The organism is uncultured Sphingomonas sp., assembly GCF_913774285.1.
GTDB lineage: Bacteria > Pseudomonadota > Alphaproteobacteria > Sphingomonadales > Sphingomonadaceae > Sphingomonas.
In genome coordinates this window covers 56,348-98,886 of the sequence record NZ_CAJYHX010000018.1, presented here as the reverse complement: position 1 = coordinate 98,886, position 42,539 = coordinate 56,348, and the positions used below count along the sequence as shown (strand labels likewise).

Annotated in this window: 53 protein-coding genes and 1 other RNA gene (1 of these 54 cut by a window edge); 35 read left to right on the top strand and 19 right to left on the bottom strand. The window is 67.8% G+C overall.

The window, feature by feature from the left end; translation table 11 throughout:
- From QZ670_RS08165 to QZ670_RS08120, 10 genes are all read left to right on the top strand, one after another.
- Positions 1-1,267 (top strand): chemotaxis protein CheW (locus QZ670_RS08165; protein WP_294253775.1); only part of this gene is annotated, 1,267 nt, incomplete at its 5' end.
- A complete protein-coding gene (locus tag QZ670_RS08160) occupies positions 1,267-1,692 on the top strand; it encodes a chemotaxis protein CheW (RefSeq protein ID WP_294253783.1) in 426 nt (141 codons plus the stop codon). The genes QZ670_RS08165 and QZ670_RS08160, both read left to right, overlap by 1 nt.
- Before the next feature lie 68 nt (positions 1,693-1,760).
- Positions 1,761-2,126, top strand: a complete 366-nt coding sequence (locus tag QZ670_RS08155) for a response regulator (protein WP_294253774.1) — start codon at positions 1,761-1,763, stop codon at positions 2,124-2,126.
- A gap of 25 nt (positions 2,127-2,151) precedes the next feature.
- The gene (cheB, locus tag QZ670_RS08150) at positions 2,152-3,237 is read left to right on the top strand and encodes a chemotaxis-specific protein-glutamate methyltransferase CheB (protein ID WP_294253773.1); all 1,086 of its coding nucleotides are present in this window, start codon (positions 2,152-2,154) and stop codon (positions 3,235-3,237) included.
- Positions 3,234-4,085: a protein-glutamate O-methyltransferase CheR gene (locus QZ670_RS08145; protein WP_294253771.1), complete on the top strand. Its 852-nt coding sequence runs from the start codon at positions 3,234-3,236 to the stop codon at positions 4,083-4,085. Before cheB ends, QZ670_RS08145 begins: the two co-directional genes overlap by 4 nt.
- Before the next feature lie 56 nt (positions 4,086-4,141).
- Entirely contained in the window at positions 4,142-4,843 is a 702-nt protein-coding gene (locus tag QZ670_RS08140) for an N-acetylmuramoyl-L-alanine amidase (RefSeq protein WP_294253781.1), read from the top strand.
- 182 nt (positions 4,844-5,025) lie between these two features.
- Positions 5,026-5,499 (top strand): hypothetical protein, encoded by a 474-nt coding sequence (locus tag QZ670_RS08135; RefSeq protein ID WP_294253769.1) that lies wholly within the window; start codon positions 5,026-5,028, stop codon positions 5,497-5,499.
- A 41-nt stretch (positions 5,500-5,540) separates the two neighbouring features.
- Positions 5,541-5,919, top strand: an RNA gene (rnpB, locus tag QZ670_RS08130) — RNase P RNA component class A.
- A gap of 71 nt (positions 5,920-5,990) precedes the next feature.
- Positions 5,991-6,527, top strand: coding sequence for a J domain-containing protein (locus tag QZ670_RS08125; protein ID WP_294253767.1), 537 nt, complete (start codon positions 5,991-5,993; stop codon positions 6,525-6,527).
- Entirely contained in the window at positions 6,524-6,823 is a 300-nt protein-coding gene (locus tag QZ670_RS08120; RefSeq protein WP_121078213.1) for a (2Fe-2S) ferredoxin domain-containing protein, read from the top strand. The genes QZ670_RS08125 and QZ670_RS08120 overlap by 4 nt, the downstream gene beginning before the upstream one ends.
- A 191-nt stretch (positions 6,824-7,014) precedes the next feature.
- Here the strand turns inward: QZ670_RS08120 and QZ670_RS08115 are convergent, their stop codons facing one another.
- The 9 genes from QZ670_RS08115 to pspA all read right to left on the bottom strand — a co-directional run bounded on the left by QZ670_RS08115 (position 7,015) and on the right by pspA (position 10,576).
- On the bottom strand, positions 7,015-7,419 hold the full coding sequence (locus QZ670_RS08115) for a SufE family protein (protein WP_294253766.1): 405 nt from the start codon (positions 7,417-7,419) through the stop codon (positions 7,015-7,017).
- A gap of 149 nt (positions 7,420-7,568) precedes the next feature.
- Positions 7,569-7,817: a hypothetical protein gene (locus tag QZ670_RS08110; RefSeq protein WP_294253764.1), complete on the bottom strand. Its 249-nt coding sequence runs from the start codon at positions 7,815-7,817 to the stop codon at positions 7,569-7,571.
- Positions 7,818-7,841: 24 nt separating this feature from the next.
- Entirely contained in the window at positions 7,842-8,117 is a 276-nt protein-coding gene (locus tag QZ670_RS08105; RefSeq protein WP_294253763.1) for a hypothetical protein, read from the bottom strand.
- A 196-nt stretch (positions 8,118-8,313) separates the two neighbouring features.
- Positions 8,314-8,580 (bottom strand): hypothetical protein, encoded by a 267-nt coding sequence (locus QZ670_RS08100; RefSeq protein WP_019368744.1) that lies wholly within the window; start codon positions 8,578-8,580, stop codon positions 8,314-8,316.
- A 14-nt stretch (positions 8,581-8,594) separates the two neighbouring features.
- Positions 8,595-8,924, bottom strand: a complete 330-nt coding sequence (locus QZ670_RS08095) for a hypothetical protein (RefSeq protein WP_294253760.1) — start codon at positions 8,922-8,924, stop codon at positions 8,595-8,597.
- A gap of 11 nt (positions 8,925-8,935) precedes the next feature.
- Complete coding sequence (locus QZ670_RS08090; RefSeq protein WP_294253759.1) at positions 8,936-9,232, bottom strand: hypothetical protein; 297 nt, start codon at positions 9,230-9,232, stop codon at positions 8,936-8,938.
- 26 nt (positions 9,233-9,258) lie between these two features.
- Positions 9,259-9,630, bottom strand: a complete 372-nt coding sequence (gene pspC / locus QZ670_RS08085) for an envelope stress response membrane protein PspC (protein ID WP_294253757.1) — start codon at positions 9,628-9,630, stop codon at positions 9,259-9,261.
- A gap of 1 nt (position 9,631) precedes the next feature.
- Positions 9,632-9,904, bottom strand: a complete 273-nt coding sequence (gene pspB / locus QZ670_RS08080) for an envelope stress response membrane protein PspB (RefSeq protein WP_294253756.1) — start codon at positions 9,902-9,904, stop codon at positions 9,632-9,634.
- A gap of 3 nt (positions 9,905-9,907) precedes the next feature.
- Complete coding sequence (gene pspA, locus QZ670_RS08075; protein WP_121078195.1) at positions 9,908-10,576, bottom strand: phage shock protein PspA; 669 nt, start codon at positions 10,574-10,576, stop codon at positions 9,908-9,910.
- Between the two features lie 404 nt (positions 10,577-10,980).
- Between pspA and pspF the strand changes: the two genes are divergently transcribed.
- A complete protein-coding gene (gene pspF, locus QZ670_RS08070) occupies positions 10,981-12,045 on the top strand; it encodes a phage shock protein operon transcriptional activator (RefSeq protein ID WP_294253755.1) in 1,065 nt (354 codons plus the stop codon).
- Positions 12,046-12,099: 54 nt separating this feature from the next.
- On the opposite strand, the gene QZ670_RS08065 is transcribed toward pspF, so the two are convergent.
- Positions 12,100-12,963, bottom strand: coding sequence for an alpha/beta hydrolase (locus QZ670_RS08065; RefSeq protein WP_294253753.1), 864 nt, complete (start codon positions 12,961-12,963; stop codon positions 12,100-12,102).
- A 212-nt stretch (positions 12,964-13,175) separates the two neighbouring features.
- Here QZ670_RS08065 and QZ670_RS08060 point away from each other — a divergent pair, with 212 nt between their 5' ends.
- On the top strand, positions 13,176-14,213 hold the full coding sequence (locus tag QZ670_RS08060) for a hypothetical protein (RefSeq protein WP_294253751.1): 1,038 nt from the start codon (positions 13,176-13,178) through the stop codon (positions 14,211-14,213).
- 9 nt (positions 14,214-14,222) lie between these two features.
- Here the strand turns inward: QZ670_RS08060 and QZ670_RS08055 are convergent, their stop codons facing one another.
- Positions 14,223-14,618, bottom strand: a complete 396-nt coding sequence (locus QZ670_RS08055; RefSeq protein ID WP_294253749.1) for a helix-turn-helix domain-containing protein — start codon at positions 14,616-14,618, stop codon at positions 14,223-14,225.
- Between the two features lie 102 nt (positions 14,619-14,720).
- Here QZ670_RS08055 and QZ670_RS08050 point away from each other — a divergent pair, with 102 nt between their 5' ends.
- Together QZ670_RS08050 and QZ670_RS08045 are read left to right on the top strand one after the other, a co-directional pair.
- A complete protein-coding gene (locus tag QZ670_RS08050; RefSeq protein WP_294253780.1) occupies positions 14,721-15,494 on the top strand; it encodes an SDR family oxidoreductase in 774 nt (257 codons plus the stop codon).
- Positions 15,495-15,612: 118 nt separating this feature from the next.
- Complete coding sequence (locus QZ670_RS08045) at positions 15,613-15,915, top strand: hypothetical protein (protein ID WP_294253748.1); 303 nt, start codon at positions 15,613-15,615, stop codon at positions 15,913-15,915.
- A 76-nt stretch (positions 15,916-15,991) separates the two neighbouring features.
- Here the strand turns inward: QZ670_RS08045 and QZ670_RS08040 are convergent, their stop codons facing one another.
- Both QZ670_RS08040 and QZ670_RS08035 read right to left on the bottom strand, forming a co-directional pair.
- Positions 15,992-17,071 carry a deoxyhypusine synthase gene (locus QZ670_RS08040; protein WP_294253747.1) on the bottom strand — a complete coding sequence of 360 codons (1,080 nt, stop codon included), beginning with the start codon at positions 17,069-17,071 and terminating at the stop codon, positions 15,992-15,994.
- A gap of 187 nt (positions 17,072-17,258) precedes the next feature.
- Entirely contained in the window at positions 17,259-18,488 is a 1,230-nt protein-coding gene (locus QZ670_RS08035) for a type III PLP-dependent enzyme (RefSeq protein ID WP_294253746.1), read from the bottom strand.
- A gap of 154 nt (positions 18,489-18,642) precedes the next feature.
- Between QZ670_RS08035 and QZ670_RS08030 the strand changes: the two genes are divergently transcribed.
- From QZ670_RS08030 to QZ670_RS08015, 4 genes are all read left to right on the top strand, one after another.
- The gene (locus tag QZ670_RS08030) at positions 18,643-19,611 is read left to right on the top strand and encodes a threonine/serine dehydratase (RefSeq protein WP_294253745.1); all 969 of its coding nucleotides are present in this window, start codon (positions 18,643-18,645) and stop codon (positions 19,609-19,611) included.
- Positions 19,612-19,645: 34 nt separating this feature from the next.
- A complete protein-coding gene (locus QZ670_RS08025) occupies positions 19,646-19,795 on the top strand; it encodes a hypothetical protein (RefSeq protein ID WP_294253744.1) in 150 nt (49 codons plus the stop codon).
- On the top strand, positions 19,777-19,965 hold the full coding sequence (locus QZ670_RS08020) for a hypothetical protein (RefSeq protein WP_294253743.1): 189 nt from the start codon (positions 19,777-19,779) through the stop codon (positions 19,963-19,965). Before QZ670_RS08025 ends, QZ670_RS08020 begins: the two co-directional genes overlap by 19 nt.
- A gap of 291 nt (positions 19,966-20,256) precedes the next feature.
- On the top strand, positions 20,257-21,144 hold the full coding sequence (locus QZ670_RS08015) for an alpha/beta hydrolase (protein WP_294253742.1): 888 nt from the start codon (positions 20,257-20,259) through the stop codon (positions 21,142-21,144).
- A gap of 13 nt (positions 21,145-21,157) precedes the next feature.
- Here the strand turns inward: QZ670_RS08015 and QZ670_RS08010 are convergent, their stop codons facing one another.
- Positions 21,158-21,907, bottom strand: a complete 750-nt coding sequence (locus QZ670_RS08010) for an alpha/beta hydrolase (RefSeq protein ID WP_294253741.1) — start codon at positions 21,905-21,907, stop codon at positions 21,158-21,160.
- Here QZ670_RS08010 and QZ670_RS08005 point away from each other — a divergent pair.
- From QZ670_RS08005 to QZ670_RS07995, 3 genes are read left to right on the top strand one after another with little or no spacing between them, the layout of a single operon-like run.
- Positions 21,907-22,983, top strand: a complete 1,077-nt coding sequence (locus tag QZ670_RS08005) for an aminotransferase class V-fold PLP-dependent enzyme (RefSeq protein ID WP_294253740.1) — start codon at positions 21,907-21,909, stop codon at positions 22,981-22,983. The genes QZ670_RS08010 and QZ670_RS08005 overlap by 1 nt on opposite strands.
- Positions 22,980-24,188 carry a cysteine desulfurase family protein gene (locus tag QZ670_RS08000; RefSeq protein ID WP_294253739.1) on the top strand — a complete coding sequence of 403 codons (1,209 nt, stop codon included), beginning with the start codon at positions 22,980-22,982 and terminating at the stop codon, positions 24,186-24,188. The genes QZ670_RS08005 and QZ670_RS08000 overlap by 4 nt, the downstream gene beginning before the upstream one ends.
- Positions 24,185-24,517, top strand: coding sequence for a 2Fe-2S iron-sulfur cluster-binding protein (locus QZ670_RS07995; RefSeq protein ID WP_294253738.1), 333 nt, complete (start codon positions 24,185-24,187; stop codon positions 24,515-24,517). The genes QZ670_RS08000 and QZ670_RS07995 overlap by 4 nt, the downstream gene beginning before the upstream one ends.
- Positions 24,518-24,520: 3 nt before the next feature.
- On the opposite strand, the gene QZ670_RS07990 is transcribed toward QZ670_RS07995, so the two are convergent.
- Positions 24,521-24,712: a hypothetical protein gene (locus QZ670_RS07990; protein ID WP_294253737.1), complete on the bottom strand. Its 192-nt coding sequence runs from the start codon at positions 24,710-24,712 to the stop codon at positions 24,521-24,523.
- Between the two features lie 88 nt (positions 24,713-24,800).
- Here QZ670_RS07990 and QZ670_RS07985 point away from each other — a divergent pair, with 88 nt between their 5' ends.
- The 8 genes from QZ670_RS07985 to QZ670_RS07950 all read left to right on the top strand — a co-directional run bounded on the left by QZ670_RS07985 (position 24,801) and on the right by QZ670_RS07950 (position 32,082).
- A complete protein-coding gene (locus tag QZ670_RS07985; RefSeq protein WP_294253736.1) occupies positions 24,801-27,476 on the top strand; it encodes a bifunctional [glutamine synthetase] adenylyltransferase/[glutamine synthetase]-adenylyl-L-tyrosine phosphorylase in 2,676 nt (891 codons plus the stop codon).
- Positions 27,477-27,486: 10 nt separating this feature from the next.
- Positions 27,487-27,960, top strand: coding sequence for a peroxiredoxin (locus tag QZ670_RS07980; RefSeq protein WP_294253735.1), 474 nt, complete (start codon positions 27,487-27,489; stop codon positions 27,958-27,960).
- Positions 27,957-28,760, top strand: coding sequence for a ferritin-like domain-containing protein (locus QZ670_RS07975; RefSeq protein WP_294253734.1), 804 nt, complete (start codon positions 27,957-27,959; stop codon positions 28,758-28,760). Before QZ670_RS07980 ends, QZ670_RS07975 begins: the two co-directional genes overlap by 4 nt.
- Positions 28,761-28,883: 123 nt before the next feature.
- On the top strand, positions 28,884-30,059 hold the full coding sequence (locus QZ670_RS07970; protein WP_294253733.1) for a M23 family metallopeptidase: 1,176 nt from the start codon (positions 28,884-28,886) through the stop codon (positions 30,057-30,059).
- A gap of 40 nt (positions 30,060-30,099) precedes the next feature.
- Complete coding sequence (erpA, locus tag QZ670_RS07965; RefSeq protein ID WP_294253732.1) at positions 30,100-30,441, top strand: iron-sulfur cluster insertion protein ErpA; 342 nt, start codon at positions 30,100-30,102, stop codon at positions 30,439-30,441.
- A 10-nt stretch (positions 30,442-30,451) separates the two neighbouring features.
- Entirely contained in the window at positions 30,452-31,222 is a 771-nt protein-coding gene (xth, locus tag QZ670_RS07960; RefSeq protein WP_093297481.1) for an exodeoxyribonuclease III, read from the top strand.
- Between the two features lie 222 nt (positions 31,223-31,444).
- Positions 31,445-31,723, top strand: coding sequence for a hypothetical protein (locus QZ670_RS07955; protein WP_294253731.1), 279 nt, complete (start codon positions 31,445-31,447; stop codon positions 31,721-31,723).
- A gap of 95 nt (positions 31,724-31,818) precedes the next feature.
- Complete coding sequence (locus QZ670_RS07950) at positions 31,819-32,082, top strand: hypothetical protein (protein WP_294253730.1); 264 nt, start codon at positions 31,819-31,821, stop codon at positions 32,080-32,082.
- Between the two features lie 49 nt (positions 32,083-32,131).
- On the opposite strand, the gene QZ670_RS07945 is transcribed toward QZ670_RS07950, so the two are convergent.
- Positions 32,132-33,289 (bottom strand): N-acetyltransferase, encoded by a 1,158-nt coding sequence (locus tag QZ670_RS07945; RefSeq protein ID WP_294253729.1) that lies wholly within the window; start codon positions 33,287-33,289, stop codon positions 32,132-32,134.
- Positions 33,290-33,441: 152 nt separating this feature from the next.
- Here QZ670_RS07945 and QZ670_RS07940 point away from each other — a divergent pair, with 152 nt between their 5' ends.
- The gene (locus QZ670_RS07940; RefSeq protein WP_294253728.1) at positions 33,442-34,548 is read left to right on the top strand and encodes a fatty acid desaturase; all 1,107 of its coding nucleotides are present in this window, start codon (positions 33,442-33,444) and stop codon (positions 34,546-34,548) included.
- A gap of 124 nt (positions 34,549-34,672) precedes the next feature.
- The gene (locus QZ670_RS07935) at positions 34,673-35,458 is read left to right on the top strand and encodes a polysaccharide deacetylase family protein (RefSeq protein ID WP_294253727.1); all 786 of its coding nucleotides are present in this window, start codon (positions 34,673-34,675) and stop codon (positions 35,456-35,458) included.
- A 6-nt stretch (positions 35,459-35,464) separates the two neighbouring features.
- Here the strand turns inward: QZ670_RS07935 and QZ670_RS07930 are convergent, their stop codons facing one another.
- From QZ670_RS07930 to lptF, 3 genes are read right to left on the bottom strand one after another with little or no spacing between them, the layout of a single operon-like run.
- Positions 35,465-36,559: a hypothetical protein gene (locus QZ670_RS07930; protein ID WP_294253726.1), complete on the bottom strand. Its 1,095-nt coding sequence runs from the start codon at positions 36,557-36,559 to the stop codon at positions 35,465-35,467.
- 38 nt (positions 36,560-36,597) lie between these two features.
- Complete coding sequence (gene lptG / locus QZ670_RS07925) at positions 36,598-37,695, bottom strand: LPS export ABC transporter permease LptG (RefSeq protein WP_294253725.1); 1,098 nt, start codon at positions 37,693-37,695, stop codon at positions 36,598-36,600.
- Complete coding sequence (lptF, locus tag QZ670_RS07920) at positions 37,692-38,903, bottom strand: LPS export ABC transporter permease LptF (protein ID WP_294253724.1); 1,212 nt, start codon at positions 38,901-38,903, stop codon at positions 37,692-37,694. Before lptF ends, lptG begins: the two co-directional genes overlap by 4 nt.
- Before the next feature lie 180 nt (positions 38,904-39,083).
- Between lptF and obgE the strand changes: the two genes are divergently transcribed.
- The 4 genes in view from obgE to QZ670_RS07900 are tightly spaced (at most 51 nt apart) and all read left to right on the top strand, a layout consistent with a single transcriptional unit that may run on beyond the window.
- Positions 39,084-40,139: a GTPase ObgE gene (obgE, locus tag QZ670_RS07915; RefSeq protein ID WP_294253723.1), complete on the top strand. Its 1,056-nt coding sequence runs from the start codon at positions 39,084-39,086 to the stop codon at positions 40,137-40,139.
- A 51-nt stretch (positions 40,140-40,190) separates the two neighbouring features.
- Positions 40,191-40,931, top strand: coding sequence for a suppressor of fused domain protein (locus QZ670_RS07910; RefSeq protein ID WP_294253722.1), 741 nt, complete (start codon positions 40,191-40,193; stop codon positions 40,929-40,931).
- Between the two features lie 42 nt (positions 40,932-40,973).
- Positions 40,974-42,119 carry a glutamate 5-kinase gene (proB, locus tag QZ670_RS07905; RefSeq protein ID WP_294253721.1) on the top strand — a complete coding sequence of 382 codons (1,146 nt, stop codon included), beginning with the start codon at positions 40,974-40,976 and terminating at the stop codon, positions 42,117-42,119.
- On the top strand, positions 42,116-42,539 hold the 5' portion of the coding sequence (locus QZ670_RS07900; RefSeq protein ID WP_294253720.1) for an NAD(P)H-binding protein. The gene runs 482 nt beyond the window's last position; the window shows 424 of its 906 coding nt (coding positions 1-424); its start codon is at positions 42,116-42,118; its stop codon lies beyond the right edge, outside the window. Before proB ends, QZ670_RS07900 begins: the two co-directional genes overlap by 4 nt.

Sequence of the window (42,539 nt, the reverse complement as noted above, 5' to 3'; positions counted from 1 at the left end):
TACGGTGACCGCGATCTCGGGGCGCGGCGTCGGCATGGACGTGGTGCGCGCCAACATCGAACAGCTCGGCGGGCGCACCCATCTGTCCAGCCAGCCGGGGCGCGGGCTCAGCATCGTGATCTTCGTGCCGCTGACGCTATCGATCATGTCGACGATCGTCGTCGGCGTCGGCGATCATCGCTTCGCGATCGCTCGCCAGTCGGTCGACGAAATCCTGCGCATTCGTGGCGAATCGGTGCGGATCGACACGATCGGCGACACTGCGGTCGCGACCGTGCGCGGGCGACGCCTGCCGATGGTGTCGCTCGCCGAATTGATGGGCCTTGCCGGCGAGAAGGATCAGGCCGCGACGCTCGCGATCGTGTCGACGCGCGGCGGTGATTATGCGCTGGTGATCGATCAGGTGATCGATACCGAGGACCTGGTGGTCAAGCCGGCGGCCCCCGCCGTGATGGCGACGGGCCTGTACGCAGGCCAGACGCTGCCCGATTCGGGTCAGCCGATGCTGCTGCTCGACGGATCGGGCATGGCGACCATGGCGGGCCTGCGGTTCGACAACACGCTGATCGCCGACGAGGCGCCGGTCGAACAGACGCGCGCGGACGCCATTCCGGCCCTGTTATTCGAGGATCTGGACGGCCAGCGCCGCGTGATGCCGCTCGCGGCGATCGACCGCGTCGAGCCGGTGTCGGTCGACGCGATCCGCCTGACGGCGGGCAAGCTGCGTCTGGCGATCGGCGGGGCGCTCGTCCCCTTGCAGGCCGTCGCCCCGTTCGGCGACCGACGCGAAGTACCCGTGCTGCGCCTGACCGATGGTTCGACCGAGATCGCCTATGCGATCCATGAGCCGGTCGAGATCGTCCATCTGCCCGATCAGATCGCGCCCGTCTTCGGCTGCGGGCCGGTTGCCGGCGTTGCGATCATCGGCGGCGAACAGGTGGAATTGCTCGACGCGCATGCGCTGTTCGCGGGCGAAGCGCTGCGACCGGCCGAGCCGCGTCTGTGCCTGTTGCAAGGGGATGGCAGCGGCTGGATGGAAACCTTCCTGCGGCCGATGCTGGATGCGGCGGGCTATCGCTGCGTCACCCAGCCGCCGGCCGACGTGCCGGTCGACGTCGCGCTGGTGATGGACGATCGACCCGTCGCACCCGCCGTCGCGCGCAATGTCGTGCGGCTGCGGCGCGATCCGGGGGTGGGCGAGGGCATCTATCGCTACGACCGGTCGGCCTTGTTCGATGCGCTGGCGCGCGCGGTGGGGGAAGGATGATGGAGCTGTTCCTGATCGCCCAGATCGCCGGCCGCGGCGTCGCGATCGCCACGTCGCAGATCGATTCGGTGGTCGACATCGCCGAAACGGTCGCCGTGCCGCGGACCGCGCGCGCGATCCGTGGGCTGGTCGCCTTGCGTAGCCGCGTGGTGACGGTGATCGACACCGGCACCGCGCTCGGCCTCGCACCGATGCCCGCCCATGCGCGCCGCGCGGTGATCACGCGGGTCGACGGCCATGATTATGCGGTGCTGGTCGACTCGCTCGACGATGTCGCGCTGTTCGATCGCCAGTCGCTCTCCCCCGGCCTCGCCCTCGATCGCGGCTGGGCGCGGGTGGGCGTCGGATTGATCGAACGCGACGACGAGGCGCTGCTGATCGTCGATCTCGCGGCGATTGTTCCGCAACAGGCGGTCGCGGCTTAACGGCCCGCTTACCCTTGCCTGTCACACAGGCGTCAGAACGAACACTTCCTTCGTGAAAAGGCGTATCCATGAAGACCTGCCTCGTCGTCGACGATTCGAAGGTGATCCGCAAGGTGGCCCGGCACATTCTGGAAACGCTGGACTTTACCGTGACGGAGGCCTGCGACGGCCGTGAGGCGCTCGACGCCTGCCTGGCGTCTGCCCCTGACGTGATCCTGCTCGACTGGAACATGCCCGTGATGAGCGGGATGGATTTCCTGCGCGCGTTGCGCGAATCGGCGATCCCCTCGCGACCCAAGGTCGTATTCTGCACTACCGAGAACGGCATGGCCTATATCCGCGCGGCGATCGAAGCCGGCGCGGACGAATATGTGATGAAGCCGTTCGATCGCGAGACGCTGGAAAGCAAGCTGCAGATCGTCGGCGTCGCCTGACCTCCTCCCGCCGGAGCGCGCCCGCGTGACGAGCCAGTCCTCCCTGCAACCCAGCGATCCGGCCTGCGCCCCCGCCACGGGGCGCGTGCTGATCGTCGACGATTCGGTCGTCGCCCGCTCGGTGCTGAGCCGGATGATCGAAGGCACGCAGCGCTTCCGCGTGGCGGCGGCGCTGAGCGAGGCGCGCGCGGCGCTCGACTATCTGTCGCGCGAGACGGTCGACATCATCCTGCTCGACATCGCCATGCCCGGCATCGACGGCCTCACCGCGCTCCCCGATGTGGTCGCCGCAGGCAAGGGCGCCAAGGTGCTGATCGTCTCCTCCTCGGCCGACGAAGGCGCGGCGACGACGCTGCAGGCGCTGGCGCTGGGCGCTGCCGACACGCTGGTCAAGCCTGGCGTCGGCGCGTTCGGCGGTCGCTTCGCCGAGGTGCTGGAGGAACGGCTCGCCAAGTTGTTCGACATGCCCGGTAATCCGGTCGGTGCCTTCCCGCCGGCCCCGGCGTCGCGGCCGGCGAGCGCGAGCGTGCAGCTCGATGCCTTCCAGATCGTCGCGGTCGGCGCCTCGACCGGCGGCATCCACGCGCTGAGCCAGTTCTTCCGCCAGATCCCCGCGAGCTTCCAGCTGCCGATCCTGGTCACCCAGCATTTGCCGCCGAGCTTCATGAGCTATTTCGCGACCCAGCTGGCCGTGCTCGGCAGCCGGCCCTGCGACGTCGCGACCGACCGCATGCGGATCCGGCCCGGCCGGATCGTGATCGCACCGGGCGACGCCCACATGAAGGTGGTCCGCACCTCCGAGGGCGCGGCGATCCGGCTGAGCACCGAATGGGCGCGCAGCGGCTGCATGCCTTCGGTCGACCCGATGTTCGACAGCATCGCCGAGGTGTTCGGCGCGCGCGCGCTGGGCGTGGTGCTGAGCGGCATGGGCCGCGACGGCTGCGAAGGCGCCGGGCGGATGGTCGAGGTCGGCGCGAAGGTGCTGGTGCAGGATCAGGCGAGCTCGGTCGTCTGGGGCATGCCGGGCGCGGTGGCCGCCGCCGGGCGGGCGAGCGCGGTGCTGCCGCCCGAAGAGATAGGCCGACTGATCGGCAGGGGAGGGGCGCGATGATCGAACATATGGCGCCAAGCGGCGGGGCGATGCAGCTGATCGGGTCGCTGCTCGAGCAGCGGACCGGCCAGCAGATCGCCGCCAACCGGGCATGGCGGATCGAGACGGCGCTGAAGCCGGTGCTGCGCGAACGAGGCTTGCCGAGCCTCGATGCGCTTGTCGGGCAGCTGCTCGGCGCGCGTTCGGGCGAGCTGGCGGATCAGGTGGTGGACGTGCTGCTCAACCAGGAAACCAGCTTTTTCCGCGACGTGGCGGTGCTCGATCAGATCGCGGCTGCCGCAGTGGCGACGCAGGCGGCGATCGGCAACCGCCGGCTTCGCATCTGGTCCGCCGGCTGTTCGACCGGGCAGGAGCCGCTGTCGCTGGCGATGCTGTTTGACGAGAAGGCCGATGCATTCCCGATGCCGCCCGAGATCGTCGCCACCGACGTTTCCGCCGCCGCGCTCGCCCGGGCGCGGGCGGGGCGCTATTCGCAGTTCGAGATCCAGCGCGGGCTGCCCGTGCGGCGGATGGTCCAGTGGTTCGATACCGAGGGCGGCGACTGGGTGGCGCGGCAGGAACTGGTCCGCCGGGTGCAGTTCCGCCAGCAGAACCTCACCGGCGATGCGCCCCCGCCGGGCAAGTTCGACATCATCCTGTGCCGCAACGTCATGCTCTATTTCTCGCTGCCGCTGCGCCGCCAGGTGTTCGACCGGCTGGCGAGCGCAATCCAGCCGGGCGGTCTGTTGGTCCTCGGCGCGGGTGAGACGGTGATCGGGCTGACCGAGCATTTCACGCCCAGCGAGGCGTTCCGCGGCTTCTACCGCACCGCCGATGCCGAGCCGGCGCCGCTTGCGGCAGCAGGTTGAGACGGGCGGTTGAGCCGGGCGGATTGTCAGCGCCGATGCGTGCAGTAGAAGAATGCATGACCAGCGGCCTCGATATCCTCGACGCGCCCTCGCCCAATTTCGGCGAGCGCCTCTCCCCCGTCTCGATGATCGTGCTCCACTATACGGGGATGGAGAGCGGCGAGGCGGCGCTGGCACGGCTCCGCGATCCCGAGGCGCAGGTTTCGGCGCATTACCTGATCGAGGAGGATGGCCGCATCTTCCGCCTGGTGGACGAAGCCAAGCGTGCCTGGCACGCCGGCCGCGCGCACTGGCGCGGTATCGACGACGTCAACTCGGCCTCGATCGGGATCGAGATCGTCAATCCCGGCCACGAGTTCGGCTACCGGCCGTTCACGCCCGAGCAGATGAGTTCGCTGATCCCGCTGGTTGCGGACATCAAGGAACGGCACGGCATCACGCGCGGCAACGTGGTCGGCCATTCGGACGTGGCCCCGGCGCGCAAGCAGGATCCGGGCGAGCTGTTCAACTGGCATGCGCTTGCCCGCCTGCGGCTCGCATTGCCGCGGCCGACGCGCAACCTCGTCGATCCCGGCTGGCCCGAGGGCGGCTTCATGCTGGCGCTGGAGCGATTCGGCTATGACGTGACCGATCCGGTCGCGGCCGTGACCGCCTTCCAGCGGCGCTTCCGACCCGAGCTGATCGACGGCGAGATCGACATGGAGTGCCGCTGCATCCTGCTCGCGCTGCTGCTGCCGCGCCCGCAAGGCGAGGACTGAGCGAATCGTTGCCCGGTAACCATGTTTGGTTACGGAATTCTAAGCGGGATTTGATTGGGTGGGCGCCGGAGGTACGAACGGTGAGCAACTCGATTCGCGCTGCAATGGCACCCTTGGGCCCTGTGCATGTCCGCCTGACCAGCTTTGTTCGCGGTGACGCGAAGGGGCCTGGCATCGGCATCATGAACGCGCCCACCGCTGCCGAGGCGACGGCCGAGCTGCACCGGGTCGCCCGCGTGGCAGGCGCCGACAAGGTGGTGAGCGTCGCCGCCGATTATCGCCGCGCGGCGCTCGCCGGCGGGACGACCAGCACCCAATGGCGCATCGACGTGCAGGCCTGGGGCACCGCGATGGCGCCGGTCAAGGTCGAGCCGAGCGAGCAGCCCGAGGAACAGCGCGCGCAGGCCGCCGACAAGGCGAAGGATCAGGCAAAGGACCGGGACGCCGCCAGCAAGGCGCAGGACGCCCGCGCCGATGCGCAGGATTCGGCCGAACAGGCCAAGTCGCGCGACGCCGCTGCCTCCGAGCAGGCGGCCGCGCAGCGGATCGACGCGGTACCGCAGCCCGCTACGCCCGTTGCCGACGCCCCGGTCGCGGTTGCGACCACCAGCGAATCCACGCCCGCGCCGAGCGCACCGGCCGCGTCGCAACGCTGAACCGCTTGCGCGGCGGCGCGAACCCGCTAGAGCGGACCGCGCCAGAGGGTCGGGCGGCCGCCGCTTGCTGTGAAGCAGGGGGAGGAAAGTCCGGGCTCCACGGAACGACGGTGGCGGGTAATGCCCGCCGGGGGCGACCCCAGGGAAAGTGCCACAGAGAGCAGACCGCCCACTGCCCCGGTTCTCCGGGGTAAGGGCAAGGGTGAAAGGGTGCGGCAAGAGCGCACCGCGCGACCGGTAACGGAAGCGGCTTGGTAAACCCCACCGGGAGCAAGACCGAATAGGGACGGCACATGCGCCTCGTTCCGGCGCGTCGTCCGGGTTGGTTGCTGGAGCGGCGGAGCAATCCGTCGCCTAGAGGAATGGTCGCCTATCCCTTTCGGGGGTGGACAGAACCCGGCTTACAGACCCTCTGGCATTTTGGTTCTGGCAGCTGCTGCGGTACGGCGGGCTCTGGCCTTTGGCCGGCCCCATGCCTATTTGGGCGAGTTATGGCGCGACACACGCGATCGATGGACTGGGGCTTTCCCCGCTGGCGCGAGTATGGCTCGGAGCGCGAGGCCGCGCGCGTGCGGTTGTGCGACCGCGACGGCTGCGAGAAGCCCGGCGACCGGCCCGCGCCCAAGTCCCCCAACAACCCGGACCGCTGGTATTTCTGCGAGGAACATGCCGCGGAATATAACCGCAACTGGGACTATTTCGCCGGGCTTACCGCCGAAGAAGCCGCGCAGCGCGAGGTGAATGAGCGGCGCACCGCCAACGGCTATGCCCATTCGGCGACCAACAGCTGGGCAGGCCCCGGCGACGGCAGCCGCTCGCGCGACGAGATGAAGGCGCTGGAAGTGCTGGAACTGGAGGTCGACGCAAGCTTCGAGGCGGTGCGCGGCGCGTGGCGCCGGCTCGCCAAGGAATATCATCCCGACGTGCGCCCGAACGACGCCGCCGCGGCCAAGCAGTTCCAGGCGATTCAGGCGGCGTACGACGTGCTCAAGACCGCCGAGGACCGGCGCCAGTGGAAGCCGCAATGAGCCAGCTGGTCGCCTCCAACTGGGGCAATGCGGTGCTGGTCTGCGGGAAATGCTCGAAGAAGCTCGGCGGCGGCTTCGGCCCCAAGGGCAAGACTTCGCTAGCCAAGGCACTGCGCAAGGAATTCGGGCTCGGTAAGGGGCGCAAGGCGGAAGTCGGCGTGGTCGAAACCAAATGCCTGGGGGTGTGCCCCGGCGGGGCGGTGACCGTGGTCAACGGCGCGCAGGCGCGCGAATGGCTGATCGTGAAGAAGGGCGCGGACCTGGAAGAGGTCGGCCGCGAGCTGGGGCTTTCCTGAGTCTCGCGCAAAGGGGGCGCCTGCCCTTCTCCAACCTCCCATCGTCATTCCCGCGAAGGCGGGAGTCCATTCGCCTGTGCGCTTGGGGAAAGAACCGCGCTTTCAGCGGCAATGGATCCCCGCCTTCGCGGGGATGACGAGGTATTTGGCTGAAGCGAGGAGCGTACGCTCTCCCCGGAGGGGAGAGGGGTTCAGGCGTAGCGTCCCGCCGTCTCGCGGATCAGCGCGATCATGTTGGGGATGCCCTGGGTCCGGTTCGAGCTGAGCTGGTTCTTCAGGTCGAACGGCGCCAGCGCGCCTTCGATGTCGGTCGTCAGGATCTCGGCCGGCCCGCGGTCCTGCACCGTCAGCAGCACCAGCGCGATGATGCCCTTGGTGATCGCCGCGTTCGAATCCGCCAGGAAGTGGAGCCGCCCGTCGTCGGTCCGTGTCGGGTAGACCCACACCGATGCCGAGCAGCCGCGCACCAGCGTTGCATCGGTCTTTAGCGGGTCGGGCATTTCCTCGAGCGCCTTGCCGAGATCGATCAGCAGACGATAGCGATCGTCGGCGTCGAGAAACCCGTATTCTTCCTGGAGATCGTCGAGGCTGGTCATGGCGTCCGCGCTAGCCTGAGCCCGCGCGCTTTTCCAGCCTCGTGGTTACTTGGCGGCTGGCGCGTCGTAGCGCAGGCCGAGCCGGGGGCGGGGTGCCCGCACCGGCGCCGGGGCGGGCTGGGTCTCCGCCACCGGCGGGGTCGCCTGGTTCACAGGTCCACCCCGGCGGCGATCGCTTCCAGCTTGCGGATGCGTTCCTTGAGGTCGGCCAGCTCGATCCGCGAGGCGGGGCTGGGCATCGTCGAGGCGGTAGGCTCCGGGCGGCGCAGTTCAACCAGCTCGCGGTGCTTCAGCGCTAGCCAGCCGCGCCAGCCGGACAGCGCCGCGGCGGTGATCATGCCCAGCCCGGCCAGGCCGGAGACGGCAAGGGTGAGGGTGGTTTGCGGGTCGATGGTCATGGGGTTTGCTCCCAGAAACATGGCTCAGATCCGGTTCTTGTCGCGCAGCTTCTCGATCTCGTGGTCGAGCCGCAGGCTGTTTTCGTTGTCGGTGATGACGCGCTCGAGCACCTGGACGCGCTCCTTGAGGCTGCGGATCTCGTCGCGGAGGCGGTCGGCCTCGAACTTCTCGGCCGGGTCTCGGCTCGCAAGTCCTTCAAGCCTGCTATCCCGGCCTTTGACGACGCCGTAGCGCGCCTGGAGAACCTTGCCGATCGTGATCACGACGATGATGGCCACGACCATTTCGAACGGGTTCATTGCACCTTACTCCCCTAGTCGGCGCGCGTGGCGCCTCAGTTCCCTGCTTGCGATGCCTGGGCGGCGCGGAGGGCGCGGCGGCGGGGGCGATCGCGGCTTTCAGCGAGGGCAATAGCTCCCCCGCACAGTGCGGCAAGCACTGCGAGCATGACAATCATCGAAATTTCCTTGCTTAGAAGACGGTGGGAACGTTTCTTCAGTTCAGCGGCGCGTCGCGCAGCTTCTCGATCTCTTCGGCGAGGCCCATGCCGCGGTCGGTGAGGATCCGCTCGAGCACCTGGACCCGCTGCTCCAGCCGCGCGGTCTGGGCGGCATATTGCGCGGCCTTTTCCGCGGTCATCTGAGCTTCGATTTCCATCCGGCGCTCCCACAGCTTGAACAGCGGGCGGAAGAAGACACCGCCGATGATCGCTACCAGGCCGCAGCTGATGCCGAGGATGGGGATGAGGATCGGGGAAAGCATGGTCTGCGTTCCTTTCAGTTCGAGCGGCTGCGGAGCGCGTCGATCTCGCGATCGAGCTGATGCGCGCCGTCGGTCACGATGCGTTCGACATTGGCGAGCCGGTCCTTCACCGCGCCCAGTTCGGCGCGCAGCTGGGCATTTTCCTGGCTGAGCAGCTTGACCCGCTCCACCGTCTCGTCGTTGCGCTGGGGATAGATGGCCTTGCCCCAGGTGCTTTCCAGCGGATAGCCGTGCTTGACGCGCAGCCAGTAGCTGAAGATCCCCGCCGCGATCCCGGCAAAGCCGAGCGCGATGCCCGAGAGGATGATCCAGGGCAGGAAGGGTGCGAGCGCTACTTCGATCATCGGTCGTCTCCTCAGTCTGAGCGCAGCGCGTCGATGGCGCGGGCGGTGCGCTCGGCGGGATCGGTGGCGATCCGTTCGAGCACGGAAATCCGGTCTTCCAGTCGGCTGATCTGGCCTGCGAGCCGTTCGTTCTCGGCTGCGAGCAGGTCGATCTTGCGGTTGGCGTCGGGGTCGATCTTGTGGATATTCTCGCCGTGATCGTCGCTGATCGAATAGCCATGCTTGGCGCGGATCCAGTTATTGGCCAGCCAGCCCAGCGTGGAGATCGCCACCAGCGCGATCACGAATTCGGGACCACCCCAGTTCATTGCCTTGCCTCCCTGTTGCCTGCGCCTCAGCGCAGGCTGTCGATCTCGTCAGCGAGCCGGGTGTTGCGGCTCGTGTAGAACATCTCGATGTCGGCAAGCCGGCGATCGATGTCGCGGAACTTCGAGCGGACCTCGGCGGTGGAGCGCTTGGGGCTCGACCGGACACCCTGCCAGAAGCGCTCGTCTTCCGGCGTGTCGTACAGGCCCACCGGCTTGGGGTTGGCGAGCCAGGCGATGACGAAATATCCCAGCGCGACCCAGCCTGTGGCGACGGTGAGCAGCACGGTGGCCACCCGCACCCAAGTCACGTCGATGCCTGTGTAATCCGCCAGGCCGGCGCAGACGCCCATGAACTTGCGGTTCTGGCGATCGAGATAGAATTTGGTGCGAGCGGACATCTCAGTTCCTCCGTGAAGGATCGTAAGGCACCTGCTCGGGGCGATGGGCCGAGAGCGGGCGATAGTCGGGGTTGTCGGCGGCGATGATGCGCTCGACCGTCATCAGCCGGTCTTCAAGCATCCGCGCCGTGCGGTAGAGGTCGTCGAGAAGGTTCTCGTCTTCCCGGGTGATGGTCCCGGCCTGCTTCCACTTGGTTACGTAGTGGAAGACGATCCAGGGCAGTCCGAGGAAGAGGATGGCGCAGACGAAGACCGGGATGAGGAAGTCGTTCACGCGTCAGGCTCCCTTGTTCAGCCGTGCCTTCAGCGCTTCGAGTTCGGCATCGACCTTTTCCGACGAGCGGAGTTCGGCGATTTCTTCTTCGAGCGTCTTCGGGTTGCCGCCCAGGCCCATCGCATCGGCACGGCCTTCGGCCAGATCGACGCGGCGTTCCAAAATGTCGAAGCGCGAGAAAGCGTCCTGCATCTTCGACCCGTTGGTCATTTCCCGCAAGCGGGCGCGGTTGTTGGCGCTTTCCAGGCGGGCGACGACCGAATTCTGGCGAACACGGGCCTCGCGCAGCTTGTTCTGCAGCTTGTTGATGTCCTCTTCCGAAGCGCGGAGCGCGTCGTCGAGCACGGCGATCTCCTGCTGCAGCTGGTCGCACATGTCGGCAGCCTTCTGGCGTTCGACCAGGGCGGCCTTGGCGAGGTCCTCGCGGTCCTTCGACAGGGCCAGTTCGGCCTTCTCGGTCCAGCTTTCCTGGAGCTTTTCGAGCTTCGCGATGTGGCGGCGCATTTCCTTCTGATCGGCGATCGTCCGGGCGGCGCTGGCGCGAACCTCGACCAGCGTTTCCTCCATCTCGAGGATGATCATGCGGATCATCTTGGCCGGATCTTCGGCCTTGTCGAGCAGGTCGGTAACGTTGGCGGCGATGATGTCGCGGGTTCGCGAGAAGATACCCATGATATTGCGCTCCTTCGTCTGTTCTTTGGGGGTGCCGCCGGAAGGGATGGGGGCCCTTCCGGCGGCCCCGACACTACCGAGGGGGGCAGTGCCGGGGAGACCTCGTGTGCCCGCCTCAGGCGATCGCCGGGGCCACCGCGCCGGCGGTGAGAGCCACGCTGGCGAGGAAGGCGAAGGAAACCGCCACGAAGGCGTTGCGGAGGGTGTGGATCTGGTTGGTCATGATCGTGTTCCTGAACCTTGGTAGGTTGTTGTTGCTGCCCGTCATCGGGCTTGCCTCCATCTTTGCAGAAGGCGTGCCAATTTTGAAAAATGGCGCAAAACCGCCGTTTGTGATTTGACCACAAACGTAATCAATCAAATTACGCTTGCTAACAGTTGGGAAAATTCGCCAAGCTTGAGGAATGGAGCGGATCACCCAGGTCATCGGCCAGTCTTCGGCCTTTCTCGACGCGCTGGAACAGGCGAGCCGCGCGGCGGCACTCGATCGCCCGGTGCTGGTGATCGGCGAGCGCGGCACCGGCAAGGAGCTGGTTGCCGAGCGTCTCCACCGCCTGAGCCCCCGCTGGGACCAGCCGCTGGTTACGATGAACTGTGCGGCGCTGCCCGAGACGCTGATCGAAGCCGAATTGTTCGGCCATGAGGCGGGCGCCTTCACCGGCGCCACCAAGGCGCGCACTGGGCGCTTCGAGGAGGCCGATGGCGGCACGCTGTTTCTCGACGAACTCGGCACGCTGTCGATGGGCGCGCAGGAACGGTTGCTGCGCGCGGTGGAATATGGCGAGATCACCCGGATCGGTTCGTCGCGGCCGGTGCGGGTCGACGTCCGCATCGTCGCGGCGACCAACGAGCATCTGCCGCACCGTGTGGAGAAGGGCACCTTCCGCGCCGACCTGCTCGACCGTCTGAGTTTCGAGGTGGTGACCTTGCCGCCGCTACGTCACCGGGGTGGTGACGTGGAGGTGCTGGCCGAGTTCTACGGCCGGCGCATGGCCTCCGAACTCGGCTGGCAGGACTGGCCGGGCTGGGGCCCGCATGCGCTCGACGCGCTGCTCTCCTATGACTGGCCGGGCAATGTCCGCGAACTGCGCAATGTGGTGGAGCGCGCGGTGTATCGCTGGGATCGCGGCGGACCGATCGACCGGATCGAGATCGACCCCTTCGCCTCGCCCTATCGCCCGCGACCAATGGCCTCGTCGATGCGCCCGGTGGAGACCGCTGCAGAGCCGTCGGCGCCCGCTATGGCCGCGCCCGCGCCTGCGCCTGCGCCTGCGCCTGCGCCGTCGGCGATCTCGGATCTGGGCGGCGACTTCAAGACGCGTGTTTCGCGCTTCGAGAAGCAGCTCCTATCCCAGGCACTGGCCGAACATCGCTTCAACCAGCGTGCCACCGCCGAGGCGCTGGGGCTGACCTACGACCAACTTCGCCACGCGCTGCGCAGGCACGACCTGCTGGGGGCAGGGGGATGATTATTGCGAGCCGTTCGCGATATTGTTGCGAACGGTTAGCAATGAGGTGGGCGCTCAGTCGTCGAACGCCTGTGCCGCGATGAAGTCCGCCACCTGCTTGCCCTGCGGCGTGCCGGGCATGATCACGTTGCGATGGTCGCCGCCGCCGGGGGCAAGCTTCACCAGCGTGTCGCCCGAGGCGAGCGCCGCCTGAACATAAGGCGCCATCTGCTCGCCCAGCGCGCCGACGACGATCAGTTGGTGGACGCCGAGCGGCAGATGCGCCTGCGGGCTGGCGAGCGCATGGGCGGCGGGCTTCTCCGCCGGCGTGCCGCCCAGGAACCGGGTCACCGCGGACTCGTCACAGCCCTGCGCGCCGGCGACGGTGAAGGGCATGACGATGCCCGGGCCGTCGATCGCGACTGCGGTGACCGGCTTGACGGCGATGGTATCGGCAACCGCGTCCTTGCTCGTAGGCCGGGCAGCGGCCCAGAGCGCGAGCGGCACACCGGCGTCATGTCCCACCACGGCGACATGGGCGAGGTCCAGCGGCCGGCTGCGGGCGAGCACCGCGAGATGGTCGATCGCAGCGGCGATGTCGTCGAAGGTGCCGGGCCAGCCGCCGCCCGGGTTGCCGCTGCGGCGATATTCGATGTTCCAGGTGGCGATTCCGCGGGCCGCCAGCGCCTCGGCGAGCGGCCCGGTGTCGCGCAGATCTCCCCGCGTCGCGTCCCAGCAGCCGCCATGGATCAGCACCGCCACGGGGAAGGGGCCCTTGCCGCTGGGCAAGCGCAACTCGCCCCGCTGCAGCGGATCGGCGCCGTAGCGGGCGATCAGCATCGGCGCCGAGGCCTGTGGCAGTGTTTCGGTGAATGACCGCTGCGCCTGTACAGGAACCGCTATGGTTAACAGCAGCAGCGCAAGCGGCGAGCGAAACATTGGCGTATCCTGATATTGGCGGGGAAGGGCACCGTCGCGGGCAGCAGCTATAGTGTTGCTGTGCGCGACTGGCGAGGGCGTTGCGCATCATGCCATTTCAACTTCGCGGACGCAGCGAATCATGCTACGTCCGGGTCCGGGTCGCACGCGCGTCCAGCGACGGCCGGCGAGCGGTCGCGGCGCGGATCATCAGGGTCACCGGGGGGTGAGAGATGCGCGCCTTTTCCTTGCTGCTGTCGTTGCTTGCGCTGTGCTGGGCGCCCCTGGTCACCGCCCAGGAACTTCCTGCACTGGGGGCGGATCGCAGCCAAGTCTCCGTCTCGGGACTTTCCTCCGGCGGCTTCATGGCGGTGCAATATTCGGTCGCCTGGTCGAGCGAGGTGATGGGCGTCGGCGTCGTGGCCGGCGGGCTGTACAATTGCGGGGCTGTGTTCCGCGCGGCGGGTGCCAAGCCCTTTTGCATGGACCAGGCCTGGTCCGCCACGTCGAGCTGGGCCGCGGTAACCGGATTCGCACGCGATCGCGTGATCGATCCCGTCTCGAACATCGCCCGGCAGCGCGTCTATCTGTTCACCGGCAGCAACGATCATGTCGTCGTCCCGGCGATGATGCGTGCGCTGCGTGATTTCTACGCGCTCGCCAGGGTGCCGACATTTTCGCTCGCCTTTGTCGACCGATTGCCTGCCAGCCATGCCTTCGTCTCCGCCACCGTCGGCGGGCGATGCGAGGAGGAAACGGCGATCTACGTGGTGCAATGCGCCGAGGACGGGCGGCGCTATGACCAGCCCTACGAAATCCTGCACCACATCTACCGGCTGCAGCACGCGCCCGCGGCGGCGCTTTCCGCCCGCCCGATCGCGTTCGATCAGCGTCTGTATGGGAGCGGGTTGGCGGCGATGGCGAACACCGGCTACGCCTATGTGCCCGAGGCCTGTCGCCGTACCCCCGGCTGCCGCGTGCATGTGGTGTTCCACGGCTGCGTGCAAAGCGTGGAGTCGCTGGGCGGCAGCGGCGTGATCTATGCCCAGCTCGGCTATAATCGCTGGGCGGATACCAACCGGATCATCCTGCTCTACCCCCAGGTTGACAAGTCGCCGAGCTGGGGTGGCATGCCGCTGACCTGGCAGGCCAATCCCTATGGCTGCTGGGACTGGTGGGGCTATAGCCAGTGGTTCGGCTTCCAGCTGCGCCACGGGCTGCAGATCGACACCGTTCGGCGGATGGTCACGCGGCTGGAACAGCGGCCGTGACCCGCACGATCACCCCTTGGTGATGCGCGCGTCGAACGCCGTCCGTGCCGCCTCGATCCGCTCCAGATTGGCCGCGGCCCAGAGCCACACGCCGCAGAACGCCTCGGCCAGCGTTCCGCCGAGGTCGGTGAGGCGATAGTCGACCCGCGGCGGGATCACGGCATGGACGGTGCGGATCACCAGCCCATCGCGCTCCATCTGGCGCAGCGTCTGGGTGAGCATCTTCTGGCTGATGCCGGGCACCGCCTTGCCGATCTGGGTGAAGCGCAACTCGCCCTGCTCGGTCAGCGTTTCGAGAATCAGCATCGTCCATTTGTCGGCGACGCGGCCGATCACCTCGGTGACCAGCGCTTCGACGCGCGGGTCCATCTCCGGATAGTCGGCATGGGCGGCGGCAGCGGGCATCGCGTCACTCTCTTTTTGGTGCGTATAAATCTTTCGGGTGCCTTCTTTCGTTTCGAGACTAGCGGCGTACATCGCCGCCAGCAATTAGCACTGGAGGCTATGATGAAGACCAGCGGCAACACCATCCTGATCACCGGCGGCGGCTCGGGCATCGGCCAGGCCCTTGCGCACCGGTTCCACGATGCCGGCAACACCGTGATCGTCGCCGGGCGACGGCGCGAGGCGCTGGAGGCGGCGTGCGAGGGCCGAGCCAATATGCACGCGCTGACGCTCGATGTGGAAAGCGCAGAGGGCGTTGCGGACTTCGTCGGCCGGCTGCTCGCGGCGCATCCCCAGCTCAACGTGCTGGTCAACAATGCCGGGATCATGCGCTTCGAGGCGCTCGATGCGAAGCGCGATCTCGCCGATGCCGAGGCGACCATCGCGACCAACCTGCTCGGGCCGATCCGGCTGATAGACGCGCTGGTCGAGCATCTCGTGACGACACCAGACGCGGCGATCGTCAACGTCACCTCGGGACTTGCCTTCGTGCCGCTGGTGACGACACCGACCTACAGCGCCACGAAGGCGGCGATGCACAGCTATACCGTTGCCCTGCGCGCTGCGCTGGAGGGGCGCGTGGAGGTGATCGAGCTGGCGCCGCCGGGCGTGCAGACGGACCTCACGCCGGGCCAGGCCCAGCGCCCGCACTATCAACCGCTCCAGCAGTTCGCCGACGAGGTGATGGCGCTGTTTGGCGAGACCCCTACGCCGCGCGAAGTGCTGGTCGAGCGTGTCCGCCCCTTCCGCAACGCCGAGCGCAACGGCAATTTCGACGAAACGCTCAGCCAGCTGACGTCCTTCGCCAAGGCCGAGCGGGAGGCCGTGGAGGGGTGATCCAAGTCTCTTAACCCCTCCTCTGAATGGGAGGGGTTGAATCTGCTTGGATTGCTTGCGCTGGTCTCACGGTTGGTCAGCGCTTGCGCCCCCCAATGCTCATATGCATTCTTTCAGCATGACCCCAATCCTCCTGCTCACCTTGGCCCTGCTCCACCTCCCTGAGGCGGGTTCGCAACCTTATGTCGTCATTGTGCGCGGGTCTGGTGACGCTTGCTTTGCCGAAGTGGCAGGGCAAAAGCTGACAATGGATCAACTTCGAACGGTTGCTAAGCCGGAAGCTAGGAAGGGCCGCAAGGCTCGGATCGTTTCAGCCTTGAAAAATACGCCGTACCGCTGTCTGGGTGGCGTCATCTATACCTTGCAAACCGCTGGTTTTGAGCAAGTGGATTTCGATCAGAGAGACAAGCGGCCGGAGTGATCTGCTTACCTCCTGGGCATAACAAAACGGCCGGGGATCGCTCCCCGGCCGTTTCGTTTGTCGGTCCCCTAAGGGCTCAGGCGAACAGCTTCGCCCAGCCGCGCTTGGCGCGGTCCTTCCAGTAGCCGCGGTGATAGGCGTCGCTGGCGAGCAGCGGCATCACCGAACCGGCTTCCGCGAACACCATCTGCTCGATGCCGGTGTTCACCTTGCCCCAGCTTGCGGCTTCCTGCAGCGTCGAGGACGAGCAGGCGCCGTCGCGCACGTCGGCGACGGTGATCTGCACCGCATACTTGTGCACTTCCACGTCCTCATGGCCGAGGATCTCGGCGCAGACGACGGTGTCCTGGATGAAGTTCTTCGGGACGCCGCCGCCGATCATTAGCAGGCCGGTGGTGCCCGCCTGGATCTTGATCTCGGTCAGCTCGCGGAAGTCCGCGACAGCGTCGATCATCAGATAGGGCTTGCCCGCCTTCATCTGGTCGACCTGATGCTTGACGAGGCCGAAGCCGGCCGAGCTGTCGACGAACGCCGGGCAGAAGATCGGCACGTCATGCTCATAGGCGAGCTTGACGAGGCTGTTTTCCTTCTTGCCGTGCTCCGACAGATACTTGCCCATCTCGCGGATGAAGGCGCGGCTCGAATAGGCGCGCGGCTCCAGCTCGTTCGCGATCTTGTTGATCGTGAAGTCGCAGTCCTGGAGCTGCTCCTCGTCGATATAGGTGTCGTAGATGCGGTCGATGTAGAGCGAGCGCAGCGTGTCGTCGTCGGGGATCTCGAGCGCCTGATAGTGCTTGTGACCCAGGCCCTCGAAGAAATCCATGTCGACGATGGTGGCGCCGGTGGCGACGATCACGTCGACCATGTTGTTGCGCACCAGCTCGGCATAGAGATCCATGCAGCCGCCGGCCGAGGTCGAGCCCGCGATCACGAGGCAGACCGTGCAGTCCTTGTCGGCCAGCATGTCGTTGTAGATCTTGGTCGCGCGGCCGAGGTCGCGGCTGGTGAAGCTCATGTCGCTCATCGCGTCGACGATCGGACGGGCGTCGAAGCTCTTGATGTCGATGTGCTTGACCTGCTTCGAAAGCAGCTCGGCCTTGCGGGTGTCGTTGATCGGGGCGTTGGCCGCCGCGGTCTTGGTGAGGGTGTCGGACATGGGAACTCCCAATACTTCCTATGGCCGCCGTCATTCAAAGGGGACGCGGAAACCCATAATGCCCCTTCCGCTTGCGGGAGGGGTTAGGGGAGAGGCTGTTCGGCCGCTCCCAACCAGGAATACGCCATGCCCTCCCCCGACCCCTCCCGCAAGCGGAAGGGGAGCGAGGTCGGATAGGCCGTGTAGATTACAGCTTGACGACGTTCGACGGGGTGGCGGCAGCCGCCTCGTCTTCGCCGGTGTAGAGCGAGACCATAGGCTCGTCGTCGACGATCACCGTATCGCCGGCGGTGAAGCCGTTGAAGCCGGTGCGCATCGCGGCACCATAGGCGCCGAGCATGCCGATCTCGATATAGTCGCCCGCCTGGATGTCGGCCGGCAGCTCGAACGGGCCCGCCATGCGATCCATGTCGTCGCAGGTGGGGCCGTAGAAGCTGAAGCCCATGTCCTTGGCATTCGAATCCGGCTCGCGGAGGAGACGGACCGGGAAGCGCCAGCCGATATGCGCCGCATCGAACAGCGCGCCGTACGCGCCGTCGTTGATGTACAGCTCGTCGCCGCGACGACGCTCGACGCGCACGATCAGCGAGCTGTACTCGGCGCACAGCGCACGGCCCGGCTCGGCCCACAGCTCTGCCGAATAGGAAATCGGCAGGCTTTCGAAGGCGCGGTGGATCGTCGCGAAATAGCGCTCGAGCGGCGGCGGCTCCATGCCGGGATAGCTGGACGGGAATCCGCCGCCGACATCGACGACATCGACCGTGACGCCCGCCTCGACGATGGCGGCGCGGGCGCGCTCCATCGCATTGGCATAGGCTTCCGGCGACATCGCCTGGCTGCCGACATGGAAGCAGATGCCCAGGGCATCCGCCACCTGGCGAACCGCGATCAGCAGGTCCTTGCTCTCGCCCTGGCCGACGCCGAACTTCGACGCGAGGCTCAGCTTCGAGTGATCCGACGATACGCGGAGGCGTACGCACAGCGTGAGATCGGTGGCGCCCTTGGTGGCACGCACGATCTTGTCCAGCTCTTCCATGCTGTCCAGGCTGAATACGCGGACGCCGTGCTCGAAATACGCCTCGGCAATGGCTTCCTCAGCCTTAACCGGGTGCATGAAGCAAAGCGTGGCTTCCGGCGCGACACCGGCGACGAGGCGAACCTCGGCGATCGATGCGACGTCGAAATGCGTGATTCCGCTCTCCCACAGGATCCGGATCAGATCCGGCGAGGGATTGGCCTTCACGGCATACATCGAACGACCCGGGAACTTCTCGGCGAAGAACCGGGCCGCACGCGATGCGGCGTGCGGGCGGACGAGCGTTACCGGCTGGACCGGACGAAGCTTAGCGATGTCGGCTACACGGGCGGTGCCGAGATGGGTGGTCGCTAACCCCAGCGCGCGATGATGCTTGTGCAACTCAAGGGACCTCCAAATGCCGTGAGGCAAACATTGACGAAAAGCTGCCTTGCGGTTGGAAGTCCCATGGGGCAGCGGAGGAGCGCACATATGCGCGTCGGTCCCCTGTGTAAAGTGATTCCGGGGTCCGTTTTTTCACGGTGAGGGATACCCTGTGACGATTCTGCGACAGCCCACCCGCGCCGGGGTTCGCGATGCCGCCGCCAAGCTCGCGGCGATCCTCCCGCCGACGCCCTTGCTGGTGCAGGAGGTGCGCGGCGTACCCGTCGCGTTCAAGGCCGAAAGCCTGCAGCCGATCGGCGCTTTCAAGATTCGCGGCGCATGGCACCGGCTGACCGCGCTCGACGAACGGGTGCGCGACAAGGGCGTGGTCGCCTTTTCCTCCGGCAACCATGCGCAGGGCGTTGCCTGGGCGGCCAAGCGGCTGGCCATTCCCGCGGTGATCGTGATGCCGGCCGATGCGCCCAAGGTGAAGCTCGAGGCGACGCTGGCGCTTGGCGCCGAGGTGGTGCGCTATGACCGCGGCACCGAAAGCCGCGAGAAGATCGCCGAGCAGCTCGCCCATGCCCGCGGCGCGGCACTGGTGCCCAGCTTCGACGACACCTGGATCATCGAAGGGCAGGGGAGCGCCGGGATCGAGGCTGCCAGGCAGATGGCCGAGGCCGGGCTGAAAGCCCCGGCACGGGTGCTGGTGCCCTGCGGCGGGGGTGGTCTCTCCGCCGGGATCGCGCTGGCGCTGCCCGAGACGGAGATCTTCCCCGTCGAGCCCGAAGGCTGGGACGACATGCGCCGGAGTCTCGAATCGGGTTGGATCGAACCGGTTGGAGACAATCCGCCGCCGACGGCGTGCGATTCGCTACAGACGCAGCGGGTTTCCTCGCTTACCTTCGAGGTGCTTGCGCGGCGTGGTGCAACCGGCATTGCGGTTAGCGAGCGGGAGATCAGAACAGCGCAGCGCTGGGCAGCGGCAAAGCTGCGCCTGGTGGTGGAGCCGGGCGGGGCGGCGGGAATCGCCGCGTTGCTCGCCGGCAAGGTTTCGGCGGAACCCGGAACGCTGGTGATCGTTTCGGGCGGCAACGTCGACCAGGAGGATTATGCACGGACGCTCGGGGGCACGGAATGATCGCGGGAGTCCGTTTGGCGGGGCGGTTGCCCGTGTGGCGAGCATTGGCACGCTGGCGCTCGGCCATTTCCTCTGGTTCGCGCTGCGTATCGCCTATCGCAGCGATCCCAAGCTGGCGGCGGGCGCGGCCTGTTGCTGCGTCTGCGTTGTCACGGGCCTGACCGTATGGGCGGTGGTGACCTGAGCGGGCTTGCCGGCCTCTATCCGCTGACCATGGGCATTGCCATGCTGGCGGTGCTGGCGCTCGCCTGGGGCGGGGTGACCGTGCTCCGCCGCGGCGATCGGCAGCGCGGGGTGCTGATGCTGCTCTGCGCGCTGGTGATTCTGGCGAACGTGCTGATCTGGACGGTGTAGGGCCCAACCGCTCGTCGGGCGGGAGGGACCATGCAAGTGACGGGACAACGGCGCCTCAAGCCATCGTCATTCCCGCGAAGGCGGGAATCCATTCGCCTGTGCGCTTGTAGAAAGAACCGCGCCATCAGCGCCAATGGATCCCCGCCTTCGCGGGGATGACGAAGCGCTTTGACTGCGGCCTTTGCCAAGATCGCCCGCCGACGCCTTTGTCTGCGACATCTTGCGACCTATTTCGAGTCGCCCGCGCTTGCCCATCTGCGATATCCTGTCGCCCGCAGCAGGAGAGCCAGGATGCGCGCGATCGGATGGGTGGTAGCCGGACTGTTCCTCGCGGGTCCGCCCGTGCTCGCCCGGCAGCAGGTGGAACCGGCGGCGCCCGCCGCCTTCGCGCCGAAGCGCAACCTCGCCTATGGCGCCGCGCCTCAGCAGAAGCTCGACTATTATCCGCCGACCGTCTTCACCCGCAGCGCGCCGCCGCTGATCGTCTTCGTCCATGGCGGCGGCTGGGAGCATGGCTCCAAGGACGATGCGACCGGAGACGCCAAGATTCGGCATTTCCCGGCCAGGGGCTACGCCTTCGCCACGATCGACTATCGGCTGGTGCCCGGCGCCACCGTCGAGCAGCAGGCGCAGGACGTGGCGAGCGCGCTCGCCTGGCTCGTGGCGCATGCCCGCGATCTGCACTTCGACCCGAACCGCATGGTGCTGATGGGGCATAGCGCCGGCGCGCATCTCGCCGCGCTGGTCGCCACCGATCCGCGCTATATGCATGGCCGGGACCTGATGCTCGACCAGCTGCGCGGCGTGGTGCTGCTGGACGGCGCAGCCTACGACGTGCCCGCGCAGATGGCGGAGGCCGGGCGATTCATGCGGCCGATCTATACCGAGGCGTTCGGCACCGATCCGGCGCGGCAGCGTGCCTTGTCGCCGATCGCGCACACCAAGGGGCCGAACGTGCTGTCGTTCCTGATCCTGCACGTCCAGCGTGAGGACGGCACGCGCCAGTCCGAAGCTCTGGCCAAGGCGCTGCGTGCGGAAGGATCGAAGGTTACGGTGCAGGGGTTCGAGGGCCGGGGCCTGCGCGGCCATGTCGCGATGAACCGGCAACTGGGCGAGGCGGACTATCCCGCCACCGCCGCGGTCGATCGCTGGCTCAGCGCGACATTCGCGCCGCGCTGAGCCGCAACAATCCTCAGCGGATCGGGCAGTTGGGATCGAGCCGCATGTCGAGATAGCGGTCGACCGACCCCATCAGCTGATCCATCTCATGCTCGAAGAAGTGGTTCGCGCCCGGGATGGTGTCGTGATGGATGGTGATGTGCTTCTGGGTGCGCAGCTTGTCGACCAGCTTCTGCACCGCGCCCGGCGTGACGACCTCGTCCTGCTCGCCCTGGATGATGATGCCCGAACTGGGGCAGGGGGCGAGGAAGGTGAAGTCGAACATGTTCGCCGGCGGCGCGACCGAGATGAAGCCGCGGATTTCCGGGCGGCGCATCAGCAGCTGCATGCCGATCCAAGCGCCGAAGCCGAAGCCTGCGACCCAGGTGGACGAGGCTTCGGGGTGGAAGCTCTGCACCCAGTCGAGCGCGCTGGCGGCGTCCGAGAGCTCGCCGATGCCGTTGTCGAAGGTCCCCTGGCTCTTGCCGACGCCGCGGAAATTGAAGCGCAGCGTCGCGAAGCCGCGGCGCTGGAAGGTCTTGTAGAGATCCTGGACGATGCGGTTGTTCATCGTGCCGCCCGCATTGGGATGCGGGTGGAGGATCATCGCGACCGGTGCGCGCGGGCGCGGGGCGGGGGCGAAGCGGCCCTCGAGGCGGCCTTCGGGTCCGGGGAAAATGACTTCGGGCAAGGCGGATCCTGTTCGATAGGGAGATGCGCGGTGGAGCGCAGGAACATGGTCGCTATATAGGCAGCGGGTCCCTTCACGCAATTGGAACGCCATTGGCCGCTCGACTCTATCTGGATCACGCCGCGACGACCCCGATGCTGCCGGAGGCGGTGGCGGCGGTGATGGAGGGCATGACGCGCTGGGCGAACCCTTCCTCGCCGCATGGCGACGGGCGGGCGGCGCGCGCGGCGCTGGAGGATGCGCGGCGGCGGATCGCGGCGGCCTATGGCTGGGCGCACGAGCTGCTGCTGACCAGCGGCGCGAGCGAATCGCTGGCGATCGCGATGAATCGGAGCGTCGCCGCGCGGCGGCTGATCACCGCGGTGGAGCATGATGCCGTGCTGCGACTGGGCGAGGGCGCGGCGACGCTAGCGGTGACCGCCGGCGGAATCGTTGATCTCGACGCCCTTTCGGCGGCGCTGGACGGCGCAGATCGGACGCTGGTCTGCGTGCAATGGGCGAACAGCGAGACCGGCGTGCGGCAGCCCATCGCGGCGATCGCCGACATCGTCCACGGCGCGGGCGGGCTGCTGCTGGTCGATGCTGCGCAGATGCCGGCGCATGCCGATGGCGAGGTGCTGCGCCATGCCGACCTGGTCGCGGTCTCCGCCCACAAGCGCGGCGGGCCGCCGGGGATCGGCGCGCTGCTGGCGCGTGATCTGGGCGTGCTGCTGCCGACGGGCGGGCAGGAAAAGGGATATCGGGCGGGGACCGAGAACCTGCCTGGCGCGCTCGGCTATGCGGCGGCTGTGGAAGTATCCGAGGATCTCGGCGCGATGGCCCAGCTTCGCGCGCGGCTGGAGGCGGCGATCCTTGGCGCCGGCGGCACGGTCGTCGGCGGGGAGAGCCCGCGCAGTCCGCTGATCGGCGCCTATCGGATGCCCGGCGTCTCGTCGGCGGCGCAGTTGATCCGCTTCGATCTCGCAGGCGTTGCCGTGTCGGCGGGCAGCGCCTGCTCCTCGGGCAGCATGCGACCGAGCCATGTGCTGACCGCAATGGGCTGGGCGGAGCCCGCGCTGCGCGAAGTCGTGCGGGTGAGCTTCGGGCGGAGCACGACCGAGGCGGACGTCGATCGCTTTGCCGAGCTCTGGCGCGCGACCTTCGAGGACGCACGGGCGCGGGCGGCATGATCTATCTCGACTATCAGGCGACCACGCCGCTCGCCCCCGAGGCACTGGCGGCGATGCTGCCTTGGCTGGAGTCGCAGCACGCCAACCCGCATTCGCCCCACGCGCCGGCGCGCGCGGCCAGGGCGGCGGTGGAGGTCGCGCGCGCACAGGTGGGCGCGATGCTGCCGCCGGGCGGTAGCCTGGCCTTCACCAGCGGCGCGACCGAGGCGCTCAACTGGGCTATCAAGGGCACCATGGGGCCGATCGTGACGCTCGCTACCGAGCACGCGGCGGTGCTCGATACCGTTGCCGCGACCGGGCGGCCGGTAATCGTGCTGCCGGTCGGCACCGACGGGCTGGTGGATCTGGATGCCGCCCGCGCTGCCATCGTGCCCGGCACCGGGCTGGTCGCGGCGATGTTGGTCAACAACGAGATCGGCGTAACCCAGCCGATCGCCGAACTGGTCGAGATCGCACACCAAGCCGGCGCGCTGTTCCTGTGCGACGCGGTGCAGGGCTATGGCCGGGTGCCGATTCCGCCGACCTGCGACCTGGTCGCGATCTCCGCGCACAAGATCCACGGGCCCAAGGGCATCGGCGCGCTGTGGGTTCGCGACGGGGTGACGCTCACGCCGCTGCTGCATGGCGGCGGGCAGGAGGCACTGGGGCGCTCGGGGACGCTGTCGCCGGCGCTGTGCGCGGGATTCGGGGCTGCGGCGAAGGTGGCCGCTTCTAGAGCCGAAGGCGACGCCGCACATGTCTCCCGCTTGTTCGGACTGGCCGCGGAGCGCCTCCAACTATCCCCCCTCCCGCCTGCGGGAGGGGACGGGGGAGGGTGCGACGTGGCGGTTCTTTCTTTCACGGAGCAGCCCGCTACCCTCACGCACCCTCCCCTAGCCCCTCCCGCAAGCGGGAGGGGGACTTTAGGTTGGGCCCTCAACGGCTCCGCCTCCAACCGCTACCACGGCAACCTCAACCTGCGCCGCGAGGGCCTCGACGTCGCCCGGCTGATGTCGGACCTGCGCGACATCGCCTTTTCCGCCGGCTCGGCCTGCGCCAGCGGCTCGGGCCGGCCGAGCCATGTGCTCCGCGCAATGGGGCTTTCGGACGCGCAGGCGCGTTCCAGTATTCGTATCGGCTTCGGCCGGATGACCACCGAGGAGGAATTGATGACCGCACTCGACCGCCTTTGCGCCGCCGCCGATGCCCAGCGGGTGGCTGCATGATCCGGGTGCGGTTCGAAGCGGCGGGCGGGGCGGTGCAGGAAGTGCAGGCACCGCCCGGCGCGCGGCTGCTCGAAGTGGCGCAGAATGCCGGTCAGCCGCTGGAAGGGACGTGCGAAGGGCAGATGGCGTGCTCGACCTGCCATGTGATCGTCGCGCCCGCCGATTTCGATCGGCTGCCCCCGGCAAGCGAGGCGGAAGAGGACATGCTCGATCTTGCGATGGGCGCGGTGCGGACCAGCCGGCTCGCGTGCCAGATCCTGCTCACCGAGGCGTTGGACGGGCTGACCGTGCGCATGCCGAACGCCCACCGGGACATGCAGGGGCGGTGACGCCTACCAGTGGCAGCGGGGATCGCGGTCGTTCAGCTTGGCGAGCAGTACCGCCATGTCCTGCGGCAGACCGAGGTCGCGCGCATAGGCGTTGGCGATGGCCCGACCGATCCCGTCGCACGCACGCGGCGGCTCGATGCGACAGGGAGTCGCAGTGTCTGCCGCCTGGGCACGTGAGGGAGTTGTCTGAACCACGGTATCCAAACCGTCCTCCCGCAGATTCGTTGCCTGCGATAATTGCAATTCATCGCAGATATATGGTTTTTCAACGACAGGGTGTTGCGTGACCGAAACCGCTCTCGCCGCCGCACTCGCGCGGATTCCCGAACATTCTCCGTTTCTTGGACTGGTCTTGGGCCGCGAAAGCGACATCGCGGCCGATCCCGCGGCGGCGCTTGCCGATCCGATCCACGTCTCGGCCGTCCCGACCCAGGACATGGCCGAGCCGCAGGCGCTTCGCATCCAGCGGCGGCGGCTGGCGCTGATCGCGGCGATCGGCGACCTGTCCGGCGCCTATGACTTCGGCCGCACCACGCGGCTGCTCAGCGACTTCGCCGACGAGGCACTCGACCGCGCGATCCGCGCCGCGATCCGCGAGCGCACACCGGATGCGGCGCCGCAGGGCTTCGCCGCGATCGCGCTGGGCAAGCAGGGCAGCCGCGAGCTCAACTATTCGTCGGACATCGACCCCATACTGATCTTCGATCCCGCAACGCTGCCGTGCCGACCGCGCGAAGTGCCCGAGGAGGCGGCGGTGCGGATCGGCCGGCGGGTGCTGGAGATCCTCCAGGCGCGCGACGGCGACGGCTATGTGCTGCGCGTCGACCTGCGGCTGCGCCCCTCGCCCGAGGTGACGCCGATCGCGCTGCCGGTGGAGGCGGCGATCAGCTATTATGAAAGCCAGGCGCTGCCCTGGGAGCGCGCCGCCTTCATCCGCGCCCGTGCGGTCGGCGGGGACCGGGCGCTCGGCCAGAGCTTCCTCGACGCGATCCGCCCCTTCGTGTGGCGCCGCGCGCTCGACTACGGCACGATCCGCGAGATTCAGGACATCTCCCGCCGCATCCGCGACCATCACCACAAGGGCCAGCGCTTCGGCCCCGGCTATGATCTCAAGCGGGGCAGGGGCGGCATCCGCGAAGTGGAGTTCTTCGCGCAGATCCACCAGCTGATCCATGGCGGCCGCGATCCGGCGCTGCGCGTGCCGGCCACCCGCGATGCGCTCGCCGCACTGGCGGCGGCGGGACGGATCGATGCGGGCGAGGCGGCGGCGCTCGACGAGGCCTATGTGCTGCTCCGCACGATCGAGCATCGCCTGCAGATGATCGACGACCGCCAGACCCATACGCTGCCGAGCGATCCCGCCGCGCTCGATCATGTCGCGCGGCTGCACGGCCTGGACGACGGCGCCGCGCTGATCGCCTTGCTCCAGCCGCATGTCGAGCGGGTCGGGCGGATCTACGACGCGCTGGCCGATGGTGGCGGCAGCGGCCTGCCCAGCGATCCCGATCTGCTCGGCGAGCGGCTGGCACAGGCGGGCTTCCCCGATGCGGAGGTCGCGCGCCGCGTGGTGGAAGGCTGGCGCGGTGCCACCTACCCGGCGCTGCGCAGCCCCGCGGCGCAGAGCGCGCTGGAGGCGGTGCTGCCCACCTTGATGACCGGATTCGGCGGCGCGCCCGATCCGCAACACGCGATCACCCGCTTCGACGCGATGCTCAAGCGGCTGCCCAGCGCGGTCAACATCTTCCGGTTGCTCGAGGCGCAGCCGGCGCTCACCCGGCTGCTCAGCGCGATCCTCAGCCACGCGCCCACCTTGGCGGAACAGCTCGGCCGCCGCGCGGAACTGCTCGACGGGCTGATCGATGCGAGCGCGCTGGCGCCGGTGGGCGAGGTGGCCGAGCTGATGGCGGCGATGGCCGCCGAGGAGCGCGGCGCGGACTATCAGTGGCGGCTTGAGCATGTCCGCCGACTGGTCAACGAGAAGCGCTTTGCCCTAGGCGCACAGATTGTCGCCGGGGCAAGCGATCCGCTCGACGTTTCGGCCGGATACGCCCGCGTCGCCGAGGCGGCGATCGAAGTGCTCACCGCCGCCACCATCGCGGAGTTCGCCAGCCAGCATGGCCATGTACCCGGCAGCGAGCTGGTGATCCTGGCGCTGGGGCGGATGGGCGGCGGCGCGCTCACCCACGCCTCCGACCTCGACCTGATCTACCTGTTCACCGGCGACTATGCGGCGGAATCGGACGGGCGGCGGCCGCTCGGCGCGGTGACCTATTATAACCGGCTGGCCCAGCGGGTGACGGCAGCCTTGTCGGTGCCGACGGCGGCGGGCCCGCTCTACGAAGTCGATACGCGGCTGCGGCCCTCGGGTACCCAGGGCCCGCTGTCGGTCTCGCTGGAAGGGTTCGCCAGCTACCAGGAAAAGGACGCCTGGACCTGGGAGCATATGGCGCTCACCCGCGCCCGGCCGGTCTTCGGCGCTCCGCAAGCACGCGCGCAGGTGCAGGCCATCATCGACCGCGTGCTGCACGGCGCCCGGCCCGAGCGCGACATCCTTGCCGACGCAGCCAAGATGCGCGCCGACATGGCGGCGCACAAGCCGCCCGCGGGGCCGCTGGACGCCAAGCTGCTCGACGGCGGGCTGGTCGACCTGGAGTTTGCGGTCCATGTCCAGCAGCTCTGCCACCGCACCGGCTTCGATCCGCAACTGGGCAGGGCGATCGACGCGCTGGTGGGGCAGGGGATCTTGCCCGCGGCGCTGCGTCCGGCGCACGACTTCCTAACCCGCTTGCTGGTGACGTTGCGGCTGGTCGCGCCCGATGCGCAGCCGCCGGGTGAGCGCACCCGCGCGCTGATCGCCCGCGCGCTCGGCCTGCCCGATTGGGAAGCGGTGGTTGCGACGCTGGACGCGACGCGGCAGGAGGTGCGCCAATGCTGGGCCGCGATCCAGGCCGGCAATTGACGGAGACCAGATGATGAGCATCGAGCAGGGTGAGGCGCTCCCCAACAGCGCGCTGGTGGCGGCGGACGGCAGCGCACTCGCGCTCCCCGCATGGGGCGCGGGCGCGCCGTTCGTCCTCTATTTCTACCCCAAGGACGATACCTCGGGCTGCACCCGCGAAGCGCAGGACTTCACCGCGCTGATGCCCGAGTTCGCCGCGCTCGGCGTGAAGATCCTCGGCATCTCGAAGGACCCGCCCGCCAAGCACCAGAAGTTCACCGCGAAGTACGACCTCACCGTGCCGCTCGCCACCGACGAGGATGGTGCGCTGATGGAGGCGCTGGGCGTGTGGGTCGAGAAGTCGATGTACGGCAAGAAATATATGGGCATCGAGCGCTCGACCTTCCTGTTCGACGCGTCCGGCAAGCTAGCCCGCGCCTGGCGCAAGGTGAAGGTGCCCGGCCATGCCGCCGAGGTGCTGAACGCGGCAAAGGCGCTCGGGTGACCGAGCGACGCAGCGTGGGCGCGGCGGTGCGGGCGGTGCTCGACGCCGCCGACCCGACCGACAAGGTGATGAAAGCGCGTGCCGCCGCGCGCGACTGGCGGCTGGGACGGCTCGACTTCCGCTTCGATGTCGCCATGCCCGATCGTCCCGCGCGCCCCGATGCGCCCGAGCTGCTGCCGCCGAACCGCATGCCCAAGCGTGGCAAGGGCGGCTCCGAGCGCGGCCGGATCGCGCTGATCCATGCGCTCGCGCATATCGAATTCGTCGCGATCGACCTGGCGTTCGATCTGATCGGCCGCTTCGGCGCGCAGTTCCCGACCGGCTTTACCGACGACTGGATGCGCGTCGGCGCCGACGAGGCGATGCATTTCGCGCTGCTCGACCGGCGGCTGCGCAGCCTTGGCAGCCACTATGGCGCGCTCCCGGCGCATGACGGGCTGTGGGATGCGGCGACCGAGACCGCGCACGATGTCAAGGCGCGTCTGGCCGTGGTGCCGATGGTGCTCGAGGCGCGCGGACTAGACGTCACGCCCGCCACGATCGAGCGATTCGACGTGGCCGGCGACACCGTCACCGTGAAGATTCTGACCCGCATTGTCACCGATGAGGTACGACACGTAAGGGCTGGTACGGAGTGGTTTGAGTCGGCCTGCAAGGCCGACGATTGCACGCCCGAAACGACCTGGCACAGCCTGGTCCGCACCCATTTTCGCGGGGCCGTTAAGCCGCCGTTCAACGACTCGGCGCGCGAAGCAGCCGGTCTGACGCGCGATTACTACCAAGCGCTTGCCGCTGGCTGATTATCCTCCAAAAGAGTCCCCAAGCGGGACGGCGAGGTCAGGGGCTGCCCAATCCGTCCGCATCATCCTGAAGTAGAAGGTCGGGTCGCACCGGCTTCGCTTCCATGAATGCGCCGGGGACTCATGGCTGTACCGTCTGAACGCAAGAACGACGAATTCGCACGCAAGTTCCGGGGCTTCTTCACCACCCGCGATGTGATTCTCCACGAAGGCGGCAAGCTGCGCCGCTTCAGTGTCGGCGGCCGCTCCCAGGCGCTGTTCGCCACCGCCGCGACGCTGACCGTGCTCTTCTCCGGCTATGGCATGTCGCAGGCGATGGCCGGGGCGATCGCCTATACTGCACCGGTGGCGGGTTCGCCCGAGGCGCAGGTTGCCGCGATGCGCGCTGAGGTGGTCCGCATGCGCGCCGAAGTCGCCGCCGCCAAGGACGCCGCCAGGCTCCAGGCCGCCAAGATCGAGCAGCGCCAAGCGGTGCTGAATGCCGTCGTCTCGGGCAAGGCCGATCGCTCGGTGCTCGAAGCCGATCTCAAGGCCGTGCCGCAGCAGACTAGCGCGCTCACCGACGAGATCATCGCCCCGCTGCGCAAGGTCGAGGCGCGCCAGGTCGCGCTCGCCGCGCAGGCGCAGAAGGTCGGCGAGGCGCGGGTGCGCCACGCCGCCGCACACATCCAGCATCTCGGGCTGGCGCCGAACCGCTTCGTCAAGGTGAACGTCGCGATGGGCGGCCCGTACGAGGCTGCAAGCGACGAGGACGCCGCTGCAGCCACCACCGCCGATGCCGACGCGCAGTTCCGCACCCTGTTCGAGACGTGGAAGAAGCTCGACTCGATCGAATCGAGCACGATCTCGATCCCGTCGATGCAGCCGGTGCAGCATGTCAGCTTCACCTCGCATTACGGAGTCCGTTCGGATCCGTTCCGCGGCACGGCGGCGATGCATGCCGGCGTCGACATCCCCGGCGAGATGGGCACGCCGATCTACGCGACCGCAGACGGTATCGTGTCGCACGCCGGTCGCTTGGGCGGATACGGCAACCTCGTCGAGATCAACCATGGTCGCGGCATGGAAACGCGCTACGGCCACCTCTCGAAGATCCTTGTGGCGGACAATACCCGCGTCCGTCGCGGCCAGATCATCGGCCTGATGGGTTCGACTGGCCGCTCGACCGGCACACACCTCCATTACGAGGTTCGTCTCGACGGCCGCGCGATCAACCCGATCCCGTTCATCCAGTCGGGCGAATATATCGCGCAGGCCCCGGCCTCGGGCGGCGTGGGCGGTCCGCGCGGCCAGCGCTGAGCGCATTGCCGGACGGGCAGGGGCGCATTATCTGACGCCCATGACCACGATCGACCAGCCCGCCATCGCGCTGACGCCCGCCGCCGCGGCGCGCGTTGCCGCGATCGCCACCAAGCAGGCCAAGCCCGCGATCCTCCGGCTTTCGGTGGAAGGCGGCGGCTGTTCGGGCTTCCAGTATCGCTTCGGCCTCGCCGAAGGCGTGGAAGCCGATGACAGCGTCGCCGAGGTCGATGGGGTGCGGCTGGTGGTGGATCCGGTCAGCCTCGATCTGGTCCGCGGCGCGCAGGTCGATTTCATCGACAATCTCGGCGGCGCGCATTTCGCGGTGACCAACCCCAATGCGGCATCCGGTTGCGGCTGCGGCACCAGCTTCTCGATCTGAGCGCAGCCCTTTGAAAATCGTCAGCTACAACGTCAACGGCATCAAGGCGCGCATCGATCGCCTGGTCGAGTATCTTACCGAGCAGCAGCCGGACATCGTCTGCCTGCAGGAGCTGAAGAGCTCCGACGACACGCTGCCCGTGGCGGCGATCGAGGCGGCGGGATACGGCGCGGTGTGGCATGGCCAGAAGGGCTTCAACGGCGTCGCGATCCTCGCCAAGGGCCAGCAGCCGGTCGAGCGCCAGCGCGGGCTCGCGGGCGATCCCGAGGATGCGCATAGCCGCTATATCGAGGCGGAGGTCGGCGACCTCATCATTGGCGGGCTCTATCTGCCCAACGGCAACCCGCAGCCCGGGCCGAAGTTCGACTACAAGCTGCGCTGGATGGACCGGCTCTACGACCGGGCGGCGCAGCTCCTCGCCGAGGAGCGGCCGGCGATCCTGGCGGGTGACTTCAATGTCATCCCCAATGACGACGACACCTTCTCGGTGCGCGCCATGGCCGAGGATGCGCTGATGCAGCCGGAATCGCGCGAGCGCTACCGGAAGCTGCTCGCCCAGGGGTGGACCGATGCGCTGCGCACCCGCTTCCCCAAGGGCGGGGTGTGGACCTTCTGGGACTATCAGGCGGGCGCCTGGCAGCGCGACGCGGGATTCCGCATCGACCATCTGCTGCTCAGCCCGCAGGCGGCGGATCGCTTCACCGGCGCCGGCGTCGACAAGGACTATCGCGGCCGTGAGAAGGCCAGCGACCATGCGCCGACCTGGGTGACGCTGCGCTAGGCGCGGCGCGCCCGTCAATCTCTTTCAAAACGTGGCATTTGGGTTGGTATTTGGCGCCAAATCTTGGCAATTCGTGCCGTATTATAGCAGTATTACACTTCGATGAATTGGGCTAAGTCATTGAAAATGCGTGGCAGTGGAAACTGGCACGGGTCCTGCAATACTTCGAGGTACCGGCGAAAGCGAAGGAGCGTCGGCCCTTGAAGCAGACAGGAACCTGACATGAGCGCAATTCGCAGACCCAACATCCTCGGCCTGATACCGGCCGCCGCGCTGCTCGCCACGACCCTGACCGCGGCTGCATCGGCCCAGGCTGCATCGGAGCCCGAGCAGGCCAAGGCGGTCCCGAAGAAGGATCTTCGCACGCTGGACCCGATCGCCCGACGGTTCGTCTGGTGCGTCGAGCGCAAGGCGGCCGACGGCACGGACAAGAAGATCAAGCAGTGCAAGACCCGCGAGGCGTGGATCCGCGAAGGCAACGATCCCTTCCGCGAATACTGATCGCCCGCAACCACCTCTGACATTTCAAGACGCGTACCAACCCCCGCATCGCGTGCGGCGGAACGATCCCGCACGCCTTTTTCAGGAGAAGAGACATGACCAACTTCGCTCGTACTGCTCGCATTGGCGCCACCCTGTTCGGCGCCTGCGCCCTGATTGGCGTCGCCGCCGTCCCGGCCAGCGCGGCATCGGACAAGGAAAAGCGCGTCGAAGGCGTTGCGAAGACGGAAGCCGGTTCGGTCCGGGTGTGCGTGCAGTCCGAGGCGCCCACCGGTACGCGCATCGCCCCCACACGCAAGTGCAAGACCCGCGATCAGTGGATCAAGGACACCGGCGTCGACCCGCTCGCGACCCGCTGACCCACGACGTGCAGCGGGCGGTCACCACCGCCCGCTGCTACCGCCCGGATTACAGGGCCTTCTGATAGATCAGATATTCGCGGTTGATCTTGCTTTCGATCGCATCGGCGATCGCGATCATTCCCTGATTGTCGTCGAGGATCCAGCCGATCTCGCCCCGGCTCGCGCCGTAATTGGCGACCGACGCGCGGCGGATATATTCGATCATCATGAAGGCCAGCTGGCTCGCCATGCGCGAGCTCTGCAGGCGCTTCACCACGCCCATCAGCGGCACCCGCATCGTCCGCGCCTTGGGGCGACGCAGCCACAGCAGCAGCTTCGCCCAGCCGAACGGCAGCAGTGAGCCCTTGAGCGGCTTCAGCGGCTCGTTGAGGTCGGGCAGGGTGACCATGAACGCCACCGGCTCGCCGTCATATTCGGCGATGCGGATCAGGTCGTTGAACACCAGGGGCTTCAGCTTCTTGCCGACATCGTCGACCTCAGGCTGGGTGAGCGGCACGAAGCCCCAGTTATCCCCCCAAGCATCATTGAGAATGGCGAGGATGATCGCCGCTTCCTCGGCGAACTTGGCCTTGTTGACCTCGCGGATGCGAATGCGCGCATTCTTCTCGCCGGCGGCAACGATGCGCTGCACGATCGGCGGGAATTCCTTGCTGATGTCCAGCTCATAGGTGACGATCTTCTTGGCCGGGCCATAGCCCTGCGCCTCGATCCAGCCCTGGTAGCGGGCCGGATGGTGGCCCATCAGCACCGTCGGCGAATGGTCATGGCCCTTCACCAGCAGGCCGGGCTCTTCCCAGATCGACAGGCTCACCGGGCCGAGCGCCTTGGTCATGCCCTTGGCGCGCAGCCAGTCCTCGGCCTGGGCGATCACCGCGGCGGCGACTTCGGCGTCCTCCGCCTCGAACAGGCCCCAGAAGCCGGTGCCGGGCCCGAAGCCCTGCTCGGGCGGCATCTGCAGCGCCAGCGTATCGATGTGCGCGGAGATGCGGCCGACGACCTTGCCGCCGCGCTCGGCGAGGAACAGCTGCGCCTCGGCGTGGCTGAACCAGCCGTTCTTCTTCGGACTGATCGTTCCCGCCACCTCTTCGCGGAGCGGGGCGACCCAGTTCGGATCGTCGCCATTCAGGCGGTAGGCGAGCTCGATGAACGCCTTGGTGTCGGCCTTGCCCGAAACGGGCCGGACCTTGAGATCGGCACTAGCCACGCGGAGTCCCCCAGAAATTCTTGATACGGCGCAATGCAGTCTTGCGTCCGAGGGCGCCTGTCAAGCACCAGGCATGCCGCGGGGCGAAACGGCCCAATGGGCGCCCTGTAATGCCACCTTGTAGCCACTATCTAAGGCCAATGGCACTACCCATGACCCAATCGCTAGTCTTCGATCATCCGGACGCCCCGGACGCCGAAATCTCGGCGACGATCGCGCGCATCCGCCTTTCGGGCGTTCCCGACGACCGCGCGATGCTGCGCGCCGCCGCGGAGCTGACCCGCGATCTCCACACGCCCAGCAAGGCGATGTACTGGACCGACTGCTTCCTGTCCGCAGCGATCGGCTATGCCGGCATGGCGACCGCGATGTTCGCGGCCTCGCCCTGGGTGGCGGTGATCGGCGGCATCATCGCGGTGTTTGCGCTGTACCGCGCCGAGCTGTTCATCCACGAGATCACTCATCTCAAGCACTCGCTGCTGCCGGGCTTCCGCACCGCGTGGAACGCGTTCGTCGGCGTGCCGCTGCTGCTGCCGTCGTTCATGTACGAAGGCATCCACACGATTCACCATGCCCGCACCCGCTACGGTACCGATCAGGATCCGGAATATCTGCCGCTCGCGCTGATGAAGCCGTGGACGCTGCCGTTGTTCCTGCTCGTTTCGGTGCTGATGCCGATCGGGCTGCTGCTCCGCTTTGCGGTGCTGGCGCCGCTGTCGCTCTTCTCGCCGAAGCTGCGCCGGCTCGTCGTCGCGCGCTATTCGGGGCTGCAGATCAATCCGTCGTTCGAGCGCCGCGAACCCGAAGGCGAATTCCGTCGCCAGTGGTTTTGGCAAGAGCTGGGGGCAAGCCTGTTCGCGATCACGCTGATCGGCATCACGGTCGCAGGCATCCTGCCGCTGCGTGCCTTCCTCGCCTATGTCGCGATCATTGCCTGCTCGGCGGTGATCAACCAGGTCCGCACGCTGGTCGCGCATCTGTGGGAGAACGAAGGCGAGCCGCTGACGGTGACCGCGCAGTATCTCGACAGCGTCAACGTGCCGGAGCCGGGTTTCCTGCCCTATCTCTGGGCACCGGTGGGCCTGCGCTACCACGCGCTGCACCATCTGCTGCCGGCGGTGCCGTACCATTCGCTGGGCGAGGCGCACCGCCGCCTGGTCGCCGCGCTCTCGCCGGACTCGGTCTATCACAAGGCCAATTATCCGACGCTCTCGGGGCTGGTGGTGAAGCTCGCGCAGGGCACGATGCGCCAGCGCTGATTGGCGCAGGGCGACAGGCAAGGGGCCGGGCACCGGGCGGTGCGCCGGCCCTTTTCTTTCGGCGCATTCTCTTGCGCGCATCCGCGCCCGGGCTAGGCTCCCGCGCGGATCGGAGGAGAGGATGATGCGGCACGTTTTCGCAGCGGCGGTGCTTTGCGCCTGGATGGCGCTGCCGGCGACAGCACAGACGCGGTGGCCGAACGGTGCCAAGGCAGCGGTGGTGCTCACCTATGACGACGCACTCGACTCGCAGCTCGATCACGCCATTCCGGCGCTCGACGCTGCCGGGATCAAGGGCACCTTCTTTCTCGCCAATGTGGAGGAAGCGGATGTGTGGCGCTGGCGGGCGGCTGCGAGGGGCGGGCACGAACTCGCCAACCACACGATCTTCCATCCCTGCGCGCACGACGTCTATCCCGCCGATCCGCGCTATGTGAGCGAGGCCTATACGATCACCAGCATGCTGCGCGAGATCGCCCAGCAGAACGTGCTGCTGCGCGCGCTCGACGGCCGCGACCGCCACGGCTTCGCCACGCCCTGCGGCCAGAGCCTGGCGGGCGGGAAGGACTATCTGGAGGAACTGCGCAAGGCGGGCACGGTCACCTATGTGCGCGGCGTAGTCGATACGCCGGCGGATGCCCGCGCCGATGTCTCCAAGGCCGACCCGATGCACATCCCCTCGCGGCCGTTCGGCGAAGGCGCGACGGCGGAGAAGATGATCGACTATGTCCGCGAGGCCGAGCAGGGGGGCGGCTGGGCGGTATTCCTGTTCCACGGCGTCGGCGGCGACTACGCCGCGGTGCCCGACGCCGAGCACCGGGCGTTCCTCGCCTGGCTCGCCCAGCATCGGGGCGAGGTCTGGGTGACGACGCTGCAGAGCGCGCTGGACTGGGCCAGGACGCACCCGTGAATTGCGCTACGGCCGCTCGCCGGGCTTCAGCCCGAGTGCGGACCAGGGGAGTATCGACCAGTCGGGCGCATCGCATGCGCGCTGCACCCGCGCGAAATAGGCGCCGAGCCACAGGCCCTTTTCGGAGAGCGCCCAGCCGGGGAAGTCCCAAACCTCCGGATCCGAATAGTCGCAGCCGTCCTCTTCGCCCTCGGCGGGCTTCGTCATTTCCGCGGGATGGTAGCGCTTGAGCAGCGCCACCACGCCCGGCGCGAAGCGCTTGCTGCGATAGCTGTACCAGGCGTCGCTGTCTTCCGCCGGTACCGGACCGGCGCCGAAGTGGAGGAGATCGTCCAGCCTGAGTTCGCGGCCCGTCCGCATGTCGAAGCTGTGGCCGGCGGTGGCGAAGTCCGGATGTGCGGTGCCCGCGCAGCTCCAGCTCGCATTCCACACATAGCTGACATGGTTCGCCCCCAGCCAGGGCTTCTGCGCTTCGGAGACGTCGGTGCCGGGGCCGCCCTCATAGCCGATGCAGGCGAACCAGGCCGACACGTCCTGCCACTGGTTGCGGGCGAGCGCGTGGTTGACTGCCGCCAGCGCCGGGGCGGCATAGCCGCTCTCGATGCGGAACAGGCGGATGCCGGACATCGGCTCGCGGTACCAGCGGATCGTCCTGCCGTTGATCGTCTCGGTCTGCTGCGGGGTGAACTGGAGACCGGTGAGGTGCCAGCGTTCATAGGCGCTCAGCTTGGCCGGAAGGTCGGCCGGGAGCGCCTGCGGTGCACCGGCCGGGCGCAGGCTGACCGGCAGACGCCTGGCCTTGGCGGTGATCAGCGTGCCGACGAGCGTCGCGCCGCTGCGGGTGAGGTGCAGCTTGTCGCCGGTCACCCGCGATTCGAGATCGAGCGTCGGGCCACGGAGGCTGCCCGAGAGATCGATGTCGAGCCGCTTGGTGAGGTAGAAATACTGGCCGAAGACCTCGGCCTTGTCTTCGCTGAGCGCCATCACGATCCGCGCCGTGCCGACCGTTCCCTGGTAAAGCTGCTCGGGCGCGGCCCATGCCGCGGCAGGGGCGAGCGCCAGGGCGGCGGCGGCGAGGAAGCGGGTGCTGGTTCGGTACATCGGGAAGGGCCTCAGGCGGTGGTTGCCGCCTGGATAGCCTATTCCTCGGTCCGCAGCAGCACCGCTTCGCCGATCATCAGGAACAGCAGGAACGGCGCCCAGGCGGCGAGGAAGGGCGGGTAGGCGCCCAGGTTGCCCATCGCCAGCGCGAAATTGTCGGCGACGAAATAGAGGAAGCCCAGCGCCATGCCGATCACCACGCGCACGAACAGCTTGCCCGAACGCGCCAGGCCGAACGCCGAGACGGCGCCGAGCAGCGGCATCAGGAACGCCGAGAGGGGCCCCGACAGCTTGTGCCACAGCGAGCCTTCGAGCGCCTTGGTCGGGCGACCGGCCGCCTTCAGCTCGCCGATCGCGACGCTGAGTTCGCCGAACGAACTGGAATTGGGATCGACATGGGCGAGGGTGAACTGGTCCGGCCGCACGCCCTTCCCGATGATCGTGTCGGGCACCGGGGTCAACGTGGCGCTCGCCACGTCGAAGCGCTTGACGTTGTCGACGCGCCAGCCGTCGCCCGCGCGCACGCCGTGCTTGGCGGTGAGGATCGCGGCGAGCGAGCCCTTGGTCCGCTGGTAGACGGTGATGTCGTACAGCTGGGCCGCGTCGCCCTTGCCCTTGATCTGCTGGACGTTGATCAGATTGCCTTCGGCCTGCACCCATACATTGGCGCGGTCGCCGCGATCGACGGGCAGCGGCGCGAACTCCACCTTCTTCCACTGCTCAAGCGTCGAGGTGGCGCGGCTGACGATGCGGTCGTTGAACGCGAAGGAAAGGCCGGCGACGACCAGGCCCGAGAGCATCAGCGGCGCCAGCACCTGGTGCGCCGAGAGGCCGCCCGACTTGAGCGCGATGATCTCGCTGTTCTGGTTGAGCTGGGCGAGCGTGAAGATCGCGCCGCCGAGCACCGAATAGGGCAGGAAGGTCGAGATGATCTGCGGCACCCGCAGCGTGGCATAGTGCAGGATCTGCGCGTTGCCGTTACCCGGATAGGCCAGGATGCCGGCGCTTTCGGTCAGCAGGTCGAGCGAGGTCAGCACCAGCACCAGCGCACCGAGCAGCGCGAAGGTGCGGAACACGAACAGCCGCGCCATGTACAGCGACACGGTGGGCGAGGGGAACAGGCCGCGCAGGCTCATCGCGCCGCCTCCGCCTTGCGGCGCCGTCGCCTGGCGCCCGGCAGCAGCCGTCCGATCAGCTTGGCGGTCTTCGCGAAGACGCGCTCCAGCGCGCCGATCGGCTGCCCGCCGGGCACATAGGCGACGGTGTAGTACATCCAAACGGTAAGCCCTGCGAAGATCGAGAACGGCACCCATAGCGCGATGATCGGATCGATCAGCCCCAGGCTGCCCACGCCCTGCGCATATTCGTTCACCTTGTGATAGGTGACGATCATCAGGATCGACAGAAACACGCCGAGCATCGAGGTGGAGCGCTTGGGCGGGATCGCCAGCGCCACCGCCAGCATCGGCAGCAGGAACATCGTCGTCACTTCCGCCATGCGATAGTGGAAGGCCGAACGGCTGGTCTCGCGATCGATCTCGGGGGCCGAGCGGTTGCGGCCGATCACTGCCAGCTCGGGCAGCGTGCGCTCGATATTGCTGTCGCCGCGCTTGCGGAACTGCTCATATTTGGGGAGCGGGATCGGCAGATTGTGGGTGGTGAAGGTCAGCACCCGCGGCACCGGCGAGCTCTTGTCGTAATGGACGAGCGTGCCGTTGGTCAGCCGGAAGATGATCGTGTCCGGATCGTCCGAGCGGAGGAACTGGCCCTTCTGCGCGGTCACGGCCAGGGGCGTGCCGTCCTTGTTGGTCATTTCCACGAAGATGCCGCGCAGGTCGCGGCCCTCGTCCTGGCTCGATTCGATGCGCAGCGTCATCTTCGAGCCGAAGCTGGTGAATTCGCCGACCTTGATCGAGGCGCCGAGCGCGCCCGAGCGCAGCTCGAAGCGGAGCTGCTCGTAATTGTAGCGCGAGGTCGGCTGGACGAAGCCGACGATCGCGAAGTTCACCGCCGCCAGCACGATCGCGTACATATAGGGCACGCGCAGCAGCCGGGTGTAGCTGACGCCCACCGCGCGCAGCACGTCGAGCTCGGACGAGGTGGCGAGCCGGCGGAAGGCGAGCAGCACGCCGAGCATCAGCCCGATCGGGATGCCGAGGCCGAGATATTCGGGCAGCAGGTTGGCGAGCATGCGCCACACCACGCTCACCGGACCGCCCTCGGTCGCGACGAACTCGAACAGCCGCAGCATGCGATCGAGCACGAGCAGCATCGCGGAGATGATCAGGGTGGAGATCAGCGGCACCGCGATCAGCCGCGCCATGTAGCGATCGATCGAATTCATGCTGTTCGCTGAACGTCCTTCAGAGCTGGGATCCTTGCGCCCCTGAAACGGAAAACGGGCGGAAACGATCCGGTCGCGTATAGCCGTGCTGAACGCCGATGCCACCCGGAAAGTGTCATCGCGTTCGGCACGCGCGCTGCCGGGGGTGACGAAATTGCGTCGAACGTATATGGGCCCGCGATGCATTTCCTCGATCAAGCCAAGATTTTCGTCCGCTCGGGTGCCGGCGGACCCGGTGCCGTGAGCTTCCGTCGCGAAAAGTTCATCGAATATGGCGGCCCCGACGGCGGCAACGGCGGCAAGGGCGGCGACATCGTCTTCGAGGCGATCGCCGGCCTCAACACGCTGATCGACTTCCGCTACACCCAGCATTTCCGTGCCCCGCGCGGGAGCGGCGGCTCGGGCTCGAACCGCACCGGTGCTGGCGGCGACGATCTGGTGATCAAGGTGCCGATCGGCACCCAGATCCTCGCCGACGACGACGAGCGCACGCTGCTGGCCGATCTCACCAAGGAAGGCCAGCGCATCGTCTTCCTGCGGGGCGGCGACGGCGGCCGCGGCAATGCGACCTACAAGACCTCGACCAACCGCGCGCCCCGCCAGCACGGCACCGGCTGGCCGAGCGAGGAGGCCTGGGTGTGGCTGCGCCTCAAGCTGCTCGCCGATGCGGGGCTGGTCGGGCTGCCCAATGCCGGCAAGTCGACCTTCATCAACGCGGTCACCAATGCGCAGGCCAAGGTGGGCGAATATGCCTTCACCACCACGCGCCCCCAGCTGGGCGTGGTGCGCCACAAGCAGCGCGAATTCGTGATCGCCGACATTCCCGGCCTGATCGAAGGCGCGGCGGAAGGGGCCGGCATCGGCGACCGCTTCCTCGGCCATATCGAGCGCTGCCGCGTGCTGCTCCACCTGATCGACGCCAATGACGAGGACGTGGCGACCAGCTACCGCATCGTCCGCGACGAGCTGGAGGCGTACGGCGCCGGCCTGTCGGACAAGCCGACGGTGATCGCGCTCAACAAGATCGACATGCTCGACGACGAACTGATCGCCGCGCTCTCCGCCGAGCTCGAAGAGGCGAGCGGCGCGCAAGTCATTCCGCTGTCCGGCGCCGCCGGCACCGGGGTCGACTGGGTGCTGGATCAGTTGCTGGAAATCATCGGCCCCAACGAGAACCGGGCAGCCGACGAAACGGCCGAAGATGGTGAAGAACCGGTTCAATGGTCGCCGCTCTGACGCATTTCTAAGGCAACGCTTCCCGTCTGATTCCTTTTGGGAGAGACGCGGATGGGTGCGTTCGGCTGGTTGCGTGGGTTATTTGGTGCGAAGGCGCAGGCGGTTAGCCGGCCTGAGCCACACCGAATCGCCAGCGTCGCCGAACGTTCGGCCGAGGCGCGCGGCCTGTTCTGGTCGGCGCTGGGGCCGGCGAGTGATCGAATCCTCTCCTCCGCTCCGGCCGGCTCGCTCTGGCCGGGCGGGCACGAGGCCTATCGGCTCATCCACCGCGGCAACGCGATCCTACTGGCGACCGACGGCCTCTCCGATCCGTTCGACGAGACCGCGACCACCAACGGCTTCGAGATCGAGCTGTTCGTCGAGGGGCCGGGCGAGGGTGCGCCGGCGCAGGTGGCGGGCGACGGCTGGATGCTCGAGGTGCTGCGGCGCGTGGCGGCGATCGTCGCCGAGGAACAGGGCATCCTCCGCCCGCTCGAACGTCATGGCCCGATCCCGCTCGAACTCACCAACGTCTCCAGCTCGGCCGCGATCGCGGCGCGGCTGCCCGCCCATTTCCTCACCGCCGACGACGTGCTCGGCGTGATGATCGGCGGCCCGGAGCCCGATTTCGACACGCAGATCGAGGACATGCCGCTCTCGCCCGTCCGCGCGGTGCCCGTGGTGCTGCTCACCGCCGCCGAGCTGGGCGAGATCCGGGCCGGCGACAGCGATACCCGCGACGCGGTGATCGCGCGGCTCAAGGCAACCGGCGTCGGCCATTGCAGCGACCTCCAGCGCGAATCGATCGTCTGATCGGCTTGGCAGATGCCGAACCGCACCGCTAAGAGCGCGGCCATGTCCGCGCTCGCACGCCATGCCGACGCCATCGGCTTCAGCCCCTCGACCTGCGGCCGGCTGGTCGTGAAGGTGGGCTCCTCGCTGCTCGTCGATCGCGAGGGGCAGATTCGCCGCGACTGGCTGGCGGCGCTGGTCGCCGATCTCGGTGCCCGGGCGCGCGAGGGGCAGCAGCTGGTCATCGTTTCCTCGGGCGCGATCGCGCTCGGCGCGCGGCGGCTCAAGCTGCCCAAAGGTGGCCGCGCCAGCCTGGAGGACGCGCAGGCGGCCGCGGCAACCGGCCAGATCGCGCTCTCCAGCATCTGGGCCGAGCTGCTCCACGACCAGGGGATGACTGCCGCGCAGATGCTGGTGACGCTCGACGACCTCGAGGATCGTCGCCGTTATCTCAACGTCTCCGCCACGCTCGACCGCTTGCTGCGCCTCGGCGTGGTGCCGGTGATCAACGAGAATGATTCGGTCGCCACCGAGGAAATCCGCTTCGGCGACAACGACCGGCTCGCCGCCCGGGTGGCGAGCGCCGCCAATGCCGAGGGCGTGGTGCTGCTGTCGGACGTCGACGGGCTCTACACCGCTAACCCCAACACCAATCCCGATGCCCAGCTGATCGAGCTGGTCGACGTGATCGACGAGCGGATCGAGGCGATGGCCGATCGCGGCTCGGCCTCGGGCATGGGGTCGGGGGGCATGGTTTCGAAGATCGAGGCGGCGCGGATCGCGACCAGTGCGGGTGCGCATCTCGCCATCGCCGATGGGCGGGTCGAGCATCCGCTGGCGCGACTGGCGACGACGCGGCGCGGTACCTTGTTCCTTGGGCAGAAGGGGGCTGCGGCGCGCAAGGCGTGGCTGCGCGGCGGGCTGACCGCCAAGGGAGCGATTCATATCGACGAGGGCGCGGCGCAGGCGCTCAAGGAAGGCCGCAGCTTGCTCTCTGCGGGAGCGACGCGGGTGGAGGGGCGGTTCGCCCGCGGCGACCTGGTCGTCGTGGTAGGGCCGGACGGCAAGCATCTTGCGCGCGGGCTGGCCGAATATGGCCATGTCGATGCCTCACGCATCGTCGGGCGGCGGAGCGAGGAGCTGGTCGAAATACTCGGCTATGCCCCGCGCGCCGCTTTGGTCCACCGCAGCCACATGGCGCTGCTGTGAGCGTGTTCGCCGTCACCGGCGGCACCGGCTTCGTCGGATCGCGATTGATCGCGCTCGCGCTGGAAGCGGGCCATCAGGTCCGTGCGCTCACCCGCCGCGAGCAGCCGGCGCGCGACGGCGTCACCTGGATTTGCGGCGATCTCGATGCGACCGCGGCGCTGGCCGAGCTGTGCACCGGTGCGGATGCGGTGATCCATGTCGCCGGGGTGGTCAACGCGCCCGATCGTGAGGGCTTCGCGCACGGCAACATCACCGGTACGGCGAACATGCTTGCCGCAACCAAGGCCGCGGGCGTGCGGCGCTACGTCCATGTCTCCTCGCTCGCCAGCCGCGAGCCCGAGCTCTCCGCCTATGGCTGGTCCAAGGGCGAGGCCGACAAGCTGGTCCGGGACTCCGGGCTCGACTGGACCATCATCCGCC

What these genes read in the sequence shown, in the direction of transcription:
- erpA (WP_294253732.1), top strand. Translation starts at nt 30,100, where the DNA reads ATGACCACGATCGACCAGCCCGCCATCGCGCTGACGCCCGCCGCCGCG.
- QZ670_RS08110 (WP_294253764.1), bottom strand. Translation starts at nt 7,817, where the DNA reads ATGACCATCGACCCGCAAACCACCCTCACCCTTGCCGTCTCCGGCCTG.
- QZ670_RS07970 (WP_294253733.1), top strand. Translation starts at nt 28,884, where the DNA reads ATGGCTGTACCGTCTGAACGCAAGAACGACGAATTCGCACGCAAGTTC.
- QZ670_RS08020 (WP_294253743.1), top strand. Translation starts at nt 19,777, where the DNA reads ATGGGCGGTGGTGACCTGAGCGGGCTTGCCGGCCTCTATCCGCTGACC.
- obgE (WP_294253723.1), top strand. Translation starts at nt 39,084, where the DNA reads ATGCATTTCCTCGATCAAGCCAAGATTTTCGTCCGCTCGGGTGCCGGC.
- QZ670_RS08140 (WP_294253781.1), top strand. Translation starts at nt 4,142, where the DNA reads ATGACCAGCGGCCTCGATATCCTCGACGCGCCCTCGCCCAATTTCGGC.
- QZ670_RS08065 (WP_294253753.1), bottom strand. Translation starts at nt 12,963, where the DNA reads ATGTTTCGCTCGCCGCTTGCGCTGCTGCTGTTAACCATAGCGGTTCCT.
- QZ670_RS08010 (WP_294253741.1), bottom strand. Translation starts at nt 21,907, where the DNA reads ATGGCGTTCCAATTGCGTGAAGGGACCCGCTGCCTATATAGCGACCAT.
- QZ670_RS07935 (WP_294253727.1), top strand. Translation starts at nt 34,673, where the DNA reads ATGCGGCACGTTTTCGCAGCGGCGGTGCTTTGCGCCTGGATGGCGCTG.
- QZ670_RS08155 (WP_294253774.1), top strand. Translation starts at nt 1,761, where the DNA reads ATGAAGACCTGCCTCGTCGTCGACGATTCGAAGGTGATCCGCAAGGTG.
- QZ670_RS07995 (WP_294253738.1), top strand. Translation starts at nt 24,185, where the DNA reads ATGATCCGGGTGCGGTTCGAAGCGGCGGGCGGGGCGGTGCAGGAAGTG.
- QZ670_RS07950 (WP_294253730.1), top strand. Translation starts at nt 31,819, where the DNA reads ATGACCAACTTCGCTCGTACTGCTCGCATTGGCGCCACCCTGTTCGGC.
- QZ670_RS08090 (WP_294253759.1), bottom strand. Translation starts at nt 9,232, where the DNA reads ATGAACTGGGGTGGTCCCGAATTCGTGATCGCGCTGGTGGCGATCTCC.
- lptF (WP_294253724.1), bottom strand. Translation starts at nt 38,903, where the DNA reads ATGAATTCGATCGATCGCTACATGGCGCGGCTGATCGCGGTGCCGCTG.
- QZ670_RS07940 (WP_294253728.1), top strand. Translation starts at nt 33,442, where the DNA reads ATGACCCAATCGCTAGTCTTCGATCATCCGGACGCCCCGGACGCCGAA.
- QZ670_RS08145 (WP_294253771.1), top strand. Translation starts at nt 3,234, where the DNA reads ATGATCGAACATATGGCGCCAAGCGGCGGGGCGATGCAGCTGATCGGG.
- QZ670_RS08125 (WP_294253767.1), top strand. Translation starts at nt 5,991, where the DNA reads ATGGCGCGACACACGCGATCGATGGACTGGGGCTTTCCCCGCTGGCGC.
- QZ670_RS08160 (WP_294253783.1), top strand. Translation starts at nt 1,267, where the DNA reads ATGGAGCTGTTCCTGATCGCCCAGATCGCCGGCCGCGGCGTCGCGATC.
- QZ670_RS08115 (WP_294253766.1), bottom strand. Translation starts at nt 7,419, where the DNA reads ATGACCAGCCTCGACGATCTCCAGGAAGAATACGGGTTTCTCGACGCC.
- QZ670_RS08015 (WP_294253742.1), top strand. Translation starts at nt 20,257, where the DNA reads ATGCGCGCGATCGGATGGGTGGTAGCCGGACTGTTCCTCGCGGGTCCG.
- QZ670_RS07980 (WP_294253735.1), top strand. Translation starts at nt 27,487, where the DNA reads ATGATGAGCATCGAGCAGGGTGAGGCGCTCCCCAACAGCGCGCTGGTG.
- QZ670_RS08120 (WP_121078213.1), top strand. Translation starts at nt 6,524, where the DNA reads ATGAGCCAGCTGGTCGCCTCCAACTGGGGCAATGCGGTGCTGGTCTGC.
- proB (WP_294253721.1), top strand. Translation starts at nt 40,974, where the DNA reads ATGTCCGCGCTCGCACGCCATGCCGACGCCATCGGCTTCAGCCCCTCG.
- QZ670_RS08000 (WP_294253739.1), top strand. Translation starts at nt 22,980, where the DNA reads ATGATCTATCTCGACTATCAGGCGACCACGCCGCTCGCCCCCGAGGCA.
- QZ670_RS08105 (WP_294253763.1), bottom strand. Translation starts at nt 8,117, where the DNA reads ATGAACCCGTTCGAAATGGTCGTGGCCATCATCGTCGTGATCACGATC.
- pspF (WP_294253755.1), top strand. Translation starts at nt 10,981, where the DNA reads ATGGAGCGGATCACCCAGGTCATCGGCCAGTCTTCGGCCTTTCTCGAC.
- QZ670_RS08050 (WP_294253780.1), top strand. Translation starts at nt 14,721, where the DNA reads ATGAAGACCAGCGGCAACACCATCCTGATCACCGGCGGCGGCTCGGGC.
- pspC (WP_294253757.1), bottom strand. Translation starts at nt 9,630, where the DNA reads ATGTCCGCTCGCACCAAATTCTATCTCGATCGCCAGAACCGCAAGTTC.
- QZ670_RS07930 (WP_294253726.1), bottom strand. Translation starts at nt 36,559, where the DNA reads ATGTACCGAACCAGCACCCGCTTCCTCGCCGCCGCCGCCCTGGCGCTC.
- QZ670_RS07910 (WP_294253722.1), top strand. Translation starts at nt 40,191, where the DNA reads ATGGGTGCGTTCGGCTGGTTGCGTGGGTTATTTGGTGCGAAGGCGCAG.
- QZ670_RS08060 (WP_294253751.1), top strand. Translation starts at nt 13,176, where the DNA reads ATGCGCGCCTTTTCCTTGCTGCTGTCGTTGCTTGCGCTGTGCTGGGCG.
- QZ670_RS08100 (WP_019368744.1), bottom strand. Translation starts at nt 8,580, where the DNA reads ATGCTTTCCCCGATCCTCATCCCCATCCTCGGCATCAGCTGCGGCCTG.
- QZ670_RS08045 (WP_294253748.1), top strand. Translation starts at nt 15,613, where the DNA reads ATGACCCCAATCCTCCTGCTCACCTTGGCCCTGCTCCACCTCCCTGAG.
- QZ670_RS08040 (WP_294253747.1), bottom strand. Translation starts at nt 17,071, where the DNA reads ATGTCCGACACCCTCACCAAGACCGCGGCGGCCAACGCCCCGATCAAC.
- lptG (WP_294253725.1), bottom strand. Translation starts at nt 37,695, where the DNA reads ATGAGCCTGCGCGGCCTGTTCCCCTCGCCCACCGTGTCGCTGTACATG.
- QZ670_RS08055 (WP_294253749.1), bottom strand. Translation starts at nt 14,618, where the DNA reads ATGCCCGCTGCCGCCGCCCATGCCGACTATCCGGAGATGGACCCGCGC.
- pspA (WP_121078195.1), bottom strand. Translation starts at nt 10,576, where the DNA reads ATGGGTATCTTCTCGCGAACCCGCGACATCATCGCCGCCAACGTTACC.
- QZ670_RS08095 (WP_294253760.1), bottom strand. Translation starts at nt 8,924, where the DNA reads ATGATCGAAGTAGCGCTCGCACCCTTCCTGCCCTGGATCATCCTCTCG.
- QZ670_RS08135 (WP_294253769.1), top strand. Translation starts at nt 5,026, where the DNA reads ATGAACGCGCCCACCGCTGCCGAGGCGACGGCCGAGCTGCACCGGGTC.
- QZ670_RS07955 (WP_294253731.1), top strand. Translation starts at nt 31,445, where the DNA reads ATGAGCGCAATTCGCAGACCCAACATCCTCGGCCTGATACCGGCCGCC.